Annotated in this window: 65 protein-coding genes, 2 tRNA genes, 1 pseudogene and 1 other annotated feature (1 of these 69 running past the window's edge); of the genes and pseudogenes, 47 read left to right on the top strand and 21 right to left on the bottom strand. The window is 55.8% G+C overall.

The features are described 5' to 3' along the window. Positions 1-87, bottom strand: the start of a protein-coding gene (locus tag AC2LB6_RS19170; protein ID WP_159223506.1) for a helix-turn-helix domain-containing protein. 144 nt of this gene lie to the left of the window's left edge; the window shows 87 of its 231 coding nt (coding positions 1-87); the start codon lies at positions 85-87; the stop codon falls past the left edge of the window. An 80-nt stretch (positions 88-167) separates the two neighbouring features. Here AC2LB6_RS19170 and AC2LB6_RS19165 point away from each other — a divergent pair, with 80 nt between their 5' ends. The 23 genes and pseudogenes from AC2LB6_RS19165 (at position 168) to AC2LB6_RS19055 (ending at position 10,767) form a co-directional block, all read left to right on the top strand. After that, positions 168-875, top strand: a complete 708-nt coding sequence (locus AC2LB6_RS19165) for an XRE family transcriptional regulator (RefSeq protein ID WP_490094733.1) — start codon at positions 168-170, stop codon at positions 873-875. A 209-nt stretch (positions 876-1,084) separates the two neighbouring features. Next, positions 1,085-1,164, top strand: a tRNA-Asp gene (locus AC2LB6_RS19160). A gap of 24 nt (positions 1,165-1,188) precedes the next feature. Further along, positions 1,189-1,434, top strand: a complete 246-nt coding sequence (locus tag AC2LB6_RS19155; protein ID WP_490094711.1) for a transcriptional antitermination N peptide — start codon at positions 1,189-1,191, stop codon at positions 1,432-1,434. A 310-nt stretch (positions 1,435-1,744) separates the two neighbouring features. Next, on the top strand, positions 1,745-2,008 hold the full coding sequence (locus tag AC2LB6_RS19150) for a hypothetical protein (RefSeq protein WP_490094710.1): 264 nt from the start codon (positions 1,745-1,747) through the stop codon (positions 2,006-2,008). Between the two features lie 25 nt (positions 2,009-2,033). Further along, positions 2,034-2,249, top strand: a pseudogene (locus AC2LB6_RS19145) (DUF551 domain-containing protein); the annotation flags it as partial. 138 nt (positions 2,250-2,387) lie between these two features. Continuing rightward, positions 2,388-3,389, top strand: coding sequence for a hypothetical protein (locus tag AC2LB6_RS19140; RefSeq protein ID WP_490094709.1), 1,002 nt, complete (start codon positions 2,388-2,390; stop codon positions 3,387-3,389). A 27-nt stretch (positions 3,390-3,416) separates the two neighbouring features. After that, the gene (locus tag AC2LB6_RS19135) at positions 3,417-3,560 is read left to right on the top strand and encodes a protease FtsH-inhibitory lysogeny factor CIII (protein WP_490094708.1); all 144 of its coding nucleotides are present in this window, start codon (positions 3,417-3,419) and stop codon (positions 3,558-3,560) included. Then, positions 3,557-3,754: a DUF5444 family protein gene (locus tag AC2LB6_RS19130; protein WP_490094707.1), complete on the top strand. Its 198-nt coding sequence runs from the start codon at positions 3,557-3,559 to the stop codon at positions 3,752-3,754. Before AC2LB6_RS19135 ends, AC2LB6_RS19130 begins: the two co-directional genes overlap by 4 nt. Beyond that, positions 3,744-3,896 (top strand): hypothetical protein, encoded by a 153-nt coding sequence (locus AC2LB6_RS19125; protein ID WP_490094706.1) that lies wholly within the window; start codon positions 3,744-3,746, stop codon positions 3,894-3,896. The genes AC2LB6_RS19130 and AC2LB6_RS19125 overlap by 11 nt, the downstream gene beginning before the upstream one ends. Next, positions 3,889-4,494: an ERF family protein gene (locus tag AC2LB6_RS19120; protein WP_490094705.1), complete on the top strand. Its 606-nt coding sequence runs from the start codon at positions 3,889-3,891 to the stop codon at positions 4,492-4,494. The genes AC2LB6_RS19125 and AC2LB6_RS19120 overlap by 8 nt, the downstream gene beginning before the upstream one ends. After that, positions 4,494-4,886, top strand: coding sequence for a single-stranded DNA-binding protein (locus AC2LB6_RS19115; RefSeq protein ID WP_490094704.1), 393 nt, complete (start codon positions 4,494-4,496; stop codon positions 4,884-4,886). Before AC2LB6_RS19120 ends, AC2LB6_RS19115 begins: the two co-directional genes overlap by 1 nt. Positions 4,887-4,909: 23 nt before the next feature. After that, complete coding sequence (locus AC2LB6_RS19110) at positions 4,910-5,218, top strand: hypothetical protein (RefSeq protein WP_490094703.1); 309 nt, start codon at positions 4,910-4,912, stop codon at positions 5,216-5,218. 49 nt (positions 5,219-5,267) lie between these two features. Beyond that, positions 5,268-5,708, top strand: coding sequence for a hypothetical protein (locus AC2LB6_RS19105; RefSeq protein WP_490094702.1), 441 nt, complete (start codon positions 5,268-5,270; stop codon positions 5,706-5,708). After that, positions 5,708-6,004, top strand: coding sequence for a hypothetical protein (locus AC2LB6_RS19100; RefSeq protein ID WP_490094701.1), 297 nt, complete (start codon positions 5,708-5,710; stop codon positions 6,002-6,004). Before AC2LB6_RS19105 ends, AC2LB6_RS19100 begins: the two co-directional genes overlap by 1 nt. Further along, positions 6,001-6,285: a hypothetical protein gene (locus tag AC2LB6_RS19095; RefSeq protein ID WP_490094700.1), complete on the top strand. Its 285-nt coding sequence runs from the start codon at positions 6,001-6,003 to the stop codon at positions 6,283-6,285. The genes AC2LB6_RS19100 and AC2LB6_RS19095 overlap by 4 nt, the downstream gene beginning before the upstream one ends. Next, positions 6,285-6,878, top strand: coding sequence for a hypothetical protein (locus AC2LB6_RS19090; RefSeq protein ID WP_490094699.1), 594 nt, complete (start codon positions 6,285-6,287; stop codon positions 6,876-6,878). The genes AC2LB6_RS19095 and AC2LB6_RS19090 overlap by 1 nt, the downstream gene beginning before the upstream one ends. Continuing rightward, positions 6,875-7,339, top strand: a complete 465-nt coding sequence (locus AC2LB6_RS19085; protein ID WP_490094698.1) for a hypothetical protein — start codon at positions 6,875-6,877, stop codon at positions 7,337-7,339. The genes AC2LB6_RS19090 and AC2LB6_RS19085 overlap by 4 nt, the downstream gene beginning before the upstream one ends. 29 nt (positions 7,340-7,368) lie before the next feature. Further along, positions 7,369-7,608 carry a DNA polymerase III subunit theta gene (locus tag AC2LB6_RS19080; protein WP_490094697.1) on the top strand — a complete coding sequence of 80 codons (240 nt, stop codon included), beginning with the start codon at positions 7,369-7,371 and terminating at the stop codon, positions 7,606-7,608. Between the two features lie 230 nt (positions 7,609-7,838). Further along, positions 7,839-8,054 (top strand): hypothetical protein, encoded by a 216-nt coding sequence (locus AC2LB6_RS19075; RefSeq protein ID WP_490094696.1) that lies wholly within the window; start codon positions 7,839-7,841, stop codon positions 8,052-8,054. Positions 8,055-8,270: 216 nt separating this feature from the next. After that, positions 8,271-8,570, top strand: a complete 300-nt coding sequence (locus AC2LB6_RS19070; RefSeq protein WP_490094695.1) for a DUF7739 domain-containing protein — start codon at positions 8,271-8,273, stop codon at positions 8,568-8,570. 46 nt (positions 8,571-8,616) lie between these two features. Then, the gene (locus tag AC2LB6_RS19065) at positions 8,617-9,282 is read left to right on the top strand and encodes an MT-A70 family methyltransferase (protein ID WP_490094694.1); all 666 of its coding nucleotides are present in this window, start codon (positions 8,617-8,619) and stop codon (positions 9,280-9,282) included. A 97-nt stretch (positions 9,283-9,379) separates the two neighbouring features. Next, positions 9,380-9,727, top strand: coding sequence for a helix-turn-helix domain-containing protein (locus AC2LB6_RS19060; protein WP_490094693.1), 348 nt, complete (start codon positions 9,380-9,382; stop codon positions 9,725-9,727). Next, on the top strand, positions 9,610-10,767 hold the full coding sequence (locus AC2LB6_RS19055; RefSeq protein WP_490094732.1) for a tyrosine-type recombinase/integrase: 1,158 nt from the start codon (positions 9,610-9,612) through the stop codon (positions 10,765-10,767). Before AC2LB6_RS19060 ends, AC2LB6_RS19055 begins: the two co-directional genes overlap by 118 nt. A gap of 15 nt (positions 10,768-10,782) precedes the next feature. On the opposite strand, the gene AC2LB6_RS19050 is transcribed toward AC2LB6_RS19055, so the two are convergent. Then, positions 10,783-10,859 (bottom strand) — tRNA-Arg (locus tag AC2LB6_RS19050). 94 nt (positions 10,860-10,953) lie between these two features. Next, positions 10,954-11,457 carry a DUF1198 family protein gene (locus AC2LB6_RS19045; protein ID WP_490094692.1) on the bottom strand — a complete coding sequence of 168 codons (504 nt, stop codon included), beginning with the start codon at positions 11,455-11,457 and terminating at the stop codon, positions 10,954-10,956. Between the two features lie 173 nt (positions 11,458-11,630). Here AC2LB6_RS19045 and folD point away from each other — a divergent pair, with 173 nt between their 5' ends. Together folD and ybcJ are read left to right on the top strand one after the other, a co-directional pair. Further along, positions 11,631-12,497, top strand: a complete 867-nt coding sequence (folD, locus tag AC2LB6_RS19040; RefSeq protein WP_490094691.1) for a bifunctional methylenetetrahydrofolate dehydrogenase/methenyltetrahydrofolate cyclohydrolase FolD — start codon at positions 11,631-11,633, stop codon at positions 12,495-12,497. After that, a complete protein-coding gene (gene ybcJ, locus AC2LB6_RS19035) occupies positions 12,498-12,710 on the top strand; it encodes a ribosome-associated protein YbcJ (RefSeq protein ID WP_490094690.1) in 213 nt (70 codons plus the stop codon). 27 nt (positions 12,711-12,737) lie between these two features. On the opposite strand, the gene AC2LB6_RS19030 is transcribed toward ybcJ, so the two are convergent. Both AC2LB6_RS19030 and cysS read right to left on the bottom strand, forming a co-directional pair. Further along, a complete protein-coding gene (locus tag AC2LB6_RS19030) occupies positions 12,738-13,844 on the bottom strand; it encodes an AAA family ATPase (RefSeq protein ID WP_490094689.1) in 1,107 nt (368 codons plus the stop codon). A 33-nt stretch (positions 13,845-13,877) separates the two neighbouring features. Beyond that, positions 13,878-15,263 carry a cysteine--tRNA ligase gene (cysS, locus tag AC2LB6_RS19025; RefSeq protein WP_033782242.1) on the bottom strand — a complete coding sequence of 462 codons (1,386 nt, stop codon included), beginning with the start codon at positions 15,261-15,263 and terminating at the stop codon, positions 13,878-13,880. A 212-nt stretch (positions 15,264-15,475) separates the two neighbouring features. Between cysS and ppiB the strand changes: the two genes are divergently transcribed. The 4 genes from ppiB to purK all read left to right on the top strand — a co-directional run bounded on the left by ppiB (position 15,476) and on the right by purK (position 18,384). Further along, on the top strand, positions 15,476-15,970 hold the full coding sequence (gene ppiB, locus AC2LB6_RS19020) for a peptidylprolyl isomerase B (RefSeq protein WP_010259052.1): 495 nt from the start codon (positions 15,476-15,478) through the stop codon (positions 15,968-15,970). Next, positions 15,970-16,686, top strand: coding sequence for a UDP-2,3-diacylglucosamine diphosphatase (locus tag AC2LB6_RS19015; RefSeq protein WP_490094688.1), 717 nt, complete (start codon positions 15,970-15,972; stop codon positions 16,684-16,686). The genes ppiB and AC2LB6_RS19015 overlap by 1 nt, the downstream gene beginning before the upstream one ends. Before the next feature lie 130 nt (positions 16,687-16,816). Continuing rightward, a complete protein-coding gene (gene purE / locus AC2LB6_RS19010; protein WP_490094687.1) occupies positions 16,817-17,323 on the top strand; it encodes a 5-(carboxyamino)imidazole ribonucleotide mutase in 507 nt (168 codons plus the stop codon). Further along, complete coding sequence (gene purK / locus AC2LB6_RS19005; RefSeq protein WP_490094686.1) at positions 17,320-18,384, top strand: 5-(carboxyamino)imidazole ribonucleotide synthase; 1,065 nt, start codon at positions 17,320-17,322, stop codon at positions 18,382-18,384. Before purE ends, purK begins: the two co-directional genes overlap by 4 nt. A gap of 257 nt (positions 18,385-18,641) precedes the next feature. Here the strand turns inward: purK and ybbP are convergent, their stop codons facing one another. Together ybbP and ybbA are read right to left on the bottom strand one after the other, a co-directional pair. Beyond that, positions 18,642-21,059 (bottom strand): putative ABC transporter permease subunit YbbP, encoded by a 2,418-nt coding sequence (gene ybbP, locus AC2LB6_RS19000; protein ID WP_490094685.1) that lies wholly within the window; start codon positions 21,057-21,059, stop codon positions 18,642-18,644. After that, the gene (gene ybbA, locus AC2LB6_RS18995; protein ID WP_010259059.1) at positions 21,056-21,742 is read right to left on the bottom strand and encodes a putative ABC transporter ATP-binding protein YbbA; all 687 of its coding nucleotides are present in this window, start codon (positions 21,740-21,742) and stop codon (positions 21,056-21,058) included. Before ybbA ends, ybbP begins: the two co-directional genes overlap by 4 nt. Between ybbA and tesA the strand changes: the two genes are divergently transcribed. The 7 genes from tesA (at position 21,710) to AC2LB6_RS18960 (ending at position 27,352) form a co-directional block, all read left to right on the top strand. After that, the gene (gene tesA / locus AC2LB6_RS18990; protein WP_490094684.1) at positions 21,710-22,336 is read left to right on the top strand and encodes a multifunctional acyl-CoA thioesterase I/protease I/lysophospholipase L1; all 627 of its coding nucleotides are present in this window, start codon (positions 21,710-21,712) and stop codon (positions 22,334-22,336) included. The genes ybbA and tesA overlap by 33 nt on opposite strands. A 321-nt stretch (positions 22,337-22,657) precedes the next feature. Continuing rightward, entirely contained in the window at positions 22,658-23,314 is a 657-nt protein-coding gene (locus AC2LB6_RS18985) for a DUF8812 domain-containing protein (RefSeq protein ID WP_490094683.1), read from the top strand. A 260-nt stretch (positions 23,315-23,574) separates the two neighbouring features. Next, positions 23,575-24,024, top strand: coding sequence for a lysozyme inhibitor LprI family protein (locus AC2LB6_RS18980; protein WP_490094682.1), 450 nt, complete (start codon positions 23,575-23,577; stop codon positions 24,022-24,024). Positions 24,025-24,222: 198 nt separating this feature from the next. After that, positions 24,223-24,999 (top strand): SDR family oxidoreductase, encoded by a 777-nt coding sequence (locus tag AC2LB6_RS18975; RefSeq protein ID WP_490094681.1) that lies wholly within the window; start codon positions 24,223-24,225, stop codon positions 24,997-24,999. 76 nt (positions 25,000-25,075) lie between these two features. Then, entirely contained in the window at positions 25,076-25,933 is an 858-nt protein-coding gene (locus AC2LB6_RS18970; protein ID WP_490094680.1) for a co-chaperone YbbN, read from the top strand. 58 nt (positions 25,934-25,991) lie between these two features. Continuing rightward, the gene (locus tag AC2LB6_RS18965; RefSeq protein WP_090963162.1) at positions 25,992-26,906 is read left to right on the top strand and encodes an SPFH domain-containing protein; all 915 of its coding nucleotides are present in this window, start codon (positions 25,992-25,994) and stop codon (positions 26,904-26,906) included. Further along, a complete protein-coding gene (locus AC2LB6_RS18960; protein WP_490094679.1) occupies positions 26,906-27,352 on the top strand; it encodes an NfeD family protein in 447 nt (148 codons plus the stop codon). The genes AC2LB6_RS18965 and AC2LB6_RS18960 overlap by 1 nt, the downstream gene beginning before the upstream one ends. Here AC2LB6_RS18960 and cueR read toward each other — a convergent pair. After that, positions 27,340-27,744: a Cu(I)-responsive transcriptional regulator gene (cueR, locus tag AC2LB6_RS18955; protein ID WP_179896654.1), complete on the bottom strand. Its 405-nt coding sequence runs from the start codon at positions 27,742-27,744 to the stop codon at positions 27,340-27,342. The two genes, AC2LB6_RS18960 and cueR, sit on opposite strands and share 13 nt — an antisense overlap. Positions 27,745-27,841: 97 nt before the next feature. On the opposite strand from cueR, the gene copA reads away from it, so the two are divergent. From copA to ybaK, 3 genes are all read left to right on the top strand, one after another. Continuing rightward, the gene (gene copA, locus AC2LB6_RS18950) at positions 27,842-30,355 is read left to right on the top strand and encodes a copper-exporting P-type ATPase CopA (RefSeq protein ID WP_490094678.1); all 2,514 of its coding nucleotides are present in this window, start codon (positions 27,842-27,844) and stop codon (positions 30,353-30,355) included. 71 nt (positions 30,356-30,426) lie between these two features. Further along, entirely contained in the window at positions 30,427-31,230 is an 804-nt protein-coding gene (locus AC2LB6_RS18945) for a TraB/GumN family protein (protein ID WP_490094677.1), read from the top strand. 173 nt (positions 31,231-31,403) lie between these two features. Next, positions 31,404-31,883 (top strand): Cys-tRNA(Pro)/Cys-tRNA(Cys) deacylase YbaK, encoded by a 480-nt coding sequence (ybaK, locus tag AC2LB6_RS18940; RefSeq protein ID WP_090963172.1) that lies wholly within the window; start codon positions 31,404-31,406, stop codon positions 31,881-31,883. Here the strand turns inward: ybaK and AC2LB6_RS18935 are convergent. Next, positions 31,880-32,749, bottom strand: a complete 870-nt coding sequence (locus tag AC2LB6_RS18935; protein ID WP_490094676.1) for a LysR family transcriptional regulator — start codon at positions 32,747-32,749, stop codon at positions 31,880-31,882. The two genes, ybaK and AC2LB6_RS18935, sit on opposite strands and share 4 nt — an antisense overlap. Positions 32,750-32,838: 89 nt before the next feature. On the opposite strand from AC2LB6_RS18935, the gene AC2LB6_RS18930 reads away from it, so the two are divergent. Beyond that, the gene (locus AC2LB6_RS18930) at positions 32,839-33,270 is read left to right on the top strand and encodes a multidrug/biocide efflux PACE transporter (RefSeq protein WP_490094675.1); all 432 of its coding nucleotides are present in this window, start codon (positions 32,839-32,841) and stop codon (positions 33,268-33,270) included. A gap of 34 nt (positions 33,271-33,304) precedes the next feature. Here the strand turns inward: AC2LB6_RS18930 and ushA are convergent, their stop codons facing one another. Next, positions 33,305-35,071 carry a bifunctional UDP-sugar hydrolase/5'-nucleotidase UshA gene (gene ushA, locus AC2LB6_RS18925; RefSeq protein WP_490094674.1) on the bottom strand — a complete coding sequence of 589 codons (1,767 nt, stop codon included), beginning with the start codon at positions 35,069-35,071 and terminating at the stop codon, positions 33,305-33,307. A gap of 531 nt (positions 35,072-35,602) precedes the next feature. Here ushA and ybaL point away from each other — a divergent pair. Next, positions 35,603-37,297 carry a YbaL family putative K(+) efflux transporter gene (ybaL, locus tag AC2LB6_RS18920; protein WP_490094673.1) on the top strand — a complete coding sequence of 565 codons (1,695 nt, stop codon included), beginning with the start codon at positions 35,603-35,605 and terminating at the stop codon, positions 37,295-37,297. A gap of 138 nt (positions 37,298-37,435) precedes the next feature. Here ybaL and AC2LB6_RS18915 read toward each other — a convergent pair whose 3' ends face one another. The 4 genes from AC2LB6_RS18915 to AC2LB6_RS18900 form a co-directional block, all read right to left on the bottom strand. Continuing rightward, the gene (locus AC2LB6_RS18915) at positions 37,436-38,737 is read right to left on the bottom strand and encodes an inosine/guanosine kinase (protein ID WP_490094672.1); all 1,302 of its coding nucleotides are present in this window, start codon (positions 38,735-38,737) and stop codon (positions 37,436-37,438) included. A gap of 58 nt (positions 38,738-38,795) precedes the next feature. Beyond that, a complete protein-coding gene (gene hemH, locus AC2LB6_RS18910; protein WP_090963183.1) occupies positions 38,796-39,755 on the bottom strand; it encodes a ferrochelatase in 960 nt (319 codons plus the stop codon). A gap of 113 nt (positions 39,756-39,868) precedes the next feature. After that, a complete protein-coding gene (gene adk, locus AC2LB6_RS18905; protein WP_090963185.1) occupies positions 39,869-40,513 on the bottom strand; it encodes an adenylate kinase in 645 nt (214 codons plus the stop codon). Positions 40,514-40,618: 105 nt separating this feature from the next. Further along, a complete protein-coding gene (locus tag AC2LB6_RS18900; RefSeq protein WP_490094671.1) occupies positions 40,619-41,503 on the bottom strand; it encodes a DUF6024 family protein in 885 nt (294 codons plus the stop codon). Between the two features lie 187 nt (positions 41,504-41,690). Here AC2LB6_RS18900 and AC2LB6_RS18895 point away from each other — a divergent pair, with 187 nt between their 5' ends. After that, positions 41,691-42,560 carry a LysR substrate-binding domain-containing protein gene (locus AC2LB6_RS18895; RefSeq protein WP_490094670.1) on the top strand — a complete coding sequence of 290 codons (870 nt, stop codon included), beginning with the start codon at positions 41,691-41,693 and terminating at the stop codon, positions 42,558-42,560. Positions 42,561-42,593: 33 nt separating this feature from the next. On the opposite strand, the gene htpG is transcribed toward AC2LB6_RS18895, so the two are convergent. The 6 genes from htpG to AC2LB6_RS18865 form a co-directional block, all read right to left on the bottom strand. Further along, positions 42,594-44,468 carry a molecular chaperone HtpG gene (gene htpG, locus AC2LB6_RS18890; RefSeq protein ID WP_490094669.1) on the bottom strand — a complete coding sequence of 625 codons (1,875 nt, stop codon included), beginning with the start codon at positions 44,466-44,468 and terminating at the stop codon, positions 42,594-42,596. A 97-nt stretch (positions 44,469-44,565) separates the two neighbouring features. Then, on the bottom strand, positions 44,566-45,171 hold the full coding sequence (gene recR / locus AC2LB6_RS18885) for a recombination mediator RecR (RefSeq protein ID WP_013357024.1): 606 nt from the start codon (positions 45,169-45,171) through the stop codon (positions 44,566-44,568). Next, positions 45,171-45,503 (bottom strand): YbaB/EbfC family nucleoid-associated protein, encoded by a 333-nt coding sequence (locus AC2LB6_RS18880; RefSeq protein ID WP_003850423.1) that lies wholly within the window; start codon positions 45,501-45,503, stop codon positions 45,171-45,173. The genes recR and AC2LB6_RS18880 overlap by 1 nt, the downstream gene beginning before the upstream one ends. 55 nt (positions 45,504-45,558) lie before the next feature. After that, positions 45,559-47,637, bottom strand: a complete 2,079-nt coding sequence (dnaX, locus tag AC2LB6_RS18875) for a DNA polymerase III subunit gamma/tau (protein WP_490094668.1) — start codon at positions 47,635-47,637, stop codon at positions 45,559-45,561. Continuing rightward, positions 46,156-46,217: a sequence feature (DnaX frameshifting element), on the bottom strand. It overlaps the preceding gene by 62 nt. 156 nt (positions 47,638-47,793) lie before the next feature. Beyond that, positions 47,794-48,345, bottom strand: coding sequence for an adenine phosphoribosyltransferase (apt, locus tag AC2LB6_RS18870; RefSeq protein WP_490094667.1), 552 nt, complete (start codon positions 48,343-48,345; stop codon positions 47,794-47,796). 144 nt (positions 48,346-48,489) lie between these two features. After that, positions 48,490-48,879: a DUF454 family protein gene (locus AC2LB6_RS18865; RefSeq protein ID WP_136196492.1), complete on the bottom strand. Its 390-nt coding sequence runs from the start codon at positions 48,877-48,879 to the stop codon at positions 48,490-48,492. A gap of 57 nt (positions 48,880-48,936) precedes the next feature. Between AC2LB6_RS18865 and priC the strand changes: the two genes are divergently transcribed. The 3 genes from priC to rsmS are packed head-to-tail and all read left to right on the top strand — an operon-like array spanning position 48,937 to position 49,925. Continuing rightward, a complete protein-coding gene (priC, locus tag AC2LB6_RS18860; protein WP_490094666.1) occupies positions 48,937-49,458 on the top strand; it encodes a primosomal replication protein PriC in 522 nt (173 codons plus the stop codon). A 57-nt stretch (positions 49,459-49,515) separates the two neighbouring features. Further along, positions 49,516-49,761, top strand: coding sequence for a GlsB/YeaQ/YmgE family stress response membrane protein (locus AC2LB6_RS18855; protein ID WP_490094665.1), 246 nt, complete (start codon positions 49,516-49,518; stop codon positions 49,759-49,761). An 8-nt stretch (positions 49,762-49,769) separates the two neighbouring features. Next, positions 49,770-49,925 (top strand): pleiotropic regulatory protein RsmS, encoded by a 156-nt coding sequence (gene rsmS, locus AC2LB6_RS18850; RefSeq protein ID WP_490094664.1) that lies wholly within the window; start codon positions 49,770-49,772, stop codon positions 49,923-49,925. On the opposite strand, the gene acrR is transcribed toward rsmS, so the two are convergent. Beyond that, positions 49,922-50,560 (bottom strand): multidrug efflux transporter transcriptional repressor AcrR, encoded by a 639-nt coding sequence (gene acrR, locus AC2LB6_RS18845; protein WP_490094663.1) that lies wholly within the window; start codon positions 50,558-50,560, stop codon positions 49,922-49,924. The two genes, rsmS and acrR, sit on opposite strands and share 4 nt — an antisense overlap. 142 nt (positions 50,561-50,702) lie before the next feature. On the opposite strand from acrR, the gene AC2LB6_RS18840 reads away from it, so the two are divergent. Together AC2LB6_RS18840 and AC2LB6_RS18835 are read left to right on the top strand one after the other, a co-directional pair. Next, positions 50,703-51,896: an efflux RND transporter periplasmic adaptor subunit gene (locus tag AC2LB6_RS18840; RefSeq protein ID WP_490094662.1), complete on the top strand. Its 1,194-nt coding sequence runs from the start codon at positions 50,703-50,705 to the stop codon at positions 51,894-51,896. Between the two features lie 16 nt (positions 51,897-51,912). Next, positions 51,913-52,025: efflux RND transporter permease subunit (locus AC2LB6_RS18835; RefSeq protein ID WP_490094731.1), on the top strand; the 113-nt coding region annotated here is incomplete at its 3' end.

The following is a 52,025-nucleotide window of genomic DNA, read 5'->3' as shown; positions in this document are numbered from 1 at the left end:
AACGGCCTTTGGCGTGAGGCCGCAAATATCAGCCACAACAGAAACGCGAACACCTTTGATAACGTCTCCCAACGTAATAAGGTTCATGTTTATCTCCTGCGGTTGAACTTAGAGTTCATATTATGTCGGAACTGAAAGTACAGTCAACTAAATATATGCTTGAACTTATGGTTCATGGAAAAGAGCGTGAAAGTTTCTCGCATAGGCTTGCGCTGGCCTGCGACAAAGCGGGAATAGGTCCTTATGGTCGGCAGGCTGAGATAGCTGCCAGGTTGAAGGTAACTCCAAAGGCGGTGAGCAAATGGTTTAACGGGGAATCTGTACCTCGCAAGGCATTGATGGAACAGTTAGCTAAATTACTTGGATCAACCGCACAATACCTGTATGGATATACAGATAATGATGGTATAGACTCAGATCATTACAAGCGGACATCGGACTCGTATCGCGTTGATGTTCTTGATGTCCAAGCCAGTGCGGGGCCAGGGACGATGCTATCTAATGAATTTGTCGAAAAAATACGAGCCATTGAATACACAACTGAACAGGCGCGATCCATGTTCAATGGCAGGCCACAGGAAAGTGTAAAAGTGGTCACCGTCAACGGTGACAGCATGGAAGGAACCATAAACCCCGGCGATGAAATATTCGTCGACATCACCGTTAATCAGTTCGATGGTGACGGTATCTATGTGTTCGTATTTGGCCGGTCACTTCATGTAAAGCGCCTCCAAATGCTGAAAGACCGCCTGGCTGTAATCTCTGATAACCCAGCTTATGAGCGCTGGTTCATAGAAAATAACGAAGAAGATCAGCTCTTTGTTATGGCAAAAGTTCTCATCCGCCAATCCATAGACCTTCGTCGATTCGGATAAAAAATATTTTACCTTAAAGTTCATTGAGTTAACTCTCAGTGAACTTCTTTTTTCTATTTTATGTACTTTAGGTACTTTACATCCATGAACTACAAGTACATTATAAGTCCATCAGCAGGAAGCTGGCAGGCCACAGGGAACGGAGTGGCGGGTTCTTTAACAATAGAGATTGAGACTGATTCGGTCTCACCAAAGTGAAGTTGGCTTTGGGGTGTGTAGCTCAGCAGGTAGAGCGGATTCGTAGGCCCAGTCATGGAATCGCGTCACCGGTTCAATTCCGGTCACACCACCTAAGCCAATTACCGGAGGCAACATGAACAACAAGCAACGTAAGAAGCTGCAACGCGCAGTAGAACACCGGGCAATGAAAATGCAGCAGGCGAGCTTTGAGCGCCACATCGTCAGCACCTTATCCAGCTGCAACCAGAGAGTCGAGAAGGCTTGCGCCTCCCCTTCTCTGCGTGACAGGCATGAGAGCACATCACAGTGCTTACCGGAGATAGCTATTTTTGCAGCGGGCTATCGCAACTCAAAAGACATCGTAACGGCGAGGGGCTGATATGGGATGTGACAAATGTGACGGCGGGTTCGTATTCAAAATGTGTTGCGCTGGATTGTCGAATGAATGCGGCTGCATGGGAATGCCATACGGAGTAACTAACTGCAAAGTCTGTAACCCCGAGAACAAAGAGCCTGAAGATGCAGAACTAATTGAGCAACTTCAGTATGTCGAATGGTTCGACGAGTAAGGTCGCTTAGGCGGCCTTTTTCACATCTGGAGGCACCATGTTAAGCACGTCTGACTATGTATTGGGCTGGTTTGTGTTTGGCGTGCTGATGGTGCTGGGGTTTATAGCAGGAGGATGAAGATGAAAGAGTTTTACGGACCATGGACACTGGAAGAAAGTACGTTTGAGGTTAGAGACGTTGGTGGAGACCTAATTGTTGATGTCGATAGTGGTGACTTTCTCAAATCAAAATCAGCAGAGCTTGGCCGATTGATAGCTGAAGCACCTGAGCTTCTTGAGGCGCTTCAGCACATCATGGAAATGCAGTTGCGTGGCTTTATCGTGCTTGGTGAAACCGCAACAGGCAAGGCCACATCGGCAATCAGCAAGGCATTGGGCCAGTAACCACTACAGGAGAGAGAGGATGGAATGGATTAAGTGCAGTGAGCGGATGCCTGGTCGCGAATGCGTCATGGCCGCCGATTTCAAAAACCATTATCCGGCTTGTAGACCTAACTATCAGGTAGGAATTTTTGCAGATTGGTTCGATGACGGACGTCCTGCTTGGGATGATGGTGATGGGCATGACCTTTATTTAAATGAGATTACCCACTGGATGCCATTACCTGAACCACCAACTGAGTGACACCGTAAAGCCGCCTACTCAGACGGCTTTGAGGTGCTACGCACCAACGCTGTGAAGTTTCAAATGATAGAGACAGAACAGGATGCGATTTGGCCGCTTAGTGCGGCCTTCTTTTTGCCAAAAATTCAGGAGACGGAAATGACTGAAACTACCGATTTAGCAGTGCTGGAGATTAAACCTGAACAGGCTCCGGCACTGTATGTACCCAACGGCCTCGATACTTACCTTGAGCAGATTCGCCAGCAGGTTAACGAAGTGCCAGACCTGAGCACTGCAAAAGGCCGGGCACGTGTTGCATCACTGGCGGCTCAGGTATCACGCAGCAAGACAGCAATTGAGAAGCCGGGCCGTGACTACCTTAAGCGACTGAAAGAGGCTGTAAAGCCCGCAGAGGCAGAGATTAAGCGTTTCGTTGATGCCTGCGACAATCTACGCGACCTTACGCGCAAGCCTCTCACTGAATGGGAAGCAGAACAGGAGCGAATCGCCGCAGAGAAAGCGGCTGAAGAGGAACGCCTGCGCGCTGAAGCAGAGCAGAAAGCTGCTGCAGAAGCCCTGAAAAAGCAGATTGAATCCGATCACGAAATGGGGCTGCTGCTGAACGACAAGTTCGACCGCGATGCAGCTGAAGCGAAAGCCGAAGCAGAGCGTCAGCGCGCAGCCCATGAAGAAGCGATTCGTCGTCAGGCTGCTGAACAGGCACGCGTTGAAGCCGAGCAGGCAGCACAACGTGATCGCGAAGCATCGGCCAAGCGTGAAGCCGACCTGCAGGCAGCGAAGGAAAAGGCTGAGGCCGATGCTAAAGCCGCTCAGGAGCGCGCAGAACGCGAAGCCAGAGAAGCACACGAACGAGCTGAACGTCAGGCGCATGAAGCGCGTGAGCGGGCTGAGCGTGAAAAACAGGCAGCTATCGAAGCTGAACAGCGTAAAGCCCGTGAAGCAGAAGCCAACCGCCTGGCTGAAGAGAAGCGCGTTGCTGATGAAGCCGCAGCCCGTGCAGCAGATGTTGCTCACCGCAAAGCAGTCAACAACAAGGCGCTGGCTGACCTCGTCGCTGTCGGCCTGACAGAAGAGCAGGCGCGCAACGTAATCACAGCGATCGCCAAAGGCGAAGTATCTGCCATCCGTATCACCTACTAAAAACTCACCAACACCAAGGAATCACCCATGCCAGATTTTGCTCTCGCTGGGGCTACCCACATGGGTGGCTTCGGACTTAACACGTCTCAACTCGACCGTATCACCCGCCGTCTTCGTGCGAGCTTACGTAGCCTTATCCACACCCTTAACCAGAAAGGAAATTCGCTATGACCATTATCCCGGTGAACGGAACCATTCTGGTTCAGCAGGGCTGCAGCCACTTCAACAAACTGTATGAAGAGGCGTTCCCGGACACGAAGGAAGGCATGCATAAAGCCTATGCGTGGGCTTCAGAGATTGCCCTGGGCTGGCACAACTGTCAGGACGAAGACTGGAATAAGAGGTTTAAACACCATGCAGCATGATGAGGATGAATTTGTCGCACTGATGCGCGGCATGCTTGGCGACTTAGCTGAGCCAATGACATATGAGCAGGCTGCAATAGATGCGGCTGCTGATTACCGTACGGAGCAGCAGGCAGAGCGAATGGGGGTTGGCTATGAGTAAGGAATTCTACGTCAGGCTGGCAGAGATACAGCGCACCCTGAACGCACCAAAGGGCCAGTACAACAGCTTCGGCAAGTATCACTACCGCAGCTGCGAAGACATCCTTGAGGGTGTGAAGCCGCTGCTTAACGGCCTGTTCCTGTCCATCACAGACGAAATCGTGCTGATTGGCGATCGGTATTACGTAAAAGCCACCGCATGCATCACCGATGGCGAAACCACTCACAGTGCATCCGCAATGGCCCGTGAAGCCGTCGATAAGAAAGGCATGGACGACGCTCAGATAACCGGCGCGACCAGCTCATATGCCCGCAAGTACTGCCTGAATGGCCTGTTCGGTATCGATGATTCGAAGGATGCCGACACCAACGAGCACCGTCAGCAATCTGCATCTGCGCCGCAGCAGCAGAAACCAAAGCCTAAGCCCGCTGACATCCTTGCCGCCTTCTCTGAGGCTGCGCTCAGCAAGAAAACCCCGGAAGAGCTGAAGCAGTCATTCGCCAAAGCCTGGCAGATGCTGGATGGCACTCCGGAGCAGGCTAAGGCTAAGGAAGTCTACGACATGAAGAAATCAGAGCTTGAAGGAGCCACAGCATAATGCCAATCAACACGATCACAATCGCAGGTAATGTCGGCAAGGATGCCGTTCTGCGCGTCACCCCAAACGGAAAGCACATCGCTTCTTTCTCTCTGCCGGCCAAATCAGGATTTGGTGACAACGAGAAAACGTCCTGGCTGCAATGCAAGATGTTCGGTGCCATGGCTGAAAAGCTATCGGCATCCATCCTGAAGGGTGCGAAGGTCACCGTTACCGGCGAGTTCGTTCTGGAAGAATGGACAAAGGATGACGGCACTAAAGTTTCGACGCCTACCATTCTCGTACGGGATATCGATCTGCCGCCAAAGCAGAACGGCCAGCAACAGAGTCGGCCGCAGCAGTCACATGGTCAATCTACAGAACCTCAATACGATAATTCGATCCCCTTCTAACACCCACCAATAAGGCGCCGACCATGAACCTCACCGAACCCTCGGCGGACTCTGCACGCCCTGATGAAACGCAATCACAGCGATTACATCGGCTGGCTATGCAGGACGCACAGCAGCAGATTGCCGCCCGGCACGGTGAGCGGTGCCGGATTGAATCACGCACGACGGAATCACTGGGAGCACGGCGCAGGGAGCGCGCCACCCGTGAATATGCACGACAGGCAGCCTTCTATCCGCAGCTGCCACGCATCGTTATGACGAAGCCTGATTTCGTCTGGAATGACTACCAGAAAGAGCTTCGCGGACGCTTTGGTGCCGTGGTGCAGGACTAACTATTTTCGCCGCGGCATTGAGCCTGACAGCGGCATAAGGGGTAAGAGAATGGAACATAGCGACATTGAGCATATGGCGCAGGGGTATCCTCCGGCGCACATCGCGAAGGATAGCGAAGAGGTAATCGTGTGGCTGGCAACTCAGCTTCTCGCAACACAGGAGCAGCGGGACGCGCTGGCGGCTGAGAATGCGGTGCTGAAGGGGTTTGGCGACAAGTTGAATGATATGCACAACAACCTTAACGGTGAAGGCACAGGGATTCAGGGACGTGCAGAAGTAGCTTGCCAGCAAATCGCTCTGGAATCGGCAATGGAAGAATTTGACTCTATCAAGACCCCAGACACCGACGCCTACCTCAACGCTGTGCGGGCTGAGGGTGTGGAGATGTTTGCATCAGCGATACAGGGCGGTTGCGCTGTCGGAGACCGGGTTAAAGATTTGGCAGAGGATTTTGCCGCCCAACTCCGCGCCGGTAAGGATGGTGAGTGATGGCTATCGTCTGTGATAAGCATCTGACCGATGAGGTCATTGCAAAGGCGTTTGAGAACACCAATTTCGGGCGAGATGACTACCGTACCATTCTGGCAGAGACAGTCATGAAGCGTGCTGCTGGGTATCACTCAGGCTGGACAGCCACAACCATCTGCATGCGGCTGGGGCTGCTCAGCGAAAAGAATCAGTCCGCAACAAAGCTGGGCCTGACTATGGCATTCCATCACTACTACAGGACGGTAGTTCGCGACGCGATCAATGCCGCCCAACTCCGCGCAGGAGAGCCATCATGAAAGCAGAAGAGAAGCAGGCGCTGATTGAAGACTGCCAGCGAGAAATAGCGCATTTAAATCGTTGCATTAAGGCTTACCCGGGTGAGCCAGTTTTAAAGCGTGATTTACTCAGGAATGAAATAGCACTCGCCGCCCTGACCGCGCAGCCGGTTAAACTGCCACCACGTCGTTCCATGCTTACGCGTGAAGATATCGATCAGGATTATGTGACCTGCATGGCTATCTCTGTTGAAGATGCTATTGCGGCCATCCGTGCAGCAGGCTATGAGGTGCAGGAGTAATGGAAAAGCTGAACGCGTTAGAAAAATGGTGTCAGGAGGTGGTTGATTCATGGCCCGCCACCACAAAGCTAGAGAGCTTCAATCATCGCCTTGTTCGTGACGTTGCCGAAGCATTCCGGGCGCTGGAGCAGCGCGCAGAAGCAGCAGAGGCAAAGCTGGCGGGCCGGGAGCAATATGATGAAGAGGCAATGCACTGCGCCACTATTCTTGAGTTTATTGGTAACTTCGACTCAGATGATATAGATGGCGACTGCGTTGATTTGCGGTTTGAAATTGACGGTGAAGATACAGGCTGTGATGTATCTATCACTGAGTATGCACTGAGAAGTGCAAAGGCAATTCGCTCTGTTCTTTCGGGGGCGCATATTTCCCGCCCCGCGCCCGCCGTAAGCCTGGCTGAGCTGGTGCCGGATGACACAAAGCGCATGGATTGGCTTGTATCAAAAGCCGTTAACGTCCGCGAGCCTTTGCCCTATGGAAGTCACAATATTTTTTGGTCGCAACAAACTAGCGACGATTGCGATGAAAACTATGCCACGGATTTGCGGGAGCAGATTGACTCCGCCATGCGCAACATTGAGGGGGCGAAATGAGCGATAAACAATATCCCAGCAACCTCTATCTTGAGTCTGCCGCTACGAATCTCGAATTCGCTAAGCGGGTATCGGCTGAAGCTGTTGCTGTAATGGCAAAGGAGCTGCTGGCGCTGCGTAAATCTAAGCCCGTTGCGTGGATCTCATCGGAAGAGCACGCGATTTTGAGCCGGTTAAAGAAGCATACTGCAGTCGAAGTTGGATTGTTTAATGCGCAGCGATTCAGTGATGACATTCCCCTGTTTACATCGGCGTCCATTCCGACTGGGTGGAAAATCGTACCCATTGAGCCGACCGAGATAATGGTGGTTGCTGGATTTGAGTCTGAACCTGACAAATCTTTTAGCACCGACGAAAAATGGGAGGCATACGAAGCGATGAGCGGATGTCAGCAGTCAGCGCACAAAGCAAGGCTGTGCTATGCGGCAATGCTAGCCGCTGCCCCCACCCCATCTGAATAGGCGTATACTCCCCACAGGAGGACATCGCCATGTCACACAACTTAGCAGCACGCAGCAGTGAAGAGCGCGACAGGATTAACGTGGATTTAGCCGCGTCAGGAGTCGCATACAAGGAGCGTATGAATCAGCCTGTAATCGCCATGGAGGTTGAGTTGCAGCAGCCTGAAGCGATGAGAGATTATTTCAGGGAGAGGTTGCAGCATTACAGGAACGTTGCGCTTCAGTTCCCGCGCGGCACTGACCCGGTTTATTTCAAAGAGGAAAAGTGATGGCTGCTCACTTTAAACCTAAGACGTGCCCGGAATGCGGCTCAGAGAAGGTAATTAAGGACCGGGTAATCGGGCAGCATACCGGCGACTGGAAGTGCGTCGATTGCCTAAAGGTGTTTAGTAAGTTTGAAACTGAAGAGTGGCAGAACAGGCCTAAGCCCTGAGCCAAAAACAAACAAACAGACCTCGCCCCGGCGGGGTTTTTTATTGCCAAAATCGGAGTAGCCACCATGCATGCAGACGATATTGATAATGCCGCTGAGCTGGAGATGCTCAATATTGAAATAGCTCTGGCTAACAGGCCGAGACCAACTATGACATTTACCGGCGCCTGCCAGAACGGCGACTGCGGTGAGAAGCTGGAGAAAGGATTCTTCTGTTGCCCAGAATGCAAGGATGACTACCAGCGCATCGAGCGCGCTAAGCAACATCGCAAGGTAGCGTGACGCCAGTAGCTGAGAACGTGCTAAGAGCCGTAGCACGTAAGTGCAGGAGCGAAATCATCAAAGCCATAGACGGCAGGCCCAAGAAAGAACACGACCGCATCATCACCATACTTCTTGATAAACACGCCAAATCAATCACCGCACTGCCGCCTGATACGTTTCCAGCCAAGTTATGGCTGAGCTATTACGTGCGGCAGGTGGATAAGGAGATACGAAATGTCAGTTGATTTAATAGATAAGCGACGCGAAGCCGACCGCGTATGTGGCGTCGCCCTTCCTAACGGAACATGGTTCAAGGTGCTCGCCATACCCGGCATGGATAAGCTGATAAACACTCAATTCACCAACGACCCAGTAAACGTCACCGCAGCAAAAGCGAAAAAGATGGCTGACCTTATTGAGCCGTGGACGCCGCCAGACGGATGGTGCAATGGCAATGACAAGGAATGGCACGCCAAAATGAAAGGCTATCTGATCGAGTTCTTCCGCACCTGTAACGGCTTCCGCAGCCAGTAACCCCCACCCACCCTATTCACTATCGCGCTCTGCGTGAGGAGTTGTTATGTCTGAAAAGTATCGACTCATCTACTGCGATCCGCCTTGGTCGTACAGCAACACCATTAGCAACGGCGCAGCGACTGACCACTACCAAACGATGCCGATCGCAGATATTAAGCGGCTGCCGGTTTGGGATATCGCTGCCGAAAATGCAGTGCTGGCGATGTGGTACACCGGCACCCATAACGCCGAAGCCGTGCAACTCGCAGAAGCCTGGGGGTTTAAGGTTAGGACGATGAAGGGGTTCACCTGGGTGAAACTCAATCAGCTAGCCGAGCAACATATCAACAAGGCGCTCGCAGATGGTGAGGTGAGTGACTTCTACGATTTTCTGGCGCTGTTGAACACGCAGACGCGAATGAACGGCGGCAACTACACCAGAGCCAACACAGAGGACTTGCTGATCGCGGTGCGCGGCAGCGGAATTGAAAGGATTAACGCGTCAGTGAAGCAGGTCATATATAGCCCGCTTGGAGAGCATAGCGCAAAACCTTGGGAGGCCCGCCACCGCCTGGAGCTTCTCTATGGTGACGTGTCACGCATCGAGTTGTTCAGCCGTGGCGATGCTGAAGGCTGGCATCACTGGGGGAATGAAAACCCACACAATGATATTGAGTTGCTGCCCGGCGTCGCGATCCCCTCTGGCAGGAGGTCAGATGAAGCAGCATGAACACCTTCTGCGACATCACCCCCGGCGAGTTCTTCATATGGCTCGCCGTTTTTATTCTCATCGTGCTGGCCTGGAACTGGCCGTATAAGGAGTAGATATGGAAAACGACGAGGCACTGACACTGGCCGAAGCTGCCTGCTTCCTGAAAGTGTCTTCCCGGACAGTGAGCAACCTCATTAACCGAGGCGAACTGGTCGGTCGCCGGACCGGTGGCGACAGCGGCAAGTATTTGGTGCTGCGATCAGCCTGTATTGCTTATCTTTCAAATCCAACTCAAAATCGCCCGGCGAGCATGGGTGATGGCACAACTGGAGGTCCATCATGTCAATCACCCTCAGGGGAGGAGTATGGCACTGTCATTTCTTTACCCCGAATGGCAAAAGAGTTAGGCGATCGCTTGGGACAGCGGACAAAAAGCAAGCGCAGGAGCTGCACGACAGGCTGAAGTCAGAAGCATGGCGTGTTGAAGAGTTGGGGGATTTGCCGCAGCGGTCATTCGAAGAGGCCTGCATGCGGTGGCTGGATGAGAAGGAGCATAAACGCAGCCTTGATGATGACAAAGTTAAGATTGAGTTCTTTCTCCAGCACTTTGCCGGGAGAGACATCGCCACTATTACTGGCGAAGAAGTGCAGAAGATTGTGAGCAGGATGATCAACCGCAATCACCGCCGGAAGTGGGAAATACAGCGCGACACCGCTATCAGGGATGAAAAGCCGGTGCCGCTATATAAGGACAAGCCGGTAAGTGCAGGAACAAAGAGCCACTACCTTTCTTTTATGCGATCGCTACTGCGTGCAGCTGCAAATGAATGGGGCTGGATAAAGGCCGCGCCGGTTATAAAAACGAAGAAGCCGATCAGCAAGCGCATCCGCTGGTTAACGCGTGAAGAAGCAAACCGGCTTATCGAGTGCATGCCGGAAAGCATAAAGCCTGTGGTCATTTTTGCGCTGGCTACCGGGCTTCGCCGGTCGAACATTCTGGATCTGGAATGGACTCAGGTTGATATGCAAAGGAAGGTCGCCTGGATTAATCCGGAGAACGCCAAAGCGGGCAAGGCTATTGGCGTGGCTCTGAATGATACGGCGTGCAAAGTGCTGAAGGGGCAGATAGGGAAGCATTCACGCTGGGTGTTCGTTCATACCAAGGCGAAGCATCGCAGCGACGGAACGCTGGCACCTGCAGGCAGGAAAATGCGGAGTGATGATAACACGGCGTGGAATATCGGTCTAAAAGCGGCAGGGATAGAAGACTTCCGCTTTCATGACCTCAGGCACACCTGGGCGAGCTGGTTGATACAGTCCGGTGTTCCGCTGTCGGCGCTGCAGGAAATGGGGGGATGGGAAAGTATCGAAATGGTGCGCCGGTATGCTCACCTGGCACCTAACCACCTGACCGAGCATGCGCGCAAAATTGACTCACTTTTGGGTGAGAGCGACACAAATACGACACAAGGAGATAATCAGGTAGGATTGAAGTTGGCGTAAGTCATTGAAGGATATTGGTACGCCCTACAGGATTCGAACCTGTGACCTACGGCTTAGAAGGCCGGTGCTCTATCCAACTGAGCTAAGGGCGCATGGAGATGGCACGGATTATACGTCCGGAAGCGGGTACGTCAACGTTTTTGCCCTTTCTCCGCAGCGAAGTGCTGCGGGAATGACCAATTGGCGTCAGTGACGCCTGCGCCATTCGCTGAGCGACACGAGTTTACTGGCGCTGGTGAGTTCTCCTTCCAGCTCAATCCCTTGTGATGTGAAACGCGCATTGTATTGCTCACGAAGTGCGTGCAGCTCCTGGCTGTCCGGCTCCAGCTGTCGCAGAAAGCCCAGCGCGAGCAGCAGCTGCTGGCGGCTGATAAGCGGTGAAAAACCGGCGCGACTGAGAATCCCATGCCAGCGCTGGCTGTTCTCCTCGCTGCCGTCAACAATCAACACCTGCCAGATCAGCAGTACCGCTGCGCCATTATGCAGATGCGTTTCATTATCGTGGCTAAGATAGTCGGTAAACTCTTTCGCCGCCTCTTTTCCCATCATAGAGATCATTGATTCCACCTGTACCGGTGGCAGCTGCAGCCGTTTGCTGAGCCGCTGAGCGGCGTGGCGTGAGCCAGCGGTGAGCAGCTGAAATCCAGCGACAAACACCACCGCCAGAGTAGCAAGCATTATCCAAATCATTACATCGTCCCCGGATTGTCCTGCAGATATCATACGCATGCAGACTGGCATTCGTCGCGACGAAAAAGCAGGAAAGCGCGTACGTGGCTGAAACTGTGACTGACAGCGCGCCGTGCTTCTGACAAAATAGCCCCCTTCCCCGATTCAACACAACACAGTGGATTTCCTCTCTGATGGCAGCAAAAATTATTGACGGTAAAACGATTGCGCAGCAGGTGCGCGTTGAGGTTGCGGAAAAAGTGAAGCAGCGTCTGGCCGCCGGAAAACGCGCGCCGGGTCTGGCAGTGGTTCTGGTGGGTGAAAACCCGGCATCGCAGATCTATGTGGCCAGCAAACGCCGCGCCTGTGAAGAGGTCGGTTTCCTCTCCCGCTCTTACGACCTGCCTGCCACGACCCGCGAAGCGGAGCTGCTGGAGCTGATCGATACGCTCAATCAGGACGATGAAATCGATGGCATCCTGGTGCAGCTGCCGCTGCCAGCCGGCATCGATAACGTGAAGGTGCTGGAGCGCATTACGCCTGATAAAGATGTCGATGGGTTCCACCCTTATAACGTCGGTCGCCTCTGTCAGCGCGCGCCTACCCTGCGTCCCTGTACCCCGCGCGGTATCGTGACGCTGCTGGAGCGCTACAACATTGACACCTACGGCCTGAATGCCGTGGTGGTTGGCGCGTCCAACATTGTTGGTCGTCCGATGAGCATGGAACTGCTGCTGGCAGGCTGCACCACCACCGTCACCCATCGCTTTACCAAAGATCTGCGTCATCACATTGAGCATGCCGATCTGCTGGTCGTTGCAGTGGGTAAGCCAGGCTTTATTCCGGGTGACTGGATAAAACCCGGTGCCATCGTCATCGACGTCGGTATTAACCGGCTGGAGAGCGGCAAAGTGGTCGGCGACGTTGATTTTGACAGTGCATCAGAGCGCGCATCCTGGATCACTCCGGTGCCGGGCGGTGTTGGCCCGATGACGGTAGCAACCCTGATTCAAAACACGCTGCAGGCGTGTGAAGAGTTTCACGATAAAGAGGAAGTTTAAATGGCAAGTTTTTCACTGGGTAAATTCCCGCACGTCGATCTGTGTGACCTGCTGAAACTGGAAGGCTGGGTTCAGAGCGGCGCACAGGCGAAAGTCGTGATTGCCGAGGGTGAAGTGAAGGTCAATGGTGTGGTAGAAACCCGCAAGCGCTGCAAAATCGTTGCCGGTCAGACCGTGGAATTCTCCGGTTTCCGCATTACTGTAGTCGAGTAATTATCGTGCGTCCCTGCGGGGACGCTGTTACAGCAGTTCATCTTCCTGTACTCGCGTCTCCCCTTCCCGCTGTTCCAATGCGATATGATTCACCGCCGTATGCTGCGCAATGTGCAATGCGAGCCGGGGTGAATGGCTGGTGATCCAGAGCTGACTGTACTGACTGGCTTCGGCGATTAAGCGCGCCAGCGCAGGCAACAGATCTTCATGCAGACTGTTCTCCGGTTCATTCAGTGCCATAAAGGCGGGTGGGCGCGGGCTGAGCAGCGCCACAACCAGACAGAGAAAACGCAGCGTGCCATCAGAAAACTCCGCGCTCTCCAGCGGACGCAGAATGCCGTGGCGCGACATCAGCATCTGGAAACGGCCGTTCTGTACCTCGACATCAAACTGGCTGTCGGGAAACGCCTGCGCCATAACCTCAAACAATAGCTCTGAATGACCGCGCTCCACAATCGTCGCCCAGGCGGCCGCCAGATTACCGCCATCGTGAGCGAGTACCGGCGCACGCACGCCGATTTGCGGTGCCCGGATAGGAGATCCCGGCCAGACCGCAAACTCATGGTAAAAGCGCCACTGCTGCAGACGTTCGCGCAGCTGCGAAAGCTCCGGGTAGCGATGCGGTTCACCAAGCTGACCAAACAGCGACTCTTCCGGATGCAGCACCGCCGGATAGGCGACGCGCTCACCTTCAACGTTGTGCAGAAAAGCGGTCTGATTTTCGCGCTGCATAATGCAGGCGGAAGGACGGCGCTGCTGACCGCTCAGCCAGAGCCGTTCCTGTTTCACCAGCGGATCCAGATTGAACAGGCTGGTCGCCAGCGGCTCGGGAAAACCAATCTCCATCTGGTAATCCATGTCATCCATTACCACCGCCAGCTCCAGCCGCTTTGGATCGTGTCGGCGATCGCCCCGGCGTAAACCGCCCGCCCACATCGCTTTCTGAATGCCGCCTTCGTCAGCCAGCGCCAGTGCCAGACGACCGCTGGCTGCCTCATGCAGCAGCCGCACCGCTTTGTAGAGGTTGGATTTACCGCAGCCGTTGGGACCGCTCACCACATTCAGCTGCTGCAGAGAGAGCGTCAGGTTACGTATCGAGCGGAAGCCGCGGATCTGAATCTGTTCTATCGCCATAATAAAAAAGGGCGATTGCTCGCCCTCTCCGGTTTATTTCCGACGCCAGCTGGAGCCCTGCGGCCCATCCTCGACGATGACGCCCAGCGCGTTAAGCTTGTCGCGCGCGATATCCGCTTCAGCCCAGGCTTTGGCGGCGCGCGCATCGGCACGGGCTTTCACCCAATGCTCAATCTCGGCAACCTCTTCGTCATTGACCTGCGCGCCGCTTTGCAGGAACAGCTCAGGATCCTGCTGCAGGATGCCCAGCACGTTGGCCATCTCGCGCAGCTTCGACGCCAGCCCGTGCGCTGAAGCGCCATCTTCACTTTTCAGGCGGTTCACTTCACGCGCCATGTCGAACAGCACCGAATAGGCTTCCGGGGTGTTGAAATCATCATCCATCGCGCTGCGGAAACGCGCTTCAAACGCTTCGCCACCGTGGGCTTTAACGCTGCTGTCGGTGTGACGCAGCGCGGTATAGAGACGCTCAAGCGCCGCTCGCGCCTGATTCAGGTTATCTTCGCCATAGTTAAGCTGGCTGCGATAGTGACCGGACATCAGGAAGTAACGCACCGTTTCCGCATCATAATGTTGCAGCACGTCTCGCACGGTGAAGAAGTTACCGAGCGATTTGGACATCTTCTCACGGTCAACCATCACCATGCCGGAGTGCATCCAGTAGTTGACGTAAGGGCCGTCATGGGCGCAGCTCGACTGAGCGATTTCGTTTTCATGGTGCGGAAACATCAGGTCTGAACCGCCGCCGTGGATATCGAAATGGGTGCCCAGCTGTTTGCAGTTCATTGCCGAACACTCGATGTGCCAGCCAGGACGGCCGTTGCCCCATGGCGATGACCAGGCTGGCTCATCCGCTTTGGACATCTTCCACAGCACGAAATCCATCGGATTGCGCTTCACATCGGCGACTTCAACGCGTGCTCCCGCCTGCAACTGCTCCAGATCCTGACGCGACAGTGCGCCGTAATCGGTGTCGCTCAGCACATCAAACATCACGTCGCCATTATCCGCCACATAAGCGTGACCGCGAGCGATCAGCGTCTCCACCAGCTCGATGATCTCGGCGATATGACGGGTCGCGCGCGGCTCCTCATCAGGTGGCAGAATTCCCAGCGCGGCAAAGTCGTTGTGCATCTCGCCGATCATGCGGTTGGTCAGGGTTTCGATGCTCTCGCCGTTTTCGTTGGCGCGTTTGATGATTTTGTCATCAATGTCGGTGATGTTACGCACATAATTAAGCTGATAACCGAGGTAACGCAGGTAGCGCGCCACCACGTCAAACGCCACGAACGTCCGCCCATGACCAATGTGACAGAGGTCATACACCGTGATGCCGCAAACATACATCCCGATTTTACCGGCATGAATGGGTTTGAATTCCTCTTTCTGTCGACTCAGGGTGTTATAAATCTTAAGCATTGAACGGTTCCGTTTTCGCGTGTGGTTGACACTTTTAAGTATCCAGACATTGTGCCGTATTTTTATCGCTCGCGCGACGCAAAGCAAGCCAACTGCGCCGCGCTGCTGACGCGTCATTGGAAATTATGATATAAGAACGGTCGACAAAAAGGGGGACGCCAATCGACAGAGCGACCTCAGCAACTGATGACAACCTTTACAGGACGACAAAAATGGTAACTTTCCAGACGAACCATGGCGATATCGTAATCAAAACTTTCGATGATAAAGCGCCGGCAACCGTACAGAACTTCCTGGATTACTGCCGTGAAGGTTTTTACGACAACACCATTTTCCACCGTGTAATCAACGGCTTTATGATTCAGGGCGGCGGCTTCGAGCCGGGCATGAAGCAGAAAGAAACCAAAGCAGAAATTCAGAACGAAGCAAGCAACGGCCTGAAAAACACCAAAGGTACGCTGGCAATGGCACGTACCTCTGCGCCGCACTCTGCGACCGCACAGTTCTTCATCAACGTCGCTGATAACGACTTCCTGAACTTCCGTGACGAAAGCGTTCAGGGCTGGGGCTACTGCGTGTTCGCTGAAGTGGTTGAAGGTATGGATGTGGTTGAGAAGATCAAAGCGGTCTCTACCGGCCGCAGCGGCATGCACCAGGATGTGCCAAAAGATGACGTCGTTATCCAGAAAGTGACCGTCAGCGAGTAATGTCGCGCACGCTGTTTATCGCAGATCTGCATCTGTGTCAGGAAGAACCGGCGATTACCGCCGGTTTTCTGCATTTTTTACAGCGCGAAGCGCCCCACTGCGACGCGCTCTATATTCTCGGCGATCTGTTTGAAGCCTGGATTGGCGACGACGATCCCAATCCGCTGCATCAGCAGATTGCCAGCGCCCTGCGCGCCCTCCCGGTTCCGGTTTACTTCATTCATGGCAATCGCGATTTCCTGATTGGCCGACGCTTTGCGCAGGCCTGCGGCATGACGCTGTTGCCGGAAGAGCAGGTGTTGACGCTCTACGGCCATCGGCTGCTCATCATGCACGGCGATACGCTCTGTACGGACGATGCGGGTTATCTGCGTTTTCGTGCCAAAGTGCACAATCCGTGGATCCAGCGACTGTTCCTGGCGTTGCCATTGTGGATACGCAAACGTATTGCCGCCCGGATGCGCGCAGACAGTAAACAGGCTAACCAGCACAAATCCCAGACCATCATGGATGTGAACCAGGAAGCGGTCGCCGCCGCCATGCTGCGCCAGCAGGTGCCGCTGCTGATCCACGGTCATACCCATCGTCCTGAAATTCATACATTGAGCCTGCAGGGTGAAACGGCGCAACGCGCGGTGCTGGGTGCCTGGCACAGCCGGGGTTCCATGATTCAGCTTGACGCCAGCGGCATTCAGCTCATCCATTTCGACTTTTAATCTGCGATTAACTCCCCGACGTCAGGCCGACGCAACCGTTTTCCTTGCGTGCTTCTCATGCTATTCTCGGTGCCCTTCAAAACCTGTCCGCCCGGCCAGGTCTGTTTGTTCATTCACAGGAGTTGACCGCATGTCATCCAACGCCCCGGCCCGCATCGCCATTGTTATGGGTTCCAGAAGTGACTGGGCCACCATGCAGTTCGCCGCTGAAATCCTCTCCAGCCTGGACGTCCCTTTTCATGTTGAAGTAGTCTCTGCGCACCGCACCCCGGATAAACTGTTCAGCTTCGCCGAGACGGCAGCCGGTAATGGTTTTCAGGTGATTATTGCTGGCGCAGGTGGCGCGGCACATCTGCCGGGTATGCTGGCGGCCAAAACCCTGGTACCGGTGCTGGGTGTGCCGGTGCAGAGTGCTGCCCTGAGTGGCGTCGATAGCCTCTATTCGATTGTGCAGATGCCGCGCGGTATTCCGGTCGGGACACTGGCAATTGGCAAGGCGGGCGCAGCCAATGCCGCGCTGCTGGCGGCGCAGATTCTGGCGCTGCATGACAGCGCGCTGGCGTCACGCCTGACGACCTGGCGTCAGAGCCAGACCGATGAGGTGCTGAACCATCCCGATCCGCGGGTGGATGCATGAAGCCGGTTTGCATACTGGGCAACGGCCAGTTAGGTCGTATGCTGCGCCAGGCGGGTGAGCCGCTGGGCATCGCGGTGTATCCGGTCGGTCTGGATGCCGATCCTGCTGCCCTGCCGATCGCCGACAGCGTGATCACTGCCGAAATCGAACGCTGGCCCGAGACCGCGCTGACGCGCGAACTGGCGAGCCATCCGGCCTTTGTTAACCGTGAGATTTTTCCGCGTCTGGCCGATCGTCTGACGCAGAAACAGCTGCTGGATCAGTTGGGGCTTGCCACCGCGCCGTGGCAGTTGCTGGCCGATAAAAGCGAATGGCCAGCGGTGTTTGACTCCCTGGGCGAGCTGGCGATTGTGAAAAGCCGTACCGGCGGATACGACGGACGGGGTCAGTGGCGTCTGCGTGCTGATGAGACTCACCAGCTGCCGGAGGCGTGCTACGGCGAATGTATCGTTGAGCAGGGCATCAACTTTTCCGGTGAAGTGTCACTGGTGGGCGCGCGCGGTCACGATGGCCAGGTGGTGTTCTATCCGCTGACGCATAACCTGCATCAGGATGGCATTCTGCGGACCAGCGTGGCATTTCCGCAGGCGGATCAGGCACAGCAGCAGCAGGCTGAATCGATGCTGAGTGCGATCATGCAGGAACTGAACTACGTCGGCGTAATGGCGATGGAGTGTTTCGTTACGCCAGCCGGATTGCTGATCAATGAGCTGGCTCCGCGCGTCCACAACAGTGGGCACTGGACGCAGAACGGTGCGTCGATCAGCCAGTTTGAGTTGCATCTGCGCGCCATTCTTGGCCTGCCATTACCGCAGCCGGTGGTGTTTGCGCCGTCGGTAATGGTCAATCTGATTGGAACCGCGGTTAACGTTAACTGGCTTCAGCAGCCGCTGGTGCATCTGCACTGGTATGACAAAGAGGTGCGTCCGGGTCGTAAAGTGGGCCACCTGAATCTGACCGACAGCGATGCAGAACGACTCAAAGCGGCACTGAATTCGCTGGTGCCTCAGCTCCCGGAAGAGTACGCCAGCGGCATCGCCTGGGCCGTTGAAAAGCTGTAGTTTCCCGCACCTGAGTCTGATGATGGCTTTACCAGGCAGCTCAGAGCGATTGAGCAGTCGCCTTTAAGTCAGAGGGAGACGCCGGTAACGGGAAACGATCGCAAAGACGCAAAAACGGCATCCCTGCCAGCTCGGCACGCGCCATCCCTGGCGCGTGACGCTTTGCTCTTCGTTTCCCGTTACCCGCTTGCTGGTGAAGGGTGCGATCTGGATGAAGGTCAAAGGCGGGCTTAGTGCCGCCTTATGCCTACACTCCCTTAGGCCGCATCAAACTTCCTGAACAGCGCCTTCCCTTTCAGTAACCGGATTCCCAGCCAGCCACCACACAGTGATAACAGCAGTGCGCCACATAACGGCAACGCCAGCCATAATGTCCAGTCAGGCTGCCACGGGAAATCGAAAATCTTAGTCTGTAATCCCCACAGCGCCGCTTCTGCCCCCATCGCGGCCGCCACGCCGGAGACCACGCCAAGCAGCGCAAACTCACACCACAGCGTGGTGCGCAGCAGTCTTTTGCCCGCACCGAGCGTGCGATAGACCACCAACTCCTGCCTACGCTGGCGCATCCCGACCTGAATCTGCGCCAGCAGCAGTAACACACCGCAGGCAGTGACCAGTACCACCATGATCTCCAGCGCCCGGCTGACCTGCGTCAGTACCTGACCGATCTGCTGCATAATGCTGCCGATATCCAGCAGACTCAGCGCCGGAAAAGCACGATTCAGCTGCGCCAGCAGAACAGGATTCGCCTCCATGCGGAAGCTGGTGAGCCAGGTCTGCGGCTGGCTGTCGAGCGCCCCCGGCGGGAAGATAAAGAAGAAGTTCGGTTTCAGGCCTTCCCAGTCCACTTTACGCAGGCTGGTGATACGGGCGCTGAACGTCTGCGTATCGCCGTCGAACGTCAGGGTATCGCCGAGCTTCAGCCCCAGCCGATCCGCCAGTTCCACTTCCATCGATACTTCACCCGCTTTTGGTGGCCAGTTGCCTGCCACCAGCGGATTGTGATCCGGGCGATCGGCCAGTTCCGTCAGATTGAGCTCACGGTTCAGGGCGTTATCCAGCTTTGGATCGGCCGGTTTGCCATTAAGTTCACTGAGTCGTACACGCGCAATAGGGTAAAAGGTCCCGGGTGTGATCTGATGCGATTGCAGGAAATCACGCACCTGCGGCACCTGATCTGCCGTCATGTTCAACAGGAAGAAGTTCGGGCTATCCGCCGGTAACTGCTGCTGCCAGCGATCCAGCAGATCGCCACGCATCACCAGCAACAGCGCCAGCAGCATAAACGACAGTGAAAAAGCCGCAAGCTGACTCAGCGTCATGCCGGGTTGGCGTAACAGCCGGTTAATTGCCAGCCGCAGCGCCAGGTTGCGCACCACCAGCCGACGCAGCAGCAGCAGGGTTCCCCAGCCGAGCAACGCCAGTAATCCCGCCAGCACCACCACGCCCGCCAGCAGCGCCCAGAGCATTTTACTGCCGCCGACCAGCAGCGCTAACAGCGCCACCACCACCACGATCATTACCGGTATATAGAACTTCAGTGGCCAGAGATTTGCCACTGCATCGCGCCGCAGCACCCGCAGAGGCTGCGTTGCCAGCAGCAGACGATAGGGGCGCAGCCCCACCAGCAGCGAAATCACAAATAGCGACCCCACCGCCCAGATCCACGGCCAGACGCTGGCCGCCGGTAAGCTGGCAGGCAGCACCGGTTTCAGCATCGCCATCAGGATCGCTTCCACGCCCTGCCCCACAACGCCTCCGGCAATCGCTGCCAACAGAAGCACTGCCAGCCACTGACCGATGATCAATCGCTGCAACGCGCCATGCGTCGCCCCCAGGGTTTTGAGTACCGCCACCAGATCGTAACGGCTGCGGCAGTAATGACTCATGGCGACCGCCACAGCCGCAATCGCCAGCATCAGCGTCAGCAAGGCCGAGAGCAGCAGGAACTGTTGCGCCCGCTGCATCGAACGTCCCAGCGCATCTTCAGAGTTCTCCACGCTGATCCAGCGCTGGTCCGCCTTCAGCTGCGGTTCAATCCAGCGATCATAGCTCGCCAGCTGCTCGGGATTACCGGAGAATTTATAGCGCCAGGTGATGCGGCTGCCAGGCTGAATCGCACCGGTTTTCGCGGCATCCGCCAGGTTAATCAGCAGCCGCGGCGCCATCTCAAACGGGTTAAAGCCGCCATCCGGCTCCTGGATCACCTCCCCGCTGATGCGCAGCTGAGTATCCCCCACTTCCAGCATGTCACCCACTTTCAGATTCAGCAGCGCCATCAGACGCGGTGCCGCCAGCGCAGTGCCCGCCTGCGGTCGCAGGCCTGGCGGTTGCGTCTGCAGCGTGCCAAACATCGGGTAACGGTCATCTACCGCTTTGACTGAGGCGAGCTGCGGGGACTGGTCGGCAAAGGTCATGGTCATAAAGGTCAGCTGACGACTGACCGTCAGGCCGGTTTCCTTCGCCTTTTCCAGCCAGGCTTCTGGCGCAGCATCACTGCTGCGCAGCGTGCGGTCACCGGCCATAAAATCACGGCTCTGTTGATTCAACCCTTTTTCCATGCGATCGCTGATCGACCCCAGCGCCAGTACGCAGGCCACCGCCAGCGTCAGGGCCAGCCAGACAATCAGCAGCGAAGGCGAGCGCCACTCGCGCCAGAACCAGCGCCAGATCATTGCTCCTCCCACAGTTTACCGTCGCGTAGCCGCAGGCGACGATCGCAGCGCGCCGCCAGTTGCTCGTCATGCGTCACCAGAATCAGCGTGGTGGCGAAGTCGCGATTAAGGGAAAACAGCAGATCGGCGATCCGGTCACCGGTTTTGCGATCGAGATTGCCGGTCGGTTCATCGGCAAACAGCAGGCCAGGACGGCCACTAAAGGCGCGGGCCAGCGCCACCCGCTGCTGCTCGCCGCCTGAAAGCTGGGCGGGCAGATGATGAAGACGTTCACCCAGACCGAGCAGCGTCAAAAGTTCACGGGCCTGTTCGCGGCTCTGACGGTCGCTGTCGCCGCGCAGTAGTGAAGGCAGTTGCACGTTCTCCTGCGCATTCAGGGTCGGCACCAGCATAAACGACTGAAACACAAAGCCGACCTGCCGGGCACGCAGGGCCGCACGCTGCTCTTCGTTCATCTGGTGCAGCGGCTGTCCCAACAGGTGGACTTCGCCGCTGCTGCCATCGTCCAGCCCGGCCAGAATTCCGAGCAGGGTTGACTTGCCGGAACCGGACTCGCCAATCAGCGCAATGGTCTCAGCTGGTTTGACAACCAACTCAACTCCGGTAAGGATGGTTAACTGATGCTCTCCCTGACCGACGGACTTAGTAAGATGATGAACTTCAACAATGTTTTCCGCTGGCATTATCCCTTCCTGTTATTGATTCTTCTGCTGGTGTCACGTCTTGCTGCTGCAGATACCCTGATGGTGCTGGGCGACAGCCTGAGCGCGGGCTATCGCATGTCGGCCACCGCGGCCTGGCCCAGCCTGCTTGATAAGCAGTGGCAGCAAAAACCTAAAGTGATCAACGCCAGTATCAGCGGTGATACGGCTGCACAGGGGCTGGCGCGCCTGCCCGCACTATTAAAACAGCATCAGCCGCAATGGGTGTTAATCGAATTGGGCGGTAACGATGGTCTGCGCGGTTTTCCGCCCGACGCTATCGCGCAGAATCTGAGTAAAGTGATCGACGATGTCAAAGCTGCCAATGCGAAGCCGCTGCTAATGCAGATCCGCCTGCCCGCCAACTATGGTCGCCGTTACACCGAAGCGTTCAGCGGCATCTATCCCGGACTCGCGCAGCAGCATGACATTCCTCTGGTGCCCTTTTTCATGGAGCAGGTCTATCTGAAACCCGAGTGGATGCAGCAGGATGGCATTCACCCCAATCCAGATGCCCAGCCGTTTATCGCCGGGTTAATGGCGAAAGAACTCGCCCCCTTAGTTAAGCAGCCGTAGCGCACCGGGATGCGCCAAAAGGGTAAAGAAATGCAAAAATATTTTTGATTCATTAAAAAGAACTTCAAATCATGAAGTTAAAATTAATTCTATTCACAATGACGGCAAGGTGGCGACGGAGATTTTCGACCGCTTTGCCATTTCTGAGTGGTCCAGGCTTACTCTCTCAACAATATCGCTGCGAAAAGATAATTCTGCCGTTTCTTAAAATTCACTTTAAAGCGTCTTAAATTAGCATTTGAACAGTCGCATATAAGCTGGCATTGCCCTCTCCAGCTGGTTAATATTTTTGCATGGAATCTTAGCTGTAAAGGAATACATATGCCCTATCACCGCTCTCATGGCCCTCGCGTATTTCGCCTGACTTCATCTGTCGGCGCTTGTGGTACCAATAATCCCGATGAAGTTAAATCAATTCAACGCATGTTAAATGATGCTGGCTATCAGTTCGCAACTGGTCGCACGCTCCCAACAAATGGACAATGCGATACAGCCACCACTGAGGCTATACGCTGGTATCAGCGGTTGATGAATCTCTCGCCGAGTGGATTGGTTCAGCCAACAGACACATGGTTTATCAGAGCAATAAGTGAAGCAACCACACCAGGCTGGCGGCCTTCAAATACCACTGGCCCCTTACGAGTCAGCGAAGGACAAATTACTTTTGACGCCGAAGGCACCGACTATATAACCGCCGTGGAACCCTTCAAACAGCGCCGATATCCCAATTTTTCACGCATTCTTCAATGGCCGCCCACGAGTTTTTCGGGGGTTACACTTGGTCGAGGCTATGATATGGGCAGCAGATCTGCCGGTGAAATCTACTCCACACTAAGGCAGGCTGGGATTGAAGAATATAAAGCCGTTCTGTGCTCTAAAGCTGCTGGCCTGAAAGGACGGCACGCAGAACAGTTTGTTAAGGTTTATGGTCCGTTGGTTGGCGAGATAACCCACACTCAACAAATCCGACTTTTTTAAATTGCGTACAGGGTTAAACGGAACGAAGCTTTTAACCTTTACCGTCGAATAGCACAATCCATACCTTCAGCCCCGGCATGGGAACAGTTAGATCCTAAAATCCGAGATGTCGTAACCGATATTTTCTATCAGGGTGTTCACAATGCCAGAGCACTGTTTCAAGCCGCAATTGAAGGTAAGGCCGCGTTAATAGCTCATATCAAAAGTAGTCCCACATACATGTCATACGAAAACCACAGAAACAGAATAAGGTATCTACAGTGAAAAAAGTCTTAATTCTAATGGTCGCTCTTATTGCACCGTCTATGGCGCAGGCCGAATTATCATCAGGGCCAGAACGTGACGCCTGCTTTAAACAGAATCAAGACATACCAGCTGCCTATAACTGTCTGTCAGCCAAAAAAGACAACAGCAATAAAGCGCTGGATGCGCTCATAGCGGATGCAGTCAAGAGAATAAAATCCAATAATGTCGGCCCTTTTAATGGAAAAGAGTCGAGTAAAGAGACGTCCGGAGACGTTTACTCTCGTCGCTTTCTGGATGCGCAAAAAAAATGGAAGGATTACCGGACTCAACTTTGCCTGTCTGTAGCGACAGAGCTTGACGAGGACGCATACGACTACCAGTCATATATCGACCAGTGCCAAATTAATCTGAACAAAAACCATTCTGCTGAAATCACACAGATGGGACTGCCACCAGTCAACTAAGTACACTGATCTTTCTGCTCAGACGTGAAATCTGAAAACTGGCATTTTTTACGGGGCATATTGCCCCGTTTACCGCCCACTCTGCCAGCCGGTGCGGACAACACAAGCTGTCAACCCACAGCATAAAAGCGTTAATGAATCGCACTTAACTGACTAATTATTAAATAAATCAAATGGAATTCAAAGGGGCGTGAAGTTATGCAAAAAACCGTTCTGATTACAGGTTGTTCCAGCGGTATTGGTCTGGTCGCCGCCCAGGATTTGCTGTCGCGGGGCTATCGGGTGATTGCAGCCTGCCGCAAAACCGACGATGTTGCCCGCATGAACACGCTGGGGTTTACCGGGCTGCAGCTCGATCTCGACGATCCGCAGAGCGTGGATCAGGCTGCGGATGCGGTGATCGCGCTCTGTGATAACCGTCTGGCCGCGCTGTTCAACAACGCCGGATTTGGCCTCTATGGCCCGCTGCACACGATCTCCCGTCAGCAGCTGGAGCGGCAGTTTTCCAGCAACTTTTTTGGCGTTCATCAGTTGACGCTGCGGCTGTTACCCGCGCTGCAGGCCAGCGGCGATGGCCGCATTGTGAACACCAGTTCAGTGCTGGGACTGATCTCCACACCAGGCCGGGGTGCCTATGCCGCCAGTAAATATGCGCTGGAAGCCTGGAGCGATGCGCTGCGGCTTGAAGTGCGCAGCCGCGGTATTCGGGTCAGCCTGATCGAGCCAGGTCCGATTGAGACCCGTTTTACCGACAATGTGTCGCAGGGCGAACAGCATAACCCGGTGCGTAACCCCGGCATCGCGGCACGTTTTACCCTGCCACCGGAAGCCATTCTGCCTAAACTTCGTCATGCACTCGAGAGTAAACATCCGCGTTTACGCTATCCAGTGACACTTGTCGCACACGTAATGAGCCTGCTTAAACGGTTGCTGCCAGGCTGGATGCTGGATCGAATTTTGCGCAGCCATCAATAAGCCATGTGCAATAGCGCTTGAAGCCGTGCCAGTTGGCCCCATATTCTTAGAACACTTTTTGCAAAGAGACTTATCCATGTCACCACAAGCTTCTATCATCGACATCAACGAATCTAACCTGCAGCAGACCCTTGAGCAGTCGATGCAGCTGCCGGTGCTGTTCTACTTCTGGTCTGAGCGCAGTCAGCACTGTCTGGAGCTGACGCCGGTGCTGGAGCGCCTGGCGCAGGAGTACGCGGGTCAGTTTATTCTCGCAAAGCTGGATTGCGACAAAGAGCAAAGAGTCGCGTCGCAGTTTGGTCTGCGTTCAATTCCAACCGTCTACCTGTTCCAGGATGGTCAGCCGGTTGACGGCTTCCAGGGTCCACAGCCGGAAGAAGCGATTCGCGCCCTGCTGGAAAAAGTGCTGCCCCGCGAAGAAGAGCTGAAAGCACAGCAGGCGATGGCCCTGATGCAGGAAGATAAACCGCTGGAGGCGCTGCCGCTGTTAAAAGATGCGTGGCAGCTGAGCAACCAGTCCAGTGAGATCGGTTTCCTGCTGGCGGAAGTGCTGATTACCCTGAACCGCCGCGATGAAGCGGAAGCGGTGCTGAAAGTGGTGCCCCTGCAGGATCAGGATACCCGCTATCAGAGCCTGATGGCGCAGATCGATCTGCTGAAACAGGCTGCGGATACACCCGAGATTCAGCAGCTGCAATCCGAGCTGGAAGCGGACCCGACTAACGCCGGGCTAGCTGCTAAACTTTCGTTACAGCTGCATCAGGTGGGCCGTAATGAAGAAGCACTGGAACTGCTGTTCAGCTTCCTGAAATCCGATCTTAATGCCGCTGATGGCCAGGCGCGTAAAATGCTGCAGGAAATACTGGCGGCGCTGGGTACCGGTGATGCACTGGCAGCACGCTATCGTCGCCAGCTCTATTCCCTGCTGTACTAAACAGCAGCACCCCGGGCCGAAGCGACTCGGCCCGTTAATCTGACAATGCGGAGGTTGTATGATAACTGTAATTCCTGCCCTGATTATTCTGGCACTGGTGGCGGTCTGGGCGACCGTTAAGATCGTGCCACAAGGTTTTCAATGGACGGTTGAGCGCTTTGGCCGTTATACCCGTACCCTACAGCCAGGATTGAGCCTTGTAGTGCCGTTCATGGATCGTGTCGGTCGTAAGATCAACATGATGGAACAGGTACTGGATATTCCCTCGCAGGAGATCATCTCTAAAGACAACGCCAACGTCACCATCGATGCGGTCTGCTTTATTCAGGTCGTTGATCCCGCGCGTGCCGCCTATGAAGTCAGCAATCTTGAGCAGGCTATCCTGAACCTCACCATGACCAATATGCGTACCGTGCTTGGCAGCATGGAGCTGGACGAAATGCTGTCACAGCGCGACAGCATCAACACTCGCCTGCTGCATATCGTGGATGAAGCGACCAACCCGTGGGGCGTCAAGATTACCCGTATAGAGATTCGTGACGTGCGTCCGCCGCAGGAGTTGATCGGTGCGATGAATGCGCAGATGAAAGCAGAGCGAACCAAGCGCGCCGATATTCTGACGGCCGAAGGGGTGCGACAGGCGGCTATCCTGCGGGCTGAAGGGGATAAGCAGTCGCAGATCCTCAAAGCGGAAGGTGAGCGTACCTCGGCGTTCCTGCAGGCAGAGGCGCGTGAACGTCAGGCTGAAGCTGAAGCTAACGCCACCAAAATGGTCTCGGAAGCGATCGCAGCGGGTGATATTCAGGCTATCAATTACTTCGTGGCGCAGAAGTACACCGATGCGCTGCAAAAAATCGGTGAAGGCAACAACAGCAAAGTGGTGATGATGCCGCTTGAGGCAAGCAGTCTGCTGGGTTCGATCGCGGGCATCGGTGAACTGCTGAAGGAATCACGTCCAGAGTCGAAACGCTGATGCTGGTCGACATTATCGCTCACCCGCACTGGTTCTGGCTGACGCTGGGTGGATTACTGCTGGCCGCAGAGATGCTGGGCACCAGCGGCTATCTGCTGTGGAGCGGTCTGGCGGCGGTGATCGTCGGCCTCATTGAATGGTTTGTGCCGGTGAGCTGGACGGCGCAGGGTTCCCTGTTTGCCGCAATGACGCTGGTCTGCGTCTTTTTGTGGTACCGCTGGATGCGCCATCGTGAAGTGCGTCAGAGACCTAATGCCCTGAATCAGCGCGGCAACCAGATGATCGGATTGCAGCTGACGCTGGATACCGCGCTACATAATCGCACCGGACACGTACGCATCGGGGACAGCAGCTGGCGGGTAGAGGCGGATCAGGACCTACCTGCGGGCACGCCGGTCGTGGTGGTCGGCATCGAGGGGATCACGCTGCGTATTCAGCCACGCTGACCGCAGCACCCGGCCAGGTTGTTGATGATGGGACATTCGGCGCTGTCATCGCCGGGACAGGCGTCCGCCAGCGCCAGCAGGCGAGCGCGCATGGCGTGAAGCTCTTCAATGTGCGCCGCAATTTCATCGGCTTTCTGCAGGGTGCGGGCTTTAACATCGGCACTGTGGCGCGACGGATTATTAAACAGCGCCACCAGCTCACGACACTCATCCAGCGTAAAACCCACCTGCCGCGCCTGACGTAACAGGTTCAGCTCATCAAGATGGTGGCCGTTATAGGTGCGGTAACCATTTTCGCTGCGCAACGGCGGTGTCACCACCCCCTTCTCTTCGTAAAAACGAATCGCCTTGCTGCTTAGACCGGTCTTTTTCGCCACATCGCTAATGTTCATTTTCATCCCCTTGACCTTCCCCTTGATGGAAGGTTTATGCTTAAGCATGAATCGAAACTGGCCAATCGGTCAAATGGGATTACAAGAGGAGTTGATTATGTCACACACCATTTCTCTGGCACTGGACGGCTTGTCCTGCGGCCACTGTGTCAAACGCGTTAAAGAGGCACTGGAACAGCGCGATGACGTTGACCAGGCCGACGTGACCCAACAGGAAGCGAAGGTTGCTGGTCATGCCGATGCAGCAGCACTGATCGCTACCGTCGAGAAGGCGGGCTATCACGCGACGCTGAAAACCGCGGACGCTTCCCCAAAGTCTGAACCGTTGACAGCATCGGAGCCGCCGCCGGAGGCGCTGACAACGGAGACTGCTTCTTATCCGGCAGAAAAAACATTGCCCACCCATATGCTGCTGATTGAGGGCATGACCTGTGCCAGCTGCGTGAGCCGGGTGGAAAAAGCGCTTCAGCAGGTCGCAGGTGTCAGCCAGGCGCGGGTCAATCTTGGCGAACGCAGTGCGCTGGTGCTGGGCGACGCTGACCCGCAGCAGCTGATAGCCGCTGTCGATGCCGCGGGTTATGGCGCGCAGGTGGTGGATGACGAGCAGGAGCGACGGGAGAAGCAGCAGCTCAGCGCCCGCAGCGCGATGCGGCGTTTCAGCTGGCAGGCTGCTGTCGCCTTAGCATTTGGCGTGCTGCTGATGATCTGGGGCATGGTGGGCGACAACATGATGCTCACCGACAGCAACCACACCACCTGGCTGACGCTGGGCATCGTGACCCTGCTGATCATGCTCGTAACCGGCAGCCATTTTTATCGCAGCGCCTGGCGCAGTTTACGCAATGGCAGCGCCACCATGGATACGCTGGTGGCACTCGGCACCGGCGCGGCCTGGATCTACTCCTTTAGCGTGGTGCTGTGGCCCGACTTTTTCCCGCCGCAGGCGCGCCATCTCTATTTTGAAGCCAGCGTCATGATCCTGGGATTGATCAATCTGGGACATGCCCTGGAGCAGCGCGCGCGTCAGCGATCGTCTAAGGCGCTGGAGCGACTGCTTGATCTGACGCCGGCCCAGGCGCGGCTCGTCGATCAACAGGGTGACCGGCTGATCCCGGTCAGCGAAGTCCAGCCTGGCATGATGCTGCGTCTGGTCACCGGCGATCGGGTTCCGGTCGATGGTGAAATCGCCACGGGTGAAGCCTGGTTTGATGAAGCGATGCTGACCGGCGAAGCGGTGCCGCAAGGCAAACATCCGGGTGCGGCGATCTTCGCCGGAACGCTGGTGCAGGACGGCTCGGTAGAATTTATCGCCCGGGCGACCGGCAATCACACCACCCTGTCGCGTATTATCCGGCTGGTACGCCAGGCGCAGAGCAGCAAACCCGATGTGGGCCGTCTGGCCGACCGCATCTCCTCCGTTTTTGTCCCGGTGGTGGTGTTGATTGCGCTGCTCAGCGGTGCGGTGTGGTATCTGTTCGGGCCGCAGCCTCAGATTGCCTACATGCTGGTGATCGCGACAACCGTGTTGATTATCGCCTGCCCCTGTGCGCTAGGCCTGGCGACGCCGATGTCGATTATTGCCGGTGTTGGCCGTGCCGCCGAGCTGGGCGTGCTGGTGCGTGACGCCGATGCCCTGCAACGCGCCAGCCAGATCGACACGCTGGTGTTTGATAAAACCGGCACCCTCACAGCCGGTAAGCCGCAGGTCAGTGAAGTGCTGGTCTGGGGTGAGGCCAGCCGTGAATCCGTGTTAGCGACCGCCGCCGCGCTGGAGTTCGCCTCGGGTCATCCACTGGCGAAAGCGATTGTCGCCGAAGCGAAACTGACTCAACCGCCTTCTTTAGCGCAATTTCGTACAATACGCGGCAAAGGGGTCAGCGGTAGTCTGGATGGCAGAACGCTTCTGCTGGGTAACGCCGCGCTGTTGCAGGAGAACGGCGTCGATTACCGGGCGGCGGAAGCAGAGATTGCGCGCCTGACGCAACAGGGTGCTACGCCGGTGTTACTGGCTGAGCAGGGCCAGTTAACCGGGTTGATTGCGCTGCGCGATCAGCTGCGACCGGAGAGCGGCGCAGCTCTGAAGCGGCTACATCAGCAGGGTTATCGCCTGATTATGCTGACCGGCGACCATGAAAATACCGCGCGTGCCATTGCTGCCGAGGTCGGTATTGATGAGGTGATTGCGGGGGTATTGCCGGAAGGCAAAGCGGCCGCCATTGAACAGTTACAGCAGCAGGGCCGCCGCGTCGCGATGGTGGGTGATGGCATCAATGACGCGCCCGCTCTGGCGCAGGCCGATGTGGGCATTGCCATGGGGGGCGGTAGTGATGTGGCGGTAGAAACCGCAGGTATTACGTTGATGCGCGCCGACCTCAACAGCGTGGCAGATGCGTTAGCACTCTCTTCCGCGACCCTGCGCAATATCCGGCAGAACCTGTTTGGCGCCTTTATCTATAACAGCATTGGCATTCCGGTGGCCGCAGGTGTGCTCTATCCGCTGACTGGCACCCTGCTCAGCCCGATAGTGGCCGGTGCTGCGATGGCGCTGTCATCCATTACCGTGGTCAGCAATGCTAACCGCCTGCTGCGTTACCAGCCGCCGCGCCAGTAATCGCCGTTTCAGCGCTGTTTTTCACTCTCTGAAGTCGCTAGCATGGGGTTTTGAATCGCAAAGGACCGGGAATGACAGGCAACATCTGGCGCTCACTGCACGGCTTTATCAGCCAACTTTTTCCCGCCAGCTACCGCTGGCCAGCGATGGATGTCCGGCTTGGCGATCGTCAGCTGCATCTGGTAGGCAGCATCCACATGGGAACGCGCGACATGCAGCCGTTGCCCGTTCGCCTGCTGCGTCAGTTGCAGCAGGCGGATGCGCTAATTGTGGAAGCCGATATTACGCAGGGTGGCTCACCCTTTGATCATCATGGCGATCGTCCTGCGCTCGCTACGCGGCTGGAGAGCAGCGCGATGCAAACGCTCACCGCGCTGTGTCAGGAGATGAGTCTCAACCTGAGCCTGTTCGATAACCTGCCCGCCTGGCAGGTGGCGCTGATGTTACAGGCACAGCAGGCGCAACGGCTGGGATTGCGGCCTGACTATGGCATTGATTATCAGCTGTTGCAGGCAGCGAAAGGCTTTAATAAACCGGTGATTGAACTGGAAGGCGCAGATGCACAGATTGCCCTGCTGACTGCGCTGCCGGATGACGGCATGGCGCTGTTACAGGATACGCTGCTGCACTGGCACACCAATGCACGACTGCTGCAGATGATGGTGAGCTGGTGGCTCGATACGCCGCCACGCCAGCCGGAAATCACCCTGCCCGCCACCTTCAGTCAGGCGCTGAATGATACGTTGATCGGTCAGCGTAATGCGCAGTGGTGTGACAGACTGCAGGGGTTAGCGGCGGGAAACTATGTGGTCGCGGTCGGTGCGCTGCATCTTTACGGCGAAGATAACCTGCCTGAGATGCTGAAGAAGCCCTGAAAAAAAGAGAGCCGATAATATTATCGGCCCGTCAAAAGAGGAATTTGTTTATGATTTTGGTTATCGCCCGCAATCGAATTACTGGCGCGCGGCCAATTTTACGCAAAGAACAAAATTTCGCCACCTTTTTCCATGATTCTGCGTAATAAGATTTTTCTTAGTAAGGAACCCGTATGACGCCCGCCGTAAAATTGCTGGAAAAACAAAAAGTCAGCTTCATCCTGCATCCCTATGAGCATGACAGCAACGAAACCCATTTCGGTGACGAAGCGGTTCGTAAACTTAATCTGGATGCCCGCCAGGTCTATAAAACGCTGCTGGTCGCGCTGAATGGCGAGGCGAAACAGCTGGCGGTGGCGATTACGCCGGTTTCGACACAGCTGGATCTTAAAAAGGTGGCAAAAGCGCTGGGCGCAAAGAAAGCCGATATGGCCGATCCTCAGCTGGCACAGCGTGTCACCGGCTATCTGGTGGGCGGCATCAGTCCGCTGGGGCAAAAAAAGCGTCTGCCCACGGTAATCGATCACTCTGCCAGCGCGTTTAACGCCATGTTTATCTCTGGCGGCAAGCGTGGACTGGATATCGAACTGGCCCCGCAGGATCTTTCAAGGCTACTCGACGCGCCGTTTGCGGATATCGCCCGCCACGACTAAACCCGTGGCTGGGCGCAAAGCTGATCGATCATCCAGCGACCCGCCGGGCCGGGCGGCGTGCGTCGCGACCAGACCACCTCGACAGCGATATGCTGCGGCCAGCCCGGCATCGACAGCTCTTTCAGGACGTCATGTCCAAACTGCTTCACCAGCCAGCGCGGCAGAACAGTCCAGCCAAACCCCTGCTCCGCCATCTCCAGCAGCAGTAAATAGCTGGGTGCCGACCAGATGCGTCCCATTGGCGCGGTTTCAGAAGCCTCAACCCAGGTGTTTAATCGCAGATGTCGAACCCCTTCCAGCTCGCTTTCGCTAACAGTATTAAGCTGTGCCAGCGGATGATCACGATGCAAAAAGACCGCCATCTGCGCTTCAACCTGCAGCCGTGCCACCGCGATATCCACCGGCAGATTGGGCTGCGCCCGCACCACGCCCAGATGGACCCGCCCGGCCTGCAGTAAGTCCAGCACATCGCCATCCTCGGCAATCATGACTTCCAGTTCTATCTCCGGATAGCGGGCATCAAATTGCCTGAGCAGATTTTCGTGATGATCGGTTTGCCAGAAGTCTGACATGGCAAAACTGAGCCGGGGTTCAACGCCCTGCGACATACGGATCGCCAGCGCATCCAGCCGCTCACTGGCGGCGAGGATTTGCTGAACCTGAGGAATAACGCGGCGTCCCTGCTCGGTCAGGATCGGCTGACGACCGGCCCGATCAAACAGCGCAAAGCCGAGATCGTCTTCTAAATTTGCCACCGCCGTGCTGATGGTGGACTGACTTTTACCCAGCGCGCGCGCAGCCGCAGAGAAAGAACCGCTTGCCACGGTCTGCATAAAAGCCTCAAGAGATTCCGGGGAGTAACGCATCTGAACCATCGCTTTTTTCGATAGGTATTCATTTTATCTTAGCATTCTGACGTGTGAAAATGTGCCGCATTATTCAAGGAGAATTAACAATGCGTACCCGCTCAATTAAAGAACGTATTCTTCATGCTGTCTGTTTTGAAACGCTGGCGATCCTGACCGTTTCGCCGCTGGCGGCATGGGTCATGGATAAGCCGCTGTTTCAGATGGGATCGCTGGCGATTATGCTCTCAACGGTCGCGATGCTATGGAACATGATTTACAACAGTGGATTTGACAGGCTCTATCCGCCAGGCCAGAAACGCGGGCCGGGCGTGCGTGTATTACATGCGCTGGGATTTGAAGGTGGGTTTATCCTGATTGGCCTGCCGATTGCGGCCTGGATGCTGGATATCTCCCTGTGGCAGGCGTTGCTGGTAGAAGTGGCCTTTTTCCTCTTCTTCCTGCCCTATACTATGGCCTACAACTGGGTGTGGGACAAACTGCGCGAGCGCTGGATCAGACGTCACCCGTGCCGGGCGTAAGAAAAACGGGAGGCGCAAGCGCCTCCCGGTCAGTTCAATGCGTGGCGGCGGTTTCTTTCCCCCACGGCCAGATCCACGCCAGAATCATTTTTGGATAATTACGCTTCCGCGTTTTTTCCGCTGCTTCATCCCGCGCCCGAATCTGCTCATCGGTCAGGTGCACAATCTGCCCTTTCGGCTCATAGTCGCTGGCTTTCACCGGCGAATGTGCCTTGATGAAGTCTCGCAGCACCTGCGCATCAACCGCTCCGCTGTTGGCATACCCGGCGTGATTATCCAGACGCGGATAACCGTCCCCACCCGCCGCATTGAAGCTGTTGGTCGCCATGCGATAATTCTGCGTGTCCTGCAGCGGTTTGCCGTTAATGCTGACATTGCTGACCTGCTTACCGTCGGCGGTCAGACTGATACCGGCAAACTGGGCGTAGCCGCCTGAGTCAGGCTGAATATTGGCGACAACATCCAGATATTTTTTGATCTCCGCGCCGGTCAGGCTGACCGAAACCACCTGGTTACCAAACGGCTGAACCTGCAACAGATCACGCCAGCTCAGCTTGCCCGCTTTCAGCGAGGTGCGGATTCCGCCACCGCTCATCACCGCAAAATCGGCTTTAGTGTGCGCCATCTGAGCACGCAGAATCAGCTGACCAAGATTCGTCTGCTCAAAGCGAACCTGCTCTTTTTCACCGCTGAAGTTGCCGTCGGCGCTGCCGACATTCACGGTTAACTTCGCCTCAGCGCGTTTCTGGAACGGCATCAGCAGCTTCATCATGGCGGTGTTTTTCGGGATCTCTTCCTGCCAGGTCAGCCAGGTTTCGCTGCCATCCGCATTCTTTATCTTGTGTTTGAGGTTAACCGGCACCAGTTGATAAGCCTCCAGCGTCACCTGACCATTACGGAAGGTGAAGTCGCCGCGACCAACATATTTGCCCCACTTGTCAGCCTGCATGATCCAGATCCCGTTCTGCTGATCGGGTTTGCAGGGCTGACCGGGCTGATAATTTTTGATGCTGACGTTCTCTTTTTCCATGCAGACCGCGTCATGCGAATGACCGCCGACAATCAGATCGATCGTTCCGGCAGGCAGGCTGCGCGCCAGGGTGACATCATCAATGCCGTTGCTGCCATGCTTACCGTCGTCATAGTGTCCAAGATGCGACAGCGCGACAATCACGTCCGGCTTTTCGGTGGCGCGGAGTTCGGCCACCGCCTTCTCCGTCTCCGTAATCGGATCGCGGAACTCGGTATCTGTCAGTCCGGCCGGATTAGCCAGTTTTGCGGTGTCCGGGGTGATCAGCCCGACTACGGCGATTTTCAGTCCGAGACGGTTGAATACCGCCCAGGGTTTGAACATCCGCTTACCGGTACTTTTCTGGTAAACGTTGGCGGCCAGCAGCGGGAAGCGCGCCCACTTCTCCTGCTTGCGCAGGACAGCGATCGGCTTGTCGAACTCATGATTGCCCAGCGCCATCGCATCGTAGCCAATCAGGTTCATCGCGCGAAAATCGGGTTCAGCGTCCAGCTCGTCGGACTCCGGCACGCCCGTATTCACATCACCGGCAGAGAGAATCAATGCGCCGCCACCATGGGACTGCACATCATAGCGCATGGTATCCATCAGGGTTTTCTGCGCGGCCAGACCATATTCACCCTGTTCATTAAACCAGAAGTGACCATGCTCATCGTTGGTGTGCAGCAGGCTGAAACGATAGGTGCGATCGGCCTGGGCGGCTTGCGAAAACAGCGGCATCAGGGCCACCAGAAGCGCCACGCCCACCCCTGTCCATTTAGATAACAACACTGTGATTCTCCTTAATTTGCCGTCTGGCCTGATTTTCTGCCGCGTTGCCCCACTGTGTCGCACATTCCCCCGGCGAACTCAAGGCCCATGCACATTCACGCGCCTGACGATGCCACCTCTTTTTAACCCTGGTCCGCCTTTGCTCAGCATGACTGTGTCTGCGAGGTGACGCCACCACCGCGCCCGATTCTGCGGACATGGCAGAGACAGCCTGTAAACTATGTTGTTAAACAACTGTTTCCTCCTGCAAAAGTGCCGCTAACGGGCTTTAACCACTTTGTATGCGAATTTAGCGCTTATTCCTGCCACACCTGCGTCATTTACTGAGGCTAAATTTTATTTACCCGAACCAGTTTAAAGCGTCAAATCAGCCAATATTATGGATAATGGATAAAAACACCCTTTCGATTGCGCATTTGACTTTTTTTCGCGGTTTTTTGAGGTATTCCCGCAAATTGCTCAGCGAAAGAATAGATTTTGTTTTAAACTCATTTGTTACAAGCAGATACATTTGTATACAAGGAGACAGGCATGCATCACACCACACCGTTGATCACTACCATCGTCGGAGCACTGGTTCTGGCATTTCTCCTTGGGATGCTTGCCCACCGCCTGCGCATTTCCCCCCTGGTCGGTTACCTGCTCGCAGGCGTGCTGGCGGGTCCCTTTACTCCCGGCTTTGTTGCCGATACTAATCTGGCCCCTGAGCTAGCAGAACTCGGCGTTATCCTGCTGATGTTCGGTGTCGGCCTGCACTTCTCTATGAAAGATCTGATGTCGGTAAAGTCGATCGCCATTCCCGGTGCCATCGCACAGATCGCGGTCGCGACATTACTGGGAATGGGGTTGTCGTGGACGCTGGGATGGTCGTGGATGACGGGCCTGGTGTTTGGTCTTTGCCTCTCTACCGCCAGTACCGTGGTGTTACTGCGTGCGTTAGAGGAGCGGCAGTTAATTGATAGCCAGCGCGGGCAGATTGCGATTGGCTGGCTGATTGTCGAAGATCTGGTGATGGTGCTGACGCTGGTGCTGCTGCCTGCGATTGCCGGCATGATGGAACAGGGCAACGCCAGCGCCGGACTGCTGGCCTGGGATCTGCTGTGGACCATTGGTAAAGTGGCCGCCTTTATGGTGCTGATGATGGTCGTGGGTCGTCGTGCCGTGCCCTGGATCCTCGCCCGCAGCGCGGCCACCGGTTCGCGCGAGCTGTTTACGCTGGCGGTGTTAGCGCTGGCGCTGGGCATCGCCTTTGGTGCGGTTGAATTCTTTGATGTGTCGTTTGCCCTGGGTGCCTTCTTCGCCGGTATGGTGCTGAACGAGTCAGAACTGAGCCACCGCGCCGCGCGCGATACCCTGCCGCTGCGCGATGCCTTTGCCGTGTTGTTCTTTGTCTCGGTCGGCATGCTGTTCGACCCGTCGATTCTGGTGACGCAGCCGCTGGCGGTGCTGGGTGCGCTGGTGATTATTGTGGTGGGTAAATCGGTCGCCGCCTGGCTGCTGGTGTCGCTGCTCGGTCATTCACGTCGTACGGCGTTGACCATTTCAGTCAGTCTGGCGCAGATTGGTGAGTTCGCCTTTATTCTGGCCGGACTGGGTATCTCGCTGGGCCTGCTGAATGATGAGGGCCGCAACCTGGTACTGGCCGCCGCCATCCTGTCGATTATGCTTAACCCGATTCTGTTTACTCTGCTGGAGCGTTTCCTGGCGAAAACGGAGACGATGGAAGAGCAGACGCTGGAAGAAGCAATCGAAGAAGAGAAGCAGATCCCGGTCGATTTCTGCAATCACGCCGTCATTGTGGGCTACGGCCGGGTTGGCAGCCTGATTGGTCAGAAGCTGCTTGAGGCCAATGTGCCGCTGGTGGTGGTTGAAAACTCCCGCACGCGGGTCGAAGCGCTGCGCGAGCAGGGCATCAAAGCGGTGCTGGGGAATGCGGCTCGCGCGGACATCATGGAACTGGCACGGCTCGACTGCGCCCGGTGGCTGTTACTGACCATCCCGAATGGCTATGAAGCGGGTGAAGTGGTCACAGCCGCGCGTGAAAAGCATCAGAATATCGAGATTATCGCCCGCGCCCACTATGACGATGAAGTGGAGTACATCATGGAACGGGGTGCCACCCGCGTCGTGATGGGTGAGCGTGAGATTGCCAGCAGTATGCTGCAAATCCTGCAGGATGAGATGACGCAGGGCGAAGATTTACAGCCCTGCGATGTATTGCGCTGATTCCGGTTCATAGAATCCTGGCAGACTACTGACATATCCAAAGCAGGGTGAATTTTACCGCTAACCGAGCCAGACGTTGCCGGTAATCTAAAGCCCTTCTCTTCAGAAGGGCTTTTTTATACCCTGTAGCGGCCAGCTTTACCGATCCCAGTAAGACTCTTCCAGACTGTCTTCCCGCTCCGGCAGGCCGCGGGTTAAACGCGGCGAATGCTGATTCAGTACCTGATAGCTGACGCGGTTAGCATACTTACACACCTGAGCAAGCGATGAATAAGTCAGATACGGACGCGCATGTTTGCTGGAGTTCGGCACATTCAGGCTGTGGTAGTTGTTGGCGGTGATGTCATGCAGTAACGCCGCCAGCGCGCCATCACCGGCTCCGTTGGTGTTCATGATCTTTTCCGGGCCTCCCATATAAGGCGCGATGTGCGAGAAGATGCGCAGCGGCTGCTGGCAATCCTGCTGGCGCATCACGCGACTGAACTCATACTGGTTGAACTCAGCAATCGCGCCAGGCAGCAGCGGATGGTTAGTTTTGCGTTTGAACTCGTCTTCGGTGTAGCCCGCCATATAAAGCCCAATCGGACCAGCGGTGCAGAGCACCAGATCCACCCAGTCCAGCGCCATGTTGGAGGCGAGCAGCGGATCGGCTTCGCCAGTCAGCGCCAGCGCTTCCTCTTCATTCATCGCCACGATGCTGACGTGCTCGCGCAGGAAATCGCGCCAGAACTGGGGATTATCGCCAATCACATGTTTTGTGCCCAGCGTCAGCACTACCGGCACGTTGTGGCGTTTGGCGTACTCAATCGCCCGTAACGTCGCCTGGGGCATCGGTTCACCTTCGGCACAGCGCACCAGATAGGAGGTCAGTACCAGTGCAGAGGCACCGGCAATCACCTCTTCCGGCACATTATCCGGATGCAGCTGATTCATCTGGCCGGGGCTGATAGCGAAGGTTCGCTCGCCATGCTCGCCAATCAGCGTAAAGCAGCGGCCAATGGCGCCATCGACGCCCTGCAGATAGTTGAGATCGACCCGGCTTGAGGTGTTGCAGAGATAGCGATAGGCGTAGCCGCCAATCTGGATGTTATTGCACATGACGCCCAGCAGCACCGAGCGGTCATCGGCCAGTACCGAGAAGTTATGCAGCGTGTTACCGATGGTGCCACCGGCAAACTGATGGGTGATGAGCGCGTCGCGCATCAGCTCGTTGTACAACGCTTCCGCGACGGCATTGTCGATGACCAGCGAGTGCCCGGCGCTCAGGCCGTAACGTGCGAGAAAGTCATCATCGACTTTGGCTTCGATATCCACCAGCGTCTGGTCAATACCCACCACCCAGCTGCCTGCATCAACGTCGTGTTGGGCGGGCTGTAACAGGGGGTCGCGTGCGCTGACGGGAAAGTAGTGTTTGGATTTGCGTTTGCCGGGAAATTTCATCGGGAGGTGCCGTCTGGAAAAACAGGCGGAGAATGATATCACACTCTCCGCCTGCGCTTTAACGGCGTGCGTCGACCAGTTGCACCATCATGTCGATATGCGCCTCATCGGCGTTCAGCGCAGGGATATACTCAAACTTCTCACCACCGGCATGCATGAAGATTTCACAGTTTTCACCACTGATCTCCTCTAGCGTTTCCAGGCAGTCAGACGAGAAGCCTGGGCTCATCACCTGAACATGTTTGATCCCTTTGGCGGGCAGGCTTTCCATGGTTTTGTCGGTGTAAGGCATCAGCCAGGGCTCACGACCAAAACGCGACTGGAAGGTCATCATGTACTGATCGTCACGCAGACCCAGCGCTTTGACCAGGGCCGCAGTGGTATCTGCACAGCGCTGCGGGTAGTCATCGCCTTCGTTGGCAAAACGCTGCGGAATGCCGTGGAAGGATAACACCAGCAGATCGGGCTGACCGTGCCGTTCAAAGGATCGCTCTACCGTCGCTTTCAGCGCGGCGATATAGCCCGGATGCTCGGCGTAATCGCGGATAAACTGCACGTCAGGCAGCGAACGGTAATCTTTGAATACGGCGGTCAGACCGTCCCACACCGCAGCCACGGTGGAGCAGGAGAACTGAGGATAGAGTGGCAGCACAATCAGGCGGGTCACGCCCTGCGCCATCAGTTTATCGACTGCGCTTTTCAGGCTCGGATTGCCGTAGCTCATGCCCAGTTCGACAGGCATATCAACCCGTGCCGCCAGGGCATCGCGCTGACGCATGCTGTAAACCAGCAGCGGAGAACCGCCTTCCATCCAGACAGATGCGTAGAGCTTAGAGACGCGCGGCGAACGAAACGGCAGAATGACGGCATTGAGAACCGGCCACCAGAGCCAGCGCGGTGCATCGACCACGCGCGGATCGCTTAAAAACTGTTTCAGATAGCGTTTAACTGCAGGTGTGGTTGGAGCGTCTGGCGTACCTAAATTAACCAATAACACGCCGGGCTTATCTTGCCTCATTTGAGTTCCTTGATGACAACGGGGATGCGTGAAAACAGGGAAATTGTAGCGGAATTAGTGGGAGGTAAAAGCAATTACTGCAAAAGGGGCCAGTAATACCGGCCCCATTGAGCTTAGCCCAGGATCTTAGCCAGCTCGGCACTCACTTCGGTCACCTTACGGGTGCCGTCGATTTTGTGATAGGCGGTGTTGCCCGCTTCCGCTTCTTTGCTGTAGTAAGCAATCAACGGCGCGGTCATCTGATGGTATTCCACCAGGCGCTTACGCACGGTCTCTTCCTGATCGTCTTTACGTGTGGTCAGCTCTTCGCCTGTCAGATCATCTTTACCTTCCACTTTAGGTGGATTAAAGGTGACGTGATAAACGCGGCCAGAGGGTGCGTGAACGCGACGGCCCACGATACGTTCAACGATCAGTTCGTCCGGTACGGCAAACTCCAGCACGTGATCAACTTTGATCCCGGCTTCTTTCATTGCATCTGCCTGAGGAATGGTGCGCGGGAAACCGTCCAGCAGGAAACCGTTTTTGCAGTCTTCCTGAGTGATACGCTCTTTAACCAGCGCAATCACCAGCTCATCGGTCACCAGTTTGCCAGCATCCATGATGGCTTTCGCCTGGTTGCCCAGCTCGCTGCCTGCTTTAACTGCTGCGCGCAACATGTCGCCGGTGGAGATTTGCGGAATGCCGTACTTCTCCATGATGAATTGGGCCTGAGTCCCCTTACCTGCGCCCGGAGCTCCGAGCAGAATAATACGCATTGCGTAAATCCCCTTGCGAATCGCATTGATCTATCTTAGAAGCGGAAGAACATACCATTATGACCCGCTCATCACAAGGAAGGGCGCGGATCGCGCGGGGCGACTTTAATCGCTTTTTGGCCCTGAGCCCGACCCGACTGGTCTGCCTGCTGCTTTTTCAGATTTACCGCCTGCGCTGAGCAGAAATTGCAGTCTTCGACTCAAATGATGCGTCATATTCACGCTTTTTTTGCCGCTGCCGCGCACGTTAGCATTCAGTTGCAGACGCGCCTGCTGCGGCCATATCACCACATCTTCCACCTCTGACAGCGCAGCGATCAGCGAAGCTGGAACGTTGAAACTGGCGAACGGCAAGCCGGGCTGATGGCAGGAGTTCAGCGGCAGCGGCGCTAACAGCGAAAGCGCATCGACGGTAGCAGCATTGTACGGTCGCCACTCGGGATCGGCGAAGCGGCGCAGTGCATCCTGCGTAGCGTTCAGGGTCAGACCCTGTTCAAACAGCCGCAGTTCACTGCGCACCAGCGTGCTGAAGTCGTGTGTCCGCAACGCCACCAGCACCAGATCGCTGCAGATCTCGGCGTGGCGATCCAGTCGGGTGACAAACAGATGGGCTTCGTCGATCAGTTTCTGATGCAGCACGCTGGCGAAACTCTCGCTCGCCTCCGTCACACCCTGATTCTGGCAATCCTGCAACGGACGCACGCGGCCATTCGGCAACTCGATATGCGGGACCAGCATGATGCTGCCCGCGATCAGCGGAACCGCAGGCAGGTTGTTGAGTTCAGTGACCGGATAGCGTGAAGCGTAACGATGCTGATTGCGTGCCTGCTCCTGCCGCAGAAACAGCTGAGAAAGAAGGACCTGCGCCACATGGAGTGAGGGCACGAAGAAGAGATCGAACTGTTCCAGCCGGTAAAAACGTGAGAGCGCCAGGCGTAACCGATGGCGCGCCTCTGCTGACGTTTCAGAGGATAAAGGCCCGTGTGCCATGGTTGTCTCGCTTCGGGGAGTGTGCGGCGTGAACGCAGGTTAAGCGAGGCGGAATATCCGTGAAAAATCACAAATATAAGGCTGAGGCAACCCGCCAGTATTTACCCTGAAGAGTAGGTCAATGCGGCTGGACTTTAAAATGATATAAATTGACAATCCCTGTTAGATTTTTGCACAGGGGAAGAGGATGAACGGACTGCCGCCACTACGATCGCTGCACTATTTTCACCAGGCAGCCCTGCACAGCAGCTTTAGTGTTGCGGCTGAACATCTGCATGTCACTCACAGCGCCATCAGCCATCAGATTCGCCAGCTGGAGAGCTGGATGGGCAAACCGCTGTTTGTCCGTAGCAATGGCCGTGTGCAACTGACCGCACATGGCGATCGTCTGCTGTTAAGCTGCCAGCAGGCCTTCGGTGAGCTACGCAGCAGCTGCGAGAACATTCGCAGCGGCCTGCTTCAGCAGATCCGGATTTCATGTGCCCCCAGCTTTTTATCGCAATGGCTGATCCCCCGCATCGCCAGCTTTTATCAACGCTATCCGGAGATTGAGGTCCACTTTCTGCCGCTGGCACCGATCTCGCAACTGCGCAGCGAACATGTCGATGTGCTGATCCTCAGTCTTGGCGAGCCACCTGAATCCGATATCGACGCGACGCTGGTCAGCGAGGATGAGATTGGGCCGCTTTGCGCGCCGCATTTAGCTTCGCAGTTACGTGTCGGTGAAGATCTGGCCAAGATGACCTTGCTGCATGCGGATAGCCGACTGCACGCCTGGTCAGAGTGGGCGGCAAAAACCGGGTTCAGCGGCCGTTTTAACGGCGGCAAGCATTTTGAAACGCTGACGCTGGGCATTCAGGCTGCGCGAAGTGGTCTTGGCGTTCTGATGGCACCGCGTTTGCTGGTTCGCAAAGAGCTGGAGGATGGCACGCTGCTTGCGCCGCTGGGCTTTGTCCGCGTCGAGCGGGCGACCTGGATGATGACGAAGCAGAGTCGTCGTCAGGATACGGAGATTAGCGTGTTTCGTGACTGGCTGCGGGATGCCGCACAGCCATAAAAAAAGCCGGTGATAATCACCGGCCTGTTGCCGTTATGCCGTCAGCAGCTGGTTCATGCGACGAATAAACTGGTTAGGATCGTCCAGCGTGCCGCGCTCGGCCAGCAACGCCTGATCCAGCAGCAGCTCAATCCACTCACCGAAGCGTGCTTCATCCTGCGTATCCGCAACACGTTTCACCAGCGGGTGATCCGGGTTGATTTCAAACAAGTACTTCACTTCCGGCACTTCCTGTCCGGCCGCCGCAAACAGCTTCGCCATCTGCGTGGTCATCTCATTGGCATCGGTAGTCACAATCGCTGGCGTGTCGGTCAGACGATGCGTCAGGCGCACCTCTTTCACGCGTTCGCCCAGCAGATTTTTCACGCGCTCAACAAACGGCTCCAGCGCTTTTTCCGCCTCTTTCTGCTCTTCGGTTTCTTCATCCGCCAGTTTGCTCAGCGAGTCATCCGCTTTGCTGACCGACTGGAAGGTTTTGCCATCGAACTCGGTGAGGTAGCTCATCATCCATTCGTCGATGCGATCGGAGAGCAGCAGCACCTCAATGCCTTTCTTGCGGAACAGCTCCAGATGCGGGCTGCTCTTCGCGGCGGCATAGCTGTCAGCGGTGATGTAGTAAATCTTCTCCTGACCTTCCACCATGCGGCTGACGTAATCTTCCAGTGAAATGGTCTGTGCCGAACCTTCGCTCTGGGTGGTGGCGAAGCGCAGCAGTTTAGCGATCGTTTCCTGGTTGGCGTTATCTTCCGCCGGACCTTCTTTCAGCACCAGACCGAACTCATTCCAGAAGGTCTGGTATTTCTCGTTGTCCTCTTTCGCCAGTCTTTCCAGCATCTGCAGAGTACGCTTAGTCAGCGCAGCACGCAGGCTCTGGGTCACGCGGCTATCCTGCAGGATCTCGCGGGAAACGTTCAGCGGCAGATCGTTGGAGTCAATCAGGCCACGCACAAAGCGCAGGTAGTTCGGCATAAACTGCTCAGCGTCATCCATGATAAAGACGCGCTGCACGTAGAGTTTCAGGCCATGCTTCTGATCGCGGTTCCACATATCAAATGGCGCACGCGCCGGAATGTAGAGCAGGCTGGTGTACTCCTGTTTACCTTCCACCCGATTGTGGCTCCAGGCGACCGGGTCGCTGTAGTCATGGGCGATATGCTTGTAGAACTCGTTGTACTCGTCGTCGCTGATCTCAGATTTGTTGCGGGTCCACAGCGCCTGGGCTTTGTTGATCTTCTCCCAGTGAGTTCCCTCGCCCTCTTCATCTTTGCTCTCGATCTCAACGGGCAGCGCGATGTGATCGGAATATTTGCTGATGATGCTGCGAACGCGCCATGCGTCCAGGAACTCATCCTCGCCTTCGCGCAGATGCAGGGTGATCTCAGTACCGCGATCGGCTTTCTCAATCTCAGCCAGGGTATATTCGCCCTCGCCCGCTGATTCCCAGAACACGCCTTCCTCGGCTGATGCGCCAGCGGCACGGGTACGCACCGTGACCTTATCCGCCACGATAAAGGCAGAGTAGAACCCGACACCGAACTGACCGATCAGCTGGCTGTCTTTAGCCTGATCGGAGCCCAGGGATTCCAGGAAAGATTTGGTGCCTGATTTGGCGATAGTCCCGAGGTTCTCAATGACCTCATCGCGACGCATACCGATACCGTTATCGCTGAGCGTAAGGGTACGGTTGTCCTTATCAACAGAGAGACGAACGCGCAGCTCGCCATCACCTTCATACAGGCTGGAATCTGACAGGGCGCGGAAGCGCAGTTTATCTGCCGCATCCGAGGCGTTGGAGATCAGCTCACGCAGGAAAATTTCTTTGTTTGAATAGAGAGAATGGATCATCAGGTGCAGAAGTTGTTTTACTTCCGACTGAAAGCCACGGGTCTCTTGTCCTTTCATGGTCATTGCTACCTCAACAAAACAGGTTGAACAAACGTTGAGGTTGATGTGGGGATGACACGGAGATTTTCAAGCCGGTGTCTTTCACAACACCGGCAAGTGATTAAAATTTAAACTTCTGGCGACCCGCCAGTGAGTGGGACAGCGTGGTGCCGTCCACCATCTCCAGCTCTCCGCCTACCGGCACGCCGTGAGCGATACGGCTGGCGTCGACGCCATACTGACCACAAAGCTCAGCAATGTAGTTCGCGGTCGCCTCGCCTTCCACCGTCGGGTTGGTGGCGAGGATCACTTCCTGCAGGGTTTCACTCTCCAGACGCTGCTCCAGACGATCCAGACCGATATCAGCCGGACCGATGCCGTCGAGCGGTGAGAGATGTCCCATCAGCACAAAGTAGCGACCGCCAAACTGGCCGGTTTGCTCAATGGCATGGATATCTGCCGGGCTTTCCACCACGCAGATTTGACCATTCTGCTGACGCCGTGGATTGGCGCAGATGGTGCAAATTTCCTGCTCGGTAAATGTCCGGCAATCGGAACAGTGTCCGATCTCCGACATCGCGCGGGTCAGCGCCTGCGCCAGTCGCATGCCACCGCTGCGATCGCGCTGCAGCAGCTGAAACGCCATGCGCTGTGCCGACTTCGGCCCAACGCCAGGCAGACAGCGCAGCGACTCCATCAATGATTCAAGCAGTGGACTGGTTTGCATCAGAACGGCATCTTAAAGCCTGGTGGCAGCTGCATGCCTGAGGAGACAGAAGCCATCTTCTCTTTCTGGGTTTCATCAATACGACGTGCCGCATCGTTGAACGCCGCTGCAATCAGATCTTCCAGCATATCTTTGTCATCTTCCAGCAGGCTGGGATCGACTTCCACGCGACGGCAGTTGTGCGCGCCGTTAATGGTGACTTTTACCAGGCCAGCACCCGATTCACCGGTCACTTCAATCGCGGCGATCTCTTCCTGAACCTTGGCCATTTTGTCCTGCATCTGCTGGGCCTGTTTCATCAGGTTGCCCAATCCGCCTTTACCACCAAACATAGTTTTCTCTCTCAGCTAAGGCTACAACGCTATCGTTACGATAGCAGCAGCGTGTTCAAACAGGTCGGATACTCTCCTCATCCAGATCGGCATCAAAAAATCGCTGCAGCGTCTGAATGTGGGTATCACAGGTGATCGACTGACGCGCCTGCGCCAGTTTCTCTTCGTAAATGGCCTGACGCCACTCCAGTGGCGTCAACACCGATGAATTATCGTCTTCAACGACAGAGAGTTCAACTTTCTGCCCGGCTCGCTCGCTCAGCGCATCGCTTAACACCTGCTGCGCAGAGGGTGAATTAAGGTGACGCTGGCTGCTGCGTAAATGCAGGCAGACCCCGTTTCCGTTGGTCTCTTTCCAGGCATTCAACGCCAGCTGCTGCACCAGCTTCGGCAGCGGCAGGATCGCAATCTCTGCGGCCCAGGGATCGCGCTGCTGCGCTTCTTCCGCCAGACGCGCCGCCAGTTCAGGGGTTTTCTCATGCTCCAGTGCGGAACGCAAGGCCTTAGGCGTCGCTACCGGCTCCGCGACTTCAACCGGCTGATTAACCGCTTTCCAGCGATACGCTTCCTCTTTTACCGGAGCAGCAGGCTCGCGATCGCGGATACGCTGCTGACTGCGCTCGGTGACCGAGGCCAGCCGCTCCAGCGCGGAGTTGGCCGGCCGCGCACCTGGCGCTGCCGGCTCACTCTTTTTTGGCTTGTTCGCTCCCTGACGCAACAACTGCGTGCGCGCCTGGAGGAGCTGACTGGTGGAGCTTGAAAGTGGCGTATCAGGCGCTGCCTCCGGCGGCGGCGCAGGCTGCTGACCCGCATCGGGCGCGGCCATCTGCGGCTGAGCGGCAACATGCTGTTGCGGCGCAGGCATCGGCTGCTGAGGCTGCTGCGCCACGGGTGACGTTGTCTGAGCAGGTGACGATGTGGCTGGCTGTGCTGCCATGTGTCGTGCGACAGGCGAAGACCCGGATGGTGCCGGTGACGTCTGCGCCGGAGCAACAGGTGCCATCTGCTGAGTTAACGCGGGACGAGCAATCGGTTCAGCCACCGCCGCTTTAGGATGAAACGCCAGTGCGCGCAGCAGCGTCATTTCGACGCCCATGCGGCGATCGGGCGCAATTGGCAGATCCTTGCGGCCCATCAACAGCGTCTGATAATAGAGTTGCAGATCGGCAGGGGGCACTACGCGCGCCAGTTCCCGCAGCCGCAGGGCGTTGCTCTCGTCGTCGTCATTGAGCGAAGTCGGCAGCAGTTGCACCATCGCAATCTGGTGCAGCAGGCGCAGCATCTCTACCAGCAGCGCCTCCCATTCCACACCGCGTGACGCGGCCTGGCTCAGCAGGTTCATCACCTGCTGACCGTCACCGTCCACCAGCGCTTCCAGTAGCCCAAGCGGCTGTTCATCATCCAGTGTGCCGAGCATGACGCTGACCGTACTGCTGGTCACCGCGCCCTGCCCCATAGCAATCGCCTGATCGGTGAGGCTCAGCGCATCGCGCATACTGCCATCGGCGGCCCGCGCCAGCAGCTGCAGCGCTCGGGTCTCGCTCTCAATCTGCTCCTGCTTCAGGACATGCTCAAGCTGCTGACGGATTTGATCAACATCCAGCGCTTTGAGGTGGAACTGCAGGCAGCGCGAAAGAATGGTCACCGGCAGTTTCTGCGGATCGGTAGTCGCCAGCAGGAATTTAACGTGTGAAGGAGGCTCTTCCAGCGTCTTTAACAGCGCATTGAAGCTGTGACGCGACAGCATGTGCACTTCATCAATCAGATAGACTTTGAAGCGGCCACGCGCCGGGGCGTACTGCACGTTGTCGAGCAGATCGCGGGTATCTTCAACTTTGGTACGCGATGCGGCGTCAATCTCAATCAGATCGACAAAGCGGCCCTGCTCAATCTCACGGCAGTTATCACACTGACCACAGGGCGTGGCGGTGATACCGGTTTCGCAGTTAAGGCCTTTGGCCAGCAGACGCGCAATGGTGGTTTTCCCAACGCCGCGGGTGCCGGAGAAGAGATAAGCATGATGGATGCGTCCCAGAGACAATCCATTCGCCAGCGCCGTCAGAACATGTTCCTGACCGACAACATCAGCAAAAGCCTGGGGACGCCATTTTCGCGCAAGTACCTGATAGCTCATGTGGGTTCGACGAAGTTGGATGGAAAGATGAGCGCAGACGCTCTGCAACCCCTGTATAAGATTGCAGTAGTCTATCAGCTACGCTTTTGGCTGGCACTCGTTATCTTGACGCCGAAGCGTGACAGCCTTGCCGGGTGGCAAGGCCGAAAGAGTGGCTTAGTGGCCGGGGAATTTGACCAGGCTGTAGCTCTCAACGCCCAGGGCATTGAGACGCGATTCACCGGTCAGATCAAACAGGTTAATAATGAAGGCTGCGTCTTTCACTTCACCGCCAGCACGACGAATCAGTTTAACGGTCGCTTCAATGGTTCCGCCGGTCGCCAGCAGATCATCAACCACCAGCACCAGATCGCCAGGCTGGATAGCATCTTTGTGCAATTCCAGCTTATCGGTGCCGTATTCAAGCTCATAAGATTCGCTGTAGACCTCACGCGGCAGTTTGCCGGGCTTACGCACCGGAACAAAACCCACGCCGAGACCTAATGCCACCGGGGCACCAAACAGGAAACCGCGCGCTTCCGTACCCACCACTTTAGTGATGCCTTTATTACGGTAACGCTCAACCAGCAGCGCAATGGACGCGGCATAGGCTTTGGGATCTTCCAGCAGGCTGGTGACATCACGGAACAGGATGCCTGGCTTTGGATAATCGGGAATACTTTTAATGCTGTTTTTAATTAATTCAAGCTGCTGCGCAGTGTCGGTCATAATGATACGCCTGGTAAAAAATTCTGTTTCGCGCAGCTTCAAAAGCGCTAATACCTGGTAAAAGGCTCAGCGGAAGTCAATTCACAAAGGGAAGCCACGCACGAAGACGCCCAAATCTAAGCAAATGACCGGCTAAATGCAACTTTATCGCGGTGGCTTCGGTGCGTCCGCTGCTTCTGCCACCACCGGAATACGCCACATAAACAGCAGCAGCGCCGCCAGCATGATCAGCAGCATGATGCGGACCCAAAGCTGATGCACCAGGAAGAGTGAAAGAGCAAAGGTGGCGACTATCAGGCAGATAGCGCGGACTTTGGCTCCCGGCGGCATCGCGCGATGCTGTTGCCAGTGGCGCAGATAGCGGCCAAATGGCGATTTCCACAGCAGCCAGTGGTGAAAACGCGGCGATGAACGGGCAAAGCACCAGGCCGCCAGCAGCATGAATGGCGTAGTGGGTAATAAAGGTAATACAATGCCCAGCGTCCCCAGCACAATGGCCAGCCAGCCGAGGGTTAATAACAGAATGCGTTGCATGAATGCCGCCCAGCTCTTTCCTCATCCGCGTACGTTAGCACAATTGAGCGTCACGCGATGAGTGCGATCGCCGTACAACAGCGCCTGCAACAGCTCCTGATCGACCTGCGTCAGGAGATTGCCCGCCATTCCGATGGGGTTTGTCGCATGCCACGCTTTGACACGCAGCTGTTCCGCACCAAAGGCACACGGCTGGCGGATTACCTGCTGGAGGTGGAACAGAATTTCGCCCGGCTTTGCGACCACAGCGACGATCTGGCCCGCACGGCATGGCTCGCTGAACGCCTGGTCGATCAGATTGCCGCCCTGCAACGGGAGGCAAGTACCCAGCAGCTGCGTACCCGACGCGAACAGCCGGTTAAGAACCCCCGCGCCTCAAAATATCAGGAGTACCGGGAGTTTGAGCGGCGCTTGCTGGCGATGATCGATCAGCGTGAGCAGCGGCTGGCGCTGGCTGAGACCCTGGCGGTCCAGCATCAGCTGAAGCAGGATCTGGAAACGTTAGAGGGGCGACTGGCACGCTGTCGGCAGGCGATTCGCTCGGTTGAATGGGCCTCTTCGTTGCGCGGCAGCGAATAAAGCGCAGCGTGACAAAAGCGCATCTATACTGGGTGTAATTCTGCGCGGAGACGAAAAATGGGCTTACTGAGCTGGCTGATATGCGGGCTACTGCTGGGGTTGCTGAAGCGTCTGCTGATGCCGGGACGACCCGGTGGCCTGATGGCGACCCTGACGCTGTCGATGATCGGCGCACTGATTGGCGGCTACATCGCCACCTATTTTGAACTGGGCTCGCTGGCAACGCTTCACGCTGGCGCCCTGGGCATGGCGGTTCCCGGCGCATTACTGATGCTGCTGGTTGCTGCCCGATTACGTATTTAGGAGAAAAGATGTCACTGGAAAACGCCCCTGACGACGTCAAACTGGCAGTTGATCTGATTCAGCTACTGGAAGAGCATCAGTTACCGGTGGAGACCGTGCTCTCCGCGCTTGCTATGGTGCAGCGGGATTACCAAAACAAGCGCGATCGCCAGCCGCCGGTTTAGCGCAGGGCCGTGAGCGTCGGACTGAGCCGCAACATATCGATAAAGGCGTTGGTCAGGACAGGCGCATCAGCGGCTAAATCAAAACTGTCCGGCGCAAACAGCCAGCTTTCCATCATACCATTGACGTAACCACGCATAATGAGAGCGGCCTGACGCGTGCTGAGCGTGCCCGGAAGTTGTCCTGCTTCAATACACTGTCGCAGGACATCTTCAATTTTGTCGTAGCATTCCAGCAGTAAGCTCTGCTGCATATTCTTCAGCGCCGACATTTCGCCCACAAATTCGCATTTATGGAAAATGATCTCCATCAAAGCGCGGCGCTGCGGATCCTTTGCAGTCGCATCAAAGATATAGACCAGCATTGCGCGCAACACAGAGAGTGGATCGCCAGGGTATTTTGTCTGATACTCAAGTTCCACATCGTCCAGACCAGCATCACAACGAAGCCATATTTCGTGTAATACATCGGCTTTATTTTTGAAGTGCCAGTAGATAGCCCCGCGCGTGACGCTGGCTGCGGTTGCAATCTCTGCCAGAGAAGTGGCTGAGACGCCTTGCTGTGAAAACAGAACAATAGCGGCATCAAGAATTTGATGTCGTGTTTCAAGTGCTTGCGCTTTGGTTTTTCGTGCCATAGTGGGCTTTTTTTACAAACAGGTAAGTTTACATACATTTGTGAATGTATGTACCATAGCATGACCTGCGACTTGCCACAGCAATGGGTTTTTCAGTTTGTGATCCATTGACCAATTGATATCGGACACTAGAGGTTTATTTATGAATAAAATCAGAGGATTATCGCCTCTGGCGGCCGTCCTGATGCTATCAGGCAGCTTTTTGTTAACAGGATGTGACAACAATAAATCCGAACAAGCCGCCCAGCAACCGCCAGCAGTGGGGGTTGTAACACTGAAAACTGAACCCCTGAAAATTTCGACTGAATTACCTGGTCGCACCTCGGCATACCGTGTGGCTGAAGTCCGTCCGCAGGTTTCCGGTATCATTCTGAAGCGTAACTTTGTTGAAGGCAGTGATGTCAAAGCGGGTCAGTCTCTTTATCAGATCGATCCTGCTACCTATCAGGCCGCCTATGACAGTGCCAAAGGTGACTTAACTCAGGCGCAGGCCAATGCCCGCATCGCTCAGCTGACCGTCAAACGTTATAAGCCTTTACTCGGCACCAAATATATCAGTCAGCAGGATTACGACACCGCCGTTGCCACCGCCGCACAAAACGATGCCGCCGTTCAGGTTGCAAAAGCCAACGTGGAAACAGCCCGTATTAACCTGGCTTACACCAAAGTTACCTCGCCTATCAGTGGCCGCATCGGTAAATCTTCTGTAACGGAAGGTGCGCTGGTACAGAACGCCCAGACCACCGCGCTGGCTACCGTACAGCAACTGGATCCAATGTATGTCGACGTTACCCAGTCGAGCGAAGATTTCATGCGCTTACGTTCAGAACTGGAGTCGGGTCAGCTGAAGCAGAACGATGGCAAAGCCAACGTGACCCTGCTGATGCAGAACGGCAGCAGCTATTCACAGCAAGGTACGCTGGAGTTCTCTGACGTCACCGTTGATGAGACCACCGGTTCTATCACCCTGCGCGCCATTGTCCCGAACCCGAACCATGCTCTGTTACCCGGCATGTTTGTTCGCGCACGTCTGGATGAAGGCACCAATCCAAATGCGTTGCTGGTTCCGCAACAGGCAGTAACCCGTACCCCAACCGGTCAGGCAACGGTGATGGTAGTGGGTGCAGACAATAAAGTGGAAGCGCGTCAGGTCACCACCTCTCAGGCGATTGGTGACAAGTGGTTAGTCACCGACGGCGTTAAAGCGGGTGAACGTGTAATCAGCACGGGTCTGCAGCGAGCCAAGCCGGGCGCACAGGTAACCCCACAAGAAGTCTCAGACGATGCGAAAGCGGCACCCGATTCAAAGCCGCAGTCTGACAAGTCATCGTCATAACAGGAGCCGTTGATTCATGGCTAAGTTCTTTATCGATCGCCCCATCTTTGCGTGGGTGCTCGCCATCATCATCATGTTGGTTGGTGCGCTATCGATTCTCAAACTTCCGATCGAGCAATATCCCAATGT

Source organism: Pantoea sp. RCC30.1 (assembly GCF_058148845.1).
This window is presented reverse-complemented; position numbering and strand designations above follow the sequence as displayed.

Bases quoted from the DNA above. Each gene is read 5' to 3' on its own strand.
- AC2LB6_RS19165 (WP_490094733.1), top strand. From the start codon at position 168: ATGGTTCATGGAAAAGAGCGTGAAAGTTTCTCGCATAGGCTTGCGCTG.
- AC2LB6_RS19155 (WP_490094711.1), top strand. From the start codon at position 1,189: ATGAACAACAAGCAACGTAAGAAGCTGCAACGCGCAGTAGAACACCGG.
- AC2LB6_RS19150 (WP_490094710.1), top strand. From the start codon at position 1,745: ATGAAAGAGTTTTACGGACCATGGACACTGGAAGAAAGTACGTTTGAG.
- AC2LB6_RS19140 (WP_490094709.1), top strand. From the start codon at position 2,388: ATGACTGAAACTACCGATTTAGCAGTGCTGGAGATTAAACCTGAACAG.
- AC2LB6_RS19135 (WP_490094708.1), top strand. From the start codon at position 3,417: ATGCCAGATTTTGCTCTCGCTGGGGCTACCCACATGGGTGGCTTCGGA.
- AC2LB6_RS19130 (WP_490094707.1), top strand. From the start codon at position 3,557: ATGACCATTATCCCGGTGAACGGAACCATTCTGGTTCAGCAGGGCTGC.
- AC2LB6_RS19125 (WP_490094706.1), top strand. From the start codon at position 3,744: ATGCAGCATGATGAGGATGAATTTGTCGCACTGATGCGCGGCATGCTT.
- AC2LB6_RS19120 (WP_490094705.1), top strand. From the start codon at position 3,889: ATGAGTAAGGAATTCTACGTCAGGCTGGCAGAGATACAGCGCACCCTG.
- AC2LB6_RS19115 (WP_490094704.1), top strand. From the start codon at position 4,494: ATGCCAATCAACACGATCACAATCGCAGGTAATGTCGGCAAGGATGCC.
- AC2LB6_RS19110 (WP_490094703.1), top strand. From the start codon at position 4,910: ATGAACCTCACCGAACCCTCGGCGGACTCTGCACGCCCTGATGAAACG.
- AC2LB6_RS19105 (WP_490094702.1), top strand. From the start codon at position 5,268: ATGGAACATAGCGACATTGAGCATATGGCGCAGGGGTATCCTCCGGCG.
- AC2LB6_RS19100 (WP_490094701.1), top strand. From the start codon at position 5,708: ATGGCTATCGTCTGTGATAAGCATCTGACCGATGAGGTCATTGCAAAG.
- AC2LB6_RS19095 (WP_490094700.1), top strand. From the start codon at position 6,001: ATGAAAGCAGAAGAGAAGCAGGCGCTGATTGAAGACTGCCAGCGAGAA.
- AC2LB6_RS19090 (WP_490094699.1), top strand. From the start codon at position 6,285: ATGGAAAAGCTGAACGCGTTAGAAAAATGGTGTCAGGAGGTGGTTGAT.
- AC2LB6_RS19085 (WP_490094698.1), top strand. From the start codon at position 6,875: ATGAGCGATAAACAATATCCCAGCAACCTCTATCTTGAGTCTGCCGCT.
- AC2LB6_RS19080 (WP_490094697.1), top strand. From the start codon at position 7,369: ATGTCACACAACTTAGCAGCACGCAGCAGTGAAGAGCGCGACAGGATT.
- AC2LB6_RS19075 (WP_490094696.1), top strand. From the start codon at position 7,839: ATGCATGCAGACGATATTGATAATGCCGCTGAGCTGGAGATGCTCAAT.
- AC2LB6_RS19070 (WP_490094695.1), top strand. From the start codon at position 8,271: ATGTCAGTTGATTTAATAGATAAGCGACGCGAAGCCGACCGCGTATGT.
- AC2LB6_RS19065 (WP_490094694.1), top strand. From the start codon at position 8,617: ATGTCTGAAAAGTATCGACTCATCTACTGCGATCCGCCTTGGTCGTAC.
- AC2LB6_RS19060 (WP_490094693.1), top strand. From the start codon at position 9,380: ATGGAAAACGACGAGGCACTGACACTGGCCGAAGCTGCCTGCTTCCTG.
- AC2LB6_RS19045 (WP_490094692.1), bottom strand. From the start codon at position 11,457: ATGATTTGGATAATGCTTGCTACTCTGGCGGTGGTGTTTGTCGCTGGA.
- folD (WP_490094691.1), top strand. From the start codon at position 11,631: ATGGCAGCAAAAATTATTGACGGTAAAACGATTGCGCAGCAGGTGCGC.
- ybcJ (WP_490094690.1), top strand. From the start codon at position 12,498: ATGGCAAGTTTTTCACTGGGTAAATTCCCGCACGTCGATCTGTGTGAC.
- AC2LB6_RS19030 (WP_490094689.1), bottom strand. From the start codon at position 13,844: ATGGCGATAGAACAGATTCAGATCCGCGGCTTCCGCTCGATACGTAAC.
- cysS (WP_033782242.1), bottom strand. From the start codon at position 15,263: ATGCTTAAGATTTATAACACCCTGAGTCGACAGAAAGAGGAATTCAAA.
- ppiB (WP_010259052.1), top strand. From the start codon at position 15,476: ATGGTAACTTTCCAGACGAACCATGGCGATATCGTAATCAAAACTTTC.
- AC2LB6_RS19015 (WP_490094688.1), top strand. From the start codon at position 15,970: ATGTCGCGCACGCTGTTTATCGCAGATCTGCATCTGTGTCAGGAAGAA.
- purE (WP_490094687.1), top strand. From the start codon at position 16,817: ATGTCATCCAACGCCCCGGCCCGCATCGCCATTGTTATGGGTTCCAGA.
- purK (WP_490094686.1), top strand. From the start codon at position 17,320: ATGAAGCCGGTTTGCATACTGGGCAACGGCCAGTTAGGTCGTATGCTG.
- ybbP (WP_490094685.1), bottom strand. From the start codon at position 21,059: ATGATCTGGCGCTGGTTCTGGCGCGAGTGGCGCTCGCCTTCGCTGCTG.
- tesA (WP_490094684.1), top strand. From the start codon at position 21,710: ATGATGAACTTCAACAATGTTTTCCGCTGGCATTATCCCTTCCTGTTA.
- ybbA (WP_010259059.1), bottom strand. From the start codon at position 21,742: ATGCCAGCGGAAAACATTGTTGAAGTTCATCATCTTACTAAGTCCGTC.
- AC2LB6_RS18985 (WP_490094683.1), top strand. From the start codon at position 22,658: ATGCCCTATCACCGCTCTCATGGCCCTCGCGTATTTCGCCTGACTTCA.
- AC2LB6_RS18975 (WP_490094681.1), top strand. From the start codon at position 24,223: ATGCAAAAAACCGTTCTGATTACAGGTTGTTCCAGCGGTATTGGTCTG.
- AC2LB6_RS18970 (WP_490094680.1), top strand. From the start codon at position 25,076: ATGTCACCACAAGCTTCTATCATCGACATCAACGAATCTAACCTGCAG.
- AC2LB6_RS18965 (WP_090963162.1), top strand. From the start codon at position 25,992: ATGATAACTGTAATTCCTGCCCTGATTATTCTGGCACTGGTGGCGGTC.
- AC2LB6_RS18960 (WP_490094679.1), top strand. From the start codon at position 26,906: ATGCTGGTCGACATTATCGCTCACCCGCACTGGTTCTGGCTGACGCTG.
- cueR (WP_179896654.1), bottom strand. From the start codon at position 27,744: ATGAACATTAGCGATGTGGCGAAAAAGACCGGTCTAAGCAGCAAGGCG.
- copA (WP_490094678.1), top strand. From the start codon at position 27,842: ATGTCACACACCATTTCTCTGGCACTGGACGGCTTGTCCTGCGGCCAC.
- AC2LB6_RS18945 (WP_490094677.1), top strand. From the start codon at position 30,427: ATGACAGGCAACATCTGGCGCTCACTGCACGGCTTTATCAGCCAACTT.
- ybaK (WP_090963172.1), top strand. From the start codon at position 31,404: ATGACGCCCGCCGTAAAATTGCTGGAAAAACAAAAAGTCAGCTTCATC.
- AC2LB6_RS18935 (WP_490094676.1), bottom strand. From the start codon at position 32,749: ATGCGTTACTCCCCGGAATCTCTTGAGGCTTTTATGCAGACCGTGGCA.
- AC2LB6_RS18930 (WP_490094675.1), top strand. From the start codon at position 32,839: ATGCGTACCCGCTCAATTAAAGAACGTATTCTTCATGCTGTCTGTTTT.
- ybaL (WP_490094673.1), top strand. From the start codon at position 35,603: ATGCATCACACCACACCGTTGATCACTACCATCGTCGGAGCACTGGTT.
- AC2LB6_RS18915 (WP_490094672.1), bottom strand. From the start codon at position 38,737: ATGAAATTTCCCGGCAAACGCAAATCCAAACACTACTTTCCCGTCAGC.
- hemH (WP_090963183.1), bottom strand. From the start codon at position 39,755: ATGAGGCAAGATAAGCCCGGCGTGTTATTGGTTAATTTAGGTACGCCA.
- adk (WP_090963185.1), bottom strand. From the start codon at position 40,513: ATGCGTATTATTCTGCTCGGAGCTCCGGGCGCAGGTAAGGGGACTCAG.
- AC2LB6_RS18900 (WP_490094671.1), bottom strand. From the start codon at position 41,503: ATGGCACACGGGCCTTTATCCTCTGAAACGTCAGCAGAGGCGCGCCAT.
- AC2LB6_RS18895 (WP_490094670.1), top strand. From the start codon at position 41,691: ATGAACGGACTGCCGCCACTACGATCGCTGCACTATTTTCACCAGGCA.
- htpG (WP_490094669.1), bottom strand. From the start codon at position 44,468: ATGACCATGAAAGGACAAGAGACCCGTGGCTTTCAGTCGGAAGTAAAA.
- recR (WP_013357024.1), bottom strand. From the start codon at position 45,171: ATGCAAACCAGTCCACTGCTTGAATCATTGATGGAGTCGCTGCGCTGT.
- AC2LB6_RS18880 (WP_003850423.1), bottom strand. From the start codon at position 45,503: ATGTTTGGTGGTAAAGGCGGATTGGGCAACCTGATGAAACAGGCCCAG.
- dnaX (WP_490094668.1), bottom strand. From the start codon at position 47,637: ATGAGCTATCAGGTACTTGCGCGAAAATGGCGTCCCCAGGCTTTTGCT.
- apt (WP_490094667.1), bottom strand. From the start codon at position 48,345: ATGACCGACACTGCGCAGCAGCTTGAATTAATTAAAAACAGCATTAAA.
- AC2LB6_RS18865 (WP_136196492.1), bottom strand. From the start codon at position 48,879: ATGCAACGCATTCTGTTATTAACCCTCGGCTGGCTGGCCATTGTGCTG.
- priC (WP_490094666.1), top strand. From the start codon at position 48,937: ATGAGTGCGATCGCCGTACAACAGCGCCTGCAACAGCTCCTGATCGAC.
- AC2LB6_RS18855 (WP_490094665.1), top strand. From the start codon at position 49,516: ATGGGCTTACTGAGCTGGCTGATATGCGGGCTACTGCTGGGGTTGCTG.
- rsmS (WP_490094664.1), top strand. From the start codon at position 49,770: ATGTCACTGGAAAACGCCCCTGACGACGTCAAACTGGCAGTTGATCTG.
- acrR (WP_490094663.1), bottom strand. From the start codon at position 50,560: ATGGCACGAAAAACCAAAGCGCAAGCACTTGAAACACGACATCAAATT.
- AC2LB6_RS18840 (WP_490094662.1), top strand. From the start codon at position 50,703: ATGAATAAAATCAGAGGATTATCGCCTCTGGCGGCCGTCCTGATGCTA.